The 41,728-nt window shown below is 71.9% G+C and carries 36 protein-coding genes and 1 pseudogene; 15 read left to right on the top strand and 22 right to left on the bottom strand.

Annotated elements, in window-relative coordinates; all coding sequences use genetic code 11:
* Together K7862_RS32145 and K7862_RS32140 are read right to left on the bottom strand one after the other, a co-directional pair.
* The coding region (locus K7862_RS32145) for an endonuclease (RefSeq protein ID WP_222968463.1) at positions 1 to 521 on the bottom strand (521 nt) is incomplete at its 3' end.
* A 96-nt stretch (positions 522 to 617) separates the two neighbouring features.
* On the bottom strand, positions 618 to 2,375 hold the full coding sequence (locus K7862_RS32140; protein WP_222968462.1) for a SpoIIE family protein phosphatase: 1,758 nt from the start codon (positions 2,373 to 2,375) through the stop codon (positions 618 to 620).
* Between the two features lie 220 nt (positions 2,376 to 2,595).
* Between K7862_RS32140 and K7862_RS32135 the strand changes: the two genes are divergently transcribed.
* Both K7862_RS32135 and K7862_RS32130 read left to right on the top strand, forming a co-directional pair.
* Positions 2,596 to 4,386, top strand: a complete 1,791-nt coding sequence (locus tag K7862_RS32135) for a glycoside hydrolase family 15 protein (RefSeq protein ID WP_308012307.1) — start codon at positions 2,596 to 2,598, stop codon at positions 4,384 to 4,386.
* 31 nt (positions 4,387 to 4,417) lie between these two features.
* Positions 4,418 to 5,431, top strand: a complete 1,014-nt coding sequence (locus tag K7862_RS32130) for an SDR family oxidoreductase (RefSeq protein WP_222968460.1) — start codon at positions 4,418 to 4,420, stop codon at positions 5,429 to 5,431.
* Between the two features lie 102 nt (positions 5,432 to 5,533).
* Here the strand turns inward: K7862_RS32130 and K7862_RS32125 are convergent, their stop codons facing one another.
* Both K7862_RS32125 and K7862_RS32120 read right to left on the bottom strand, forming a co-directional pair.
* Positions 5,534 to 6,079, bottom strand: a complete 546-nt coding sequence (locus K7862_RS32125) for a cysteine hydrolase family protein (RefSeq protein ID WP_222968458.1) — start codon at positions 6,077 to 6,079, stop codon at positions 5,534 to 5,536.
* Positions 6,080 to 6,082: 3 nt separating this feature from the next.
* Positions 6,083 to 7,045 (bottom strand): LLM class F420-dependent oxidoreductase, encoded by a 963-nt coding sequence (locus K7862_RS32120; RefSeq protein ID WP_222968455.1) that lies wholly within the window; start codon positions 7,043 to 7,045, stop codon positions 6,083 to 6,085.
* A 333-nt stretch (positions 7,046 to 7,378) separates the two neighbouring features.
* Here K7862_RS32120 and K7862_RS32115 point away from each other — a divergent pair, with 333 nt between their 5' ends.
* The 4 genes from K7862_RS32115 (at position 7,379) to K7862_RS32100 (ending at position 15,134) form a co-directional block, all read left to right on the top strand.
* Positions 7,379 to 10,456, top strand: coding sequence for an FAD-binding and (Fe-S)-binding domain-containing protein (locus K7862_RS32115; RefSeq protein WP_222968453.1), 3,078 nt, complete (start codon positions 7,379 to 7,381; stop codon positions 10,454 to 10,456).
* 98 nt (positions 10,457 to 10,554) lie between these two features.
* Positions 10,555 to 12,378: a thiamine pyrophosphate-requiring protein gene (locus tag K7862_RS32110; protein ID WP_222968452.1), complete on the top strand. Its 1,824-nt coding sequence runs from the start codon at positions 10,555 to 10,557 to the stop codon at positions 12,376 to 12,378.
* On the top strand, positions 12,375 to 13,505 hold the full coding sequence (locus tag K7862_RS32105; RefSeq protein WP_222968451.1) for an enolase C-terminal domain-like protein: 1,131 nt from the start codon (positions 12,375 to 12,377) through the stop codon (positions 13,503 to 13,505). Before K7862_RS32110 ends, K7862_RS32105 begins: the two co-directional genes overlap by 4 nt.
* Positions 13,506 to 13,658: 153 nt before the next feature.
* Complete coding sequence (locus K7862_RS32100) at positions 13,659 to 15,134, top strand: aminotransferase class I/II-fold pyridoxal phosphate-dependent enzyme (protein WP_222968449.1); 1,476 nt, start codon at positions 13,659 to 13,661, stop codon at positions 15,132 to 15,134.
* A gap of 136 nt (positions 15,135 to 15,270) precedes the next feature.
* On the opposite strand, the gene K7862_RS32095 is transcribed toward K7862_RS32100, so the two are convergent.
* Entirely contained in the window at positions 15,271 to 15,837 is a 567-nt protein-coding gene (locus tag K7862_RS32095) for a type 1 glutamine amidotransferase domain-containing protein (RefSeq protein WP_222968447.1), read from the bottom strand.
* Between the two features lie 242 nt (positions 15,838 to 16,079).
* On the opposite strand from K7862_RS32095, the gene K7862_RS32090 reads away from it, so the two are divergent.
* The 7 genes from K7862_RS32090 (at position 16,080) to K7862_RS32060 (ending at position 25,548) form a co-directional block, all read left to right on the top strand.
* Positions 16,080 to 16,406, top strand: a complete 327-nt coding sequence (locus K7862_RS32090; protein WP_222968446.1) for a plasmid stabilization protein — start codon at positions 16,080 to 16,082, stop codon at positions 16,404 to 16,406.
* A 58-nt stretch (positions 16,407 to 16,464) separates the two neighbouring features.
* Positions 16,465 to 19,713, top strand: a complete 3,249-nt coding sequence (gene fdh / locus K7862_RS32085; protein WP_308012306.1) for a formate dehydrogenase — start codon at positions 16,465 to 16,467, stop codon at positions 19,711 to 19,713.
* Between the two features lie 2 nt (positions 19,714 to 19,715).
* Positions 19,716 to 20,717 (top strand): 4Fe-4S dicluster domain-containing protein, encoded by a 1,002-nt coding sequence (locus K7862_RS32080; RefSeq protein ID WP_308012305.1) that lies wholly within the window; start codon positions 19,716 to 19,718, stop codon positions 20,715 to 20,717.
* Entirely contained in the window at positions 20,714 to 21,820 is a 1,107-nt protein-coding gene (gene nrfD, locus K7862_RS32075; RefSeq protein WP_222968445.1) for an NrfD/PsrC family molybdoenzyme membrane anchor subunit, read from the top strand. Before K7862_RS32080 ends, nrfD begins: the two co-directional genes overlap by 4 nt.
* 189 nt (positions 21,821 to 22,009) lie before the next feature.
* Entirely contained in the window at positions 22,010 to 24,157 is a 2,148-nt protein-coding gene (locus K7862_RS32070; protein WP_262414145.1) for a catalase, read from the top strand.
* A 63-nt stretch (positions 24,158 to 24,220) separates the two neighbouring features.
* A complete protein-coding gene (locus tag K7862_RS32065; protein ID WP_222968444.1) occupies positions 24,221 to 24,928 on the top strand; it encodes an HAD family hydrolase in 708 nt (235 codons plus the stop codon).
* A gap of 197 nt (positions 24,929 to 25,125) precedes the next feature.
* Positions 25,126 to 25,548, top strand: a complete 423-nt coding sequence (locus K7862_RS32060) for an SsgA family sporulation/cell division regulator (protein WP_222968443.1) — start codon at positions 25,126 to 25,128, stop codon at positions 25,546 to 25,548.
* A gap of 36 nt (positions 25,549 to 25,584) precedes the next feature.
* Here the strand turns inward: K7862_RS32060 and K7862_RS32055 are convergent, their stop codons facing one another.
* Genes K7862_RS32055 through K7862_RS32045 form a run of 3 tightly spaced genes read right to left on the bottom strand, consistent with a single transcriptional unit; the run spans position 25,585 to position 28,506 of the window.
* Positions 25,585 to 26,349: a UdgX family uracil-DNA binding protein gene (locus K7862_RS32055; protein WP_222968442.1), complete on the bottom strand. Its 765-nt coding sequence runs from the start codon at positions 26,347 to 26,349 to the stop codon at positions 25,585 to 25,587.
* Positions 26,350 to 26,399: 50 nt separating this feature from the next.
* On the bottom strand, positions 26,400 to 28,001 hold the full coding sequence (locus K7862_RS32050) for a phytoene desaturase family protein (RefSeq protein ID WP_222968441.1): 1,602 nt from the start codon (positions 27,999 to 28,001) through the stop codon (positions 26,400 to 26,402).
* The gene (locus K7862_RS32045; RefSeq protein WP_222968439.1) at positions 27,994 to 28,506 is read right to left on the bottom strand and encodes an SRPBCC family protein; all 513 of its coding nucleotides are present in this window, start codon (positions 28,504 to 28,506) and stop codon (positions 27,994 to 27,996) included. Before K7862_RS32045 ends, K7862_RS32050 begins: the two co-directional genes overlap by 8 nt.
* Before the next feature lie 350 nt (positions 28,507 to 28,856).
* Here K7862_RS32045 and K7862_RS32040 point away from each other — a divergent pair.
* Positions 28,857 to 30,247: pseudogene (locus tag K7862_RS32040) on the top strand (MFS transporter).
* Positions 30,248 to 30,304: 57 nt separating this feature from the next.
* Here K7862_RS32040 and K7862_RS32035 read toward each other — a convergent pair.
* From K7862_RS32035 to K7862_RS31990, 10 genes are read right to left on the bottom strand one after another with little or no spacing between them, the layout of a single operon-like run.
* Positions 30,305 to 30,673, bottom strand: a complete 369-nt coding sequence (locus K7862_RS32035; RefSeq protein WP_222968438.1) for a gas vesicle protein K — start codon at positions 30,671 to 30,673, stop codon at positions 30,305 to 30,307.
* Positions 30,670 to 30,912 carry a gas vesicle protein gene (locus K7862_RS32030; protein ID WP_222968437.1) on the bottom strand — a complete coding sequence of 81 codons (243 nt, stop codon included), beginning with the start codon at positions 30,910 to 30,912 and terminating at the stop codon, positions 30,670 to 30,672. Before K7862_RS32030 ends, K7862_RS32035 begins: the two co-directional genes overlap by 4 nt.
* Positions 30,909 to 31,736: a GvpL/GvpF family gas vesicle protein gene (locus K7862_RS32025; protein WP_222968436.1), complete on the bottom strand. Its 828-nt coding sequence runs from the start codon at positions 31,734 to 31,736 to the stop codon at positions 30,909 to 30,911. Before K7862_RS32025 ends, K7862_RS32030 begins: the two co-directional genes overlap by 4 nt.
* Positions 31,733 to 32,236 carry a gas vesicle protein gene (locus tag K7862_RS32020; RefSeq protein ID WP_222968435.1) on the bottom strand — a complete coding sequence of 168 codons (504 nt, stop codon included), beginning with the start codon at positions 32,234 to 32,236 and terminating at the stop codon, positions 31,733 to 31,735. The genes K7862_RS32025 and K7862_RS32020 overlap by 4 nt, the downstream gene beginning before the upstream one ends.
* Before the next feature lie 7 nt (positions 32,237 to 32,243).
* Positions 32,244 to 32,513, bottom strand: coding sequence for a gas vesicle protein GvpO (locus K7862_RS32015; protein ID WP_222968434.1), 270 nt, complete (start codon positions 32,511 to 32,513; stop codon positions 32,244 to 32,246).
* Between the two features lie 3 nt (positions 32,514 to 32,516).
* Entirely contained in the window at positions 32,517 to 32,768 is a 252-nt protein-coding gene (gene ccmI, locus K7862_RS32010; protein WP_222968433.1) for a c-type cytochrome biogenesis protein CcmI, read from the bottom strand.
* A gap of 2 nt (positions 32,769 to 32,770) precedes the next feature.
* The gene (locus K7862_RS32005; RefSeq protein ID WP_222968431.1) at positions 32,771 to 33,607 is read right to left on the bottom strand and encodes a GvpL/GvpF family gas vesicle protein; all 837 of its coding nucleotides are present in this window, start codon (positions 33,605 to 33,607) and stop codon (positions 32,771 to 32,773) included.
* Positions 33,607 to 34,068, bottom strand: coding sequence for a gas vesicle protein GvpJ (gene gvpJ / locus K7862_RS32000; protein WP_222968429.1), 462 nt, complete (start codon positions 34,066 to 34,068; stop codon positions 33,607 to 33,609). Before gvpJ ends, K7862_RS32005 begins: the two co-directional genes overlap by 1 nt.
* Positions 34,069 to 34,073: 5 nt before the next feature.
* On the bottom strand, positions 34,074 to 35,255 hold the full coding sequence (locus K7862_RS31995; protein ID WP_222968427.1) for an SRPBCC family protein: 1,182 nt from the start codon (positions 35,253 to 35,255) through the stop codon (positions 34,074 to 34,076).
* A gap of 7 nt (positions 35,256 to 35,262) precedes the next feature.
* On the bottom strand, positions 35,263 to 35,946 hold the full coding sequence (locus K7862_RS31990) for a hypothetical protein (RefSeq protein WP_222968425.1): 684 nt from the start codon (positions 35,944 to 35,946) through the stop codon (positions 35,263 to 35,265).
* A 293-nt stretch (positions 35,947 to 36,239) separates the two neighbouring features.
* On the opposite strand from K7862_RS31990, the gene K7862_RS31985 reads away from it, so the two are divergent.
* A complete protein-coding gene (locus K7862_RS31985) occupies positions 36,240 to 36,992 on the top strand; it encodes a GPR1/FUN34/YaaH family transporter (protein WP_222968424.1) in 753 nt (250 codons plus the stop codon).
* A 30-nt stretch (positions 36,993 to 37,022) separates the two neighbouring features.
* Here the strand turns inward: K7862_RS31985 and ctaF are convergent, their stop codons facing one another.
* The 4 genes from ctaF to K7862_RS31965 all read right to left on the bottom strand — a co-directional run.
* Complete coding sequence (gene ctaF, locus K7862_RS31980; protein ID WP_222968423.1) at positions 37,023 to 37,412, bottom strand: aa3-type cytochrome oxidase subunit IV; 390 nt, start codon at positions 37,410 to 37,412, stop codon at positions 37,023 to 37,025.
* Positions 37,409 to 39,133: an aa3-type cytochrome oxidase subunit I gene (gene ctaD, locus K7862_RS31975; RefSeq protein ID WP_222968422.1), complete on the bottom strand. Its 1,725-nt coding sequence runs from the start codon at positions 39,131 to 39,133 to the stop codon at positions 37,409 to 37,411. Before ctaD ends, ctaF begins: the two co-directional genes overlap by 4 nt.
* A complete protein-coding gene (gene qcrB / locus K7862_RS31970; RefSeq protein WP_222968464.1) occupies positions 39,130 to 40,758 on the bottom strand; it encodes a cytochrome bc1 complex cytochrome b subunit in 1,629 nt (542 codons plus the stop codon). Before qcrB ends, ctaD begins: the two co-directional genes overlap by 4 nt.
* A 226-nt stretch (positions 40,759 to 40,984) precedes the next feature.
* The coding region (locus tag K7862_RS31965; RefSeq protein WP_222968421.1) for an SDR family NAD(P)-dependent oxidoreductase at positions 40,985 to 41,728 on the bottom strand (744 nt) is incomplete at its 5' end.

Genomic DNA, 41,728 nt, shown 5'->3' with positions numbered 1-41,728 from the left:
TCGGTCTTGCCGTCGAAGTACGGCGCCACCTCCGGCCACACCCCCTGGACCTCGCGCAGGAAGATGTCCGCGCCGACCGGCCCGAGACCGGGCATCACTTCGCGCAGCAGCCGCTTGTACTCCGCGAGAGCCTCGCCCTTGGCCCTCCGCTTGGCCTGGTCGCGCAGCTTGCGCAGATCGCCGTCCCAGCGGTCCAGCAGCAGTTCGGCGCCCTCGCCGAGCTGCGTGGCCGTCCGTTCGTCGTACCGCCGGTAGTGGCCGGCCCCGAGGGCGTCCACCCGCTGCTGCCAGGTCGCTTCGGCCATGCGCCGCGGATCGCGCATGCCCGCCTCGAACAGCGCGCGGGCCGCGTCGGTCGCGACCTGGGCCTTGATACGGGCGCTGAGCAGGCTGGAGAGGACCAGGAGCTGATACAGCGGCTGCGGGGTGTTGCGCAGGCGGATGCCGGCGTCCTCGGCGTAGGTGCGGCCGTGTGCGGCCAGCAGCTCGTGCGCGGTCTTCCGGTCGGTCTTGGTGGCCATGGTCGAGCGACCCCCTTCGCGGGCGTCCCGTCTCGTCGGCGCGCGGTCCGGTGAGAACCGTCCCTCCAGTGGGGCGCGTGCCCGAGCGGAATGGGGTCAAACGCCCGGTTCCATCCCTCTTCCGGCGATCAGGATCTCGTCGGTGCCCTGCTCCGGGACCCGCAGGGCAAGCAGGGCGACATCGTCCTCGTTGGCCGGCGGGCGCACCCGGTTCAGCAACTGGTCGCAGAAGAGGTCCAGGGGCCGGTGGACGAGGGCGGCGGCGTGGCGGCGCAGGCGCTCCATCCCGTCGTCGAGGGACTGGGCGGGGGACTCGACGAGGCCGTCGGTGTAGAGGACCAGGGTCGAGCGGGGCGGCAGCGGGACGGTGTCCTCCGCCCGGTCCGGCGAGGTGCCGGTACCCAGGAGGATCCCGTGGCCCTCCTCGAGGAACTCGGCGCGCCCCTCGTAGTCGACGAGCAGCGGCGGCGGGTGCCCGGCGTTGCTCCAGCGCAGCTCCCAGCCCGTGGCCGGCTCCCGTCGGAGGGTGCCGAAGATCGCGGTGGCCATGGACACCTCGGCGACGTGCATCACCGTGTCGTCCAGCAGCCGGACGATCGCCGCGGGTCCGCCGTGGTGCGTCCAGGCGTGCGCCCGCAGCATGTTGCGGAGCTGCGCCATCCCCGCGGCCGCGTTGAGGTCGTGGCCGACGACGTCGCCGATGACCACCGCGAAGCTGCCGTCGTCGAGCTCGAACATGTCGTACCAGTCGCCGCCGACCTGCGAGGCGTCCGGCGCCGGCAGGTAGCGGACGGTCGTCTCCAGGCCCGGCAGGATCGGGAGCCGGGGCAGCAGGTGCCGCTGCAGGGTCTCCGCGACACGACGCTGCTGCTGGAACAGCCGGGCGTTCTCCAGTGCGACGCCGGTACGGCGGGCGATGTCCTCCAGCAGCGGCAGGTCGTCGTCGGTGAACGGGTGCGGCCACTCCGAGCGCCCGAGGGTGAGGGCGCCCAGCACCTCCCGGGGGCCGCGGATCGGGGCGATGACCGCGGAGTGCATGCCGGTGGCCTCGAACATGCGCCGCTGCTCGATGGCGATCCCGGAGTCCGGCCGCCCCTCGTACGTCGCCGGGGTCGCGACCGTCGAGGCCCTGCCGCGCAGCGCCCGCGACAGCGGCAGCGGCGAGTCCGCCGGTACCGGGGGCAGCGGCCCGCACAGGTCCTCCCGCGTCACCAGGCTGCCGTCCTCCATGTGGACGACGTAGGCCCGCCGCGCCTCCTCGTTCTCGGCGAGCAGGTCGACGACCACCCAGTCGGCGATCCTGGGGGCCACGATGTGCGCCAGCCGGCGCAGCGCCTCGTCCGAGTCGAGCGTCGACGTCAGCCGGGTGGTCGTCTCGGCCAGCAGGGCGAGGCGTTCGGTGTCCGACATCGCGGTGGACGCCGTCCCCGTCTCGGCGGACGGGGTCTCGGCCGCCGCCCGCGGGTGGAAGACCACCAGGGCGCCCGTGGTGCCCTCGCCTGCCCGGAACGGGGTCAGCAGCCAGGAGACCGGCAGCAGGGTGCCGTCGCCGCGTTCGAACCAGGCGGAGCCCTCCGGCGAGGTGCGGCCGGTCGGGCGGGCGAGGGCCATCGGACAGGAGGGCCGGGGGACGGATCCGCCGGAGCCGTCGCGGTGCAGGGCGTCGTGGGCGTTGCGTCCCAGCAGCTCGTCCGCGGGCCGGGCCAGCAGGCTCTCCGCCGTCGGGTTCAGCGCCACGACCGTCCCCCGGTCGTCGACCGCGTAGACCCCGGCGTCCACCAGTTGGAGGACTCCGTCGAGCAGCCCCGTGTAGTGGTCCGGCACCGACTCGCGGTCCTCGACCGGATCAGCCATGGGCCGCAACCTTTCCGTACCGCACCGCTCCTGTGTACACGCCACTCGATCTTGCCACGATCCGGACGCCGCGCGCCCACGGGTCACGGCCGCCCGGTGGCCCCGATCGGGCGACGGCTCCGATTCCCCCCGGTCATCCCGGGCAGACGAGCCGGAGGAAGGCGGTGAGCCGCCGGCGCCGCGAGCGCCGTGGAGCGAGGATGACAGCAGGGACGACGCAGTGACGGAGCAGCACGGACCCCGGGAGACCGCGCGGCAGTACCGCCCGCACGCCCTGCGCGACTACGCGCTGATCGCGGACGGTGAGCGCGCCGCGGTGGTCGGGCCGCACGGCGAGTACGTGTGGATGTGCGCCCCGCGCTGGGACTCGGGGGCGGTCTTCGCGCAGCTCGTCGGCGGCTCGGGGATGTACGCCGTGTCGCCGGCCGGCCGCTATGTGTGGGGCGGCTACTACGAGCCCGGCTCCCTCATCTGGCGCAGCCGCTGGGTGACCGAGGACGGCGTCGTGGAGTGCCGGGAGGCCCTCGCGTTCCCCGGCGACCCGCACCGCGCGGTGGTGCTGCGGCGGATCACCGCCCACGACGCCGCGGCCCGGCTGCGCATCGTCCTGGAACCCCGGGCCGAGTACGGCGCCGCGGGCCTCGACGGCGTCCACCGCGACGACTCCGGCACCTGGCAGCTCGCCAGCGGCGACCTGCGGATGCGCTGGTCGGGCGCGAGCGCGGCCCGGCACGACCGCGGCACGCTGGAGTTCGAGCTGACCCTCAAGCCGGGGGACACCCACGACCTGGTCCTGGAGATCGCCGACCGCCCGCTCGACGGACCGCCGGTGGACCCGGCCCGGGCGTGGCGCGACACCGAGGACGCCTGGCACCGCGAGGTGCCCCGGCTGCCCGGCACCCTCGCCGAGGGCGACGCGCGCATGTCGTACGCCGTCATGCGCGGGCTGACGTCCACCTCAGGCGGCATGGTCGCGGCGGCCACCACCAGCCTCCCTGAACGGGCGGAGGAGGGACGCAACTACGACTACCGGTACGTGTGGATCAGGGACCAGTGCTACGCCGGGCAGGCCGTCGCAGCGGCCGGCGGGCACGGCCTCCTCGACGACGCCGTGCGCTTCGTCTCCGCGCGCCTCCTCGCCGACGGCCCCAAGCTGTCGCCGGCCTACACCGTCGACGGCGGGCCGGTACCCGAACAGCGCCGTCTGGACCTGGCCGGCTACCCGGGCGGCTTCGACCTGGTGGGCAACCAGGTCCGCAGCCAGTTCCAGCTCGACGCGTTCGGCGAGAGCCTGCTGCTGCTCTCGGCCGCCGCCCGGCACGGCCGCCTCGACGACGACGGGCTGCGCGCCATGGACGCCGCCGCCCGGGCCATCGCCCAGCGCCGGCACGAACCCGACGCCGGCATCTGGGAGCTGCACGACACCCACTGGACGCACAGCACCCTGATCTGCGCCGCGGGCCTGCGTTCCGCCGCGGCCGCGCTGTCCGGCTCGCCGGCCGCGGACCGCCGGAGCGCCGGCTGGACCGCCCTCGCCGACGCCCTGGTCACCGACGCCGAACGCCGCGGCCTGCACCCGTCGGGCCGCTGGCAGCGGGCGAACGACGACGCGTCGCTCGACGCGGCCCTGCTGCTGCCGGCGCTGCGCGGCGCGCTGCCGGCCGACGACCCGCGGACGGTCCGCACCCTGCGCGCCTTCCTCGACGAGCTGACCGAGGACCACTTCGCCTACCGCTTCCGCCACGACGACCGCCCGCTCGCCGAGGCCGAGGGCGCCTTCGTGCTCTGCGGCTTCGTCGTCGCCCTCGCCGAGCACCAGCAGGGCCGCACCGCGTCCGCGTACCGGTGGTTCGAACGCAACCGCGCCGCCTGCGGACCCGCCGGTCTGTACTCCGAGGAGTACGACGTGGTGCAGCGGGAGATGCGCGGCAATCTCCCGCAGGCCTTCGTGCACGCACTGATGCTGGAGTCCTCGGCCCGCCTGGCCACCTCTTGGGGCGCGCCGCACTGATCCGACAGAGCGACAGAAAGGTGTTCCGAGCATGTCTGAGACGGTCGTCATCACCGGGGCCAGCGGCGGCATCGGGCGGGCCACCGCCCGCGAGTTCGCCCGCCACGGCGCGCGGATCGGTCTGCTGGCCCGTGGCCGGACCGGACTGGAGGCGGCCGCGAAAGAGGTGCGGGAACTCGGCGGCCAGGCGCTCGCCGTCCCCACCGACGTCGCCGACCACACCGCCGTCGCCGAGGCGGCCGGGGCCGTCGAGAAGGAGTTCGGGCCCATCGACGTGTGGGTGAACGTCGCCTTCAGCTCGGTGTTCGCGCCCTTCACCGAGATCACCCCCGAGGAGTTCAAGCGGGTGACCGAGGTGAGCTACCTGGGGTACGCCAACGGCACCCGCGAGGCGCTGTCGCGGATGCTGCCGCGCGACCGCGGCACGATCGTGCAGGTCGGCTCGGCGCTCGGCGACCGCTCGATCCCGCTGCAGTCCGCGTACTGCGGGGCCAAGCACGCCGTGAACGGGTTCACCTCCTCGGTGCGCACCGAGCTGATGCACCGCAAGAGCAACGTGCGGATCACCGTCGTGCAGATGCCCGCGGTCAACACCCCGCAGTTCTCCTGGGTGATCTCGCGGCTGCCGCGGCACCCGCAGCCGGTCCCGCCCATCTACCAGCCGGAGGTCGCGGCCCGGGCCGTGGTGCACGCGGCCGCGCACCCGCAGCGCAAGCAGTACTACGTCGGCGCCTCGACCGTCGCCACCATCCTCGGCAACAAGGTCGCGGCGGGACTGCTCGACCGGTACCTCGCGCGGACCGGCTACGACTCCCAGCAGACCGACGAGCGCGTGCGGCCCGGGCGTCCGGGCAACCTGTGGGAACCGCTCGACGACGAGGACGGCATGGCACGCGACTTCGGCGCGCACGGGGAGTTCGACGAGAAGGCGTCCGCCCGCTCGCCCCAGACGTGGGCCGCCCGGCATCCGGGCTCCCTGCTCGCCGCAGCCGCGGCCGCGGGAGTCGCCGGCGCCGCGGTGGCCACCCGCCGCCACTGGAGCTGATGGGCGCCGGGGAAGCGGCGGAGGCGTGACGGCGCGGCCCGGAGAAGGGCGCCGGCTCGGTGACGTGGGCTGGTCGCGGACACGCGGTCACGCCGAGCGCGGTCAGAAGGAGAGTGCGGCCGCGTTGGTGAGTTCGGCGCCCATGTTCCGCTCCATCATGCGCAGTGCGGCGTCCGCCAGATCGGCGTGGATGTGCGCTACGGCGTCCCGGACCACCGTCACCTCGAAGTGCCGGATGTGGGCGTCGAGCGCGGAGTACAGGACGCACTGCTCGGTGACCTGACCGCAGAGCACCACGTGCTCCACGCCCTCCTGGCGCAGCAGGTACTCCAGCGGCGTCTCGTAGAAGATCGAGTGCCGCGCCTTCACCACGAAGAGCGACTCCTTGTCCGGCAGGATGGGCTCGACGAGGTCGGCGTGCGGCCCGGCGAGCGCCGCGTCGACCAGCTCGTCGTGGTTGGAGCGCCAGCGGCCGAAGCTGTCGTTGACGTAGACCACGCCCACACCTGCCCGCCGTGCGCGCTCGACGACCGAGCGCACGGCGGGGAGCACCTCGCGGACGGACCGGACGAGCAGCGACGCGTCCTCGTGGTCGTAGGTGTTGATCATGTCGATCACCACCACCATGGTCCGCCGCTCGCCGGTCATGACTCAGCCCGCCTCCCGGAGGGCCGGCAGGACCTCCGTGCGGTAGAAGTCGAAGAACTGCCGCTGGTCGGGCCCGATCTGGTTGACGTAGACCTCGTCGAAGTCCGCCTCGACGTAGGCGCGGATGGCCTTGACGTGCTCCTCCGGATCGTCACCGAAGGTGCCGGCCTCCGCGGTCATCTCCCGGGTGACCAGCGAGCTCGCCTGCTCGAAGTGCTCGGGCGTCGGCAGCAGCTGGGCGAGCTCTCCGGGCAGCTGCTCGTTCGGCCACAGCCGGTGCACGGTGTCGATCGCGCGGTCACGGTCGGTGTCCCAGCAGACCTTCAGGCCGCCGATCACCGGCTTGTCCCCGCCGCCGGCGCGCCGGAACTGCGCCACCAGGTCGGCGTCCGGCTGCATGGTCACCAGGCCGTCGCCGATCCGCCCGGCCAAGGCCGCGGCCTGCGGGCCGAACGCGGAGACGTACAGCGGCGGGGGCTCGTCGGGCAGCGTGTAAAGGCGGGCGTTCTGCACCGTGTAGTGGGTGCCGTGGTGGGTCACCTGCTCGCCGGTGAAGAGCTTGCGCATCACCTGAACGGCCTCATCCAGCATGGCCATCCGCTCGGGGGCCTCCGGCCACGCGTCACCGAGGACGTGCTCGTTGAGGGCCTCCCCGGTGCCGATGCCGAAGCGGAAGCCGCCGTCGACCATCACCGCCGACGTGGCGGCCGCCTGTGCGCTGATCACGGGATGCAGGCGCAGCGTCGGGCAGGTCACCAGCGTGGTCACGGGCAGCGACGTGACCTGCGACAGCGCGCCGATCATGGACCAGACGAACGGGCTCTGCCCCTGCTCGGCGTTCCAGGGGTGGAAGTGGTCCGAGATCGCCAGCGCCGTGAAGCCGGCCTGTTCGGCCATTCGGGCCTGTTCGAGCAGTTCGGAGGGGGTGAACTCCTCACACGAGAGAAAATATCCGTAGTCCGCCATGGTGTCTCCTTCAGGGCCGGCCGGAAGCGTGAACTGCGGCTTCCCGATCGTGGCGCGCGCATGCGCCGATGCCGCGCTCGTCTCGCGCGCCGTCCTGGGGAGCGGGACGATCAGCGGGTGGCCGCCACGACGGGCGTAAGCGCTGAATATCCCGCCGCTGACCGGGCACGCGATCATCCAGAACCGGAGAAGGCGTCCACCGGTCCACGGCCGTCCTGCGGGCCGGCCGGCTGAAGCCCGGGCATCGGCACCCGGGCGAGACCCCGGGCATCGGCACCCGGGCGAGACGCGAGCGCACCCGGAAGGCCCAGCAGCGCACCCGGAAGGCCAGTAATGAGCATTGTTGAACGGTCCACCTCCTTCGCCGACTTGGACGAAGCCGCCCTGGAGGCCGCCCTCAGGGACGAGGTGGAGGGCGAGGTGAGATTCGACGCCGGGAGTCGCGGGGCCTACGCCACCGACGGTTCCAACTACCGCCAGGTCCCCATCGGCGTCGTCGTGCCGTACAACATCGACGCCGGGGCGACGGCCGTCGCCGTGTGCGCCCGGTTCGGAGCGCCCGTTCTGTCCCGCGGCGGCGGCACGAGCCTGGGCGGCCAGTGCACCAACACCGCGGTCGTCATCGACTGGACGAAGTACTGCGACAACCTGGTGTCCGTCGATCCCGAGGCGCGTACCTGCATCGTCGAGCCGGGCATCGTCCTGGACGAGCTGAACCGGCAACTCGCCGCGTGCGGACTGAAGTTCGGGCCCAAGCCGTCCACGCACAGCCACTGCACCCTCGGCGGCATGATCGGCAACAACTCCTGCGGCGCGTCCGCCCAGGCCTACGGCAAGACCGTGGACAACGTCCGCCGGATGGAGATCCTCACCTACGACGGGGTGCGATGCTGGGTCGGCCCGACCTCCACCGAGGAGTACGACGCGATCACCGCGCTCGGCGACCGGCGGGCCGAACTGTACGCCGGCATGCGGAACATCACCGACCAGTACCTCGGCGAGATCCGCCGCGGATACCCGCAGATCCCCCGCAGGGTGTCCGGGTACAACCTCGACGACCTGCTGCCGGAGAAGGGCTTCAACGTCGCCCGCGGCCTGGTCGGCAGCGAGGGCACGCTCGTCACCGTCCTGCGCGCCGAACTGGAGCTGGTGCCCGTCCCCGCCGCCGACGCCATGCTCATCCTCGGCTACCCCGACATCTGCGCCGCGGCCGACGACGTCTCCCGCATCCTCGAACACAGCGACCCGGCCCAACTGGAGGCCCTCGACGACCGTATGGCCCAGCTCATGCGGGAGGAGGGCAGCCACCTGGAGTCGCTGCGGACCTTCCCCGAGGGCGGCAGCTGGCTGCTGATGCAGTTCACCGGGGACGACCAGGACGAGGCCGACCGGCAGGCGCACGACCTGCTGCGCGCGCTGAAGAAGTCCACCGACGACCCGAACGTGGCCCTGTCCGACGACTCCGAACGCGAGCAGCGGATGCTCAGGGCGCGCGAGGCGGGCCTCGGCGTCACCGCCCGCCCCCCGGACGGCCGGGAGACCTGGGAGGGCTGGGAGGACTCGGCGGTGCCGCCCGAGCGGCTCGGCGACTATCTGCGCGACCTCAAGAAGCTGTTCGACCGCTTCGACTACGACCACCCGTCGCTGTACGGCCACTTCGGACAGGGCTGCGTGCACACGCGCATCCCGTTCGGCCTGCGCACCGCCGAAGGGGTCGCGCACTTCCACGAGTTCCTGCAGCAGGCGGCCGACCTCGTCGTGTCGTACGGCGGTTCGCTGTCCGGCGAGCACGGCGACGGGCAGGCGCGCGGCGAGCTGCTGCCGAAGATGTTCGGCGACCCGCTCGTCACCGCGTTCGGCAAGCTGAAGGCACTCTTCGACCCGGACGACCGGATGAACCCCGGCAAGGTGGTCGCGCCCCACCGCGCCGACGAGAACCTGCGGTTGGGCCCCGAGTGGCGCCCACGCGACGACTCCGACGCCCGCTTCGGCTACCCCGAGGACGACCACTCCTTCAACCAGGCCGTCATGCGGTGTGTCGGCATCGGCAACTGCCGTACCCACCAGGGCGGCGTGATGTGCCCCTCGTACCGGGCGACCGGCGAGGAGGAGCATTCCACCCGCGGCCGGGCGCGACTGCTGTTCGAGATGATCGGCGGCCACAAGGACTCGCCGGTGTCCGACGGCTGGCGCTCGAAAGAGGTCAAGGACGCGCTGGACCTCTGCCTGGCCTGCAAGGGCTGCAAGTCCGACTGCCCGGTGGGCGTCGACATGGCCACCTACAAGGCCGAGTTCCTCTCCCACCACTACGAGGGCCGGCTGCGTCCGCTCGCGCACTATGCCCTGGGCTGGCTGCCGTTGTGGGCACGCGCCGCCCAGATCGCCCCGCGCGCGGTCAACACGCTGCTGCACGCCCCGGGCATCGCCGCGCTCGGCAAGCGGCTCGCCGGAGTCGCCGACCGCGACGCCCCGTTGTTCGCCCCGCAGTCGTTCACGCAGTGGTGGCAGGACCGGAACATGCCGGAGCCCGATCCGTCCGACCCGCGCACCGTCGTGATCTGGCCGGACACCTTCAGCACCTACTTCCACCCGTCCGTCGCCAGGTCGGCGGTGCGGGTGCTGGAAGACGCCGGCTTCCACGTCGCCGTGCCCCAGCAGTCCGTGTGCTGCGGCCTCACCTGGATCTCCACCGGTCAACTGGGCGCCGCCGAGCGCATCCTCAAACGCACCGTGCAGGTGCTGCGGCCGTGGATCGAGGCCGGCACGCCGATCGTCGGCCTCGAACCGTCGTGCACGGCCGTCTTCCGCGCCGACGCACCGGAGCTGATGCCCGACGACCAGGACATCCAGCGCCTCTCCGGGCAGTTCCTGACGTTCTCCGAACTGCTGCTGAACCACGCGCCGGACGGCTGGTCGCCGCCCTCCCTGACCCGGGCCGCCACCGTGCAGACGCACTGCCACCAGCACGCCGTCACCAAGTTCGACGCCGACCGCGAACTGATGCGCCGCGCCGGCATCGACGCCGACGTGCTCGACGAGGGCTGCTGCGGCCTGGCCGGCAACTTCGGGTTCGAACGCGGCCACGGAGAACTCTCCATGGCCATCGGGGAGCTGGGCGTGCTCCCGGCGGTCCGCGAGGCCGCGCCGAGCGCGATGGTGATCGCCGACGGCTTCAGCTGCCGCACCCAGATCGAGCAGGGCGGCACCGGCCGCCGCGCCCTGCATCTCGCCGAAGTCCTCGCGATCGGCCTCGACGGGCCCGCACCCGCCGACCACCCCGAGAAGGCGGCCGACCGCCCGCCGGAACCGTCCGCCCTGCGCACCCGCCTCACCACGGCCGGCGTGGCCCTGGCGGCGGCGGGCTCGACCGCGGGCGGCGCCTACCTGGCCCTGCGCAAGCTCCGGCGCTGACGAGGTGCCGGCCGTCGTGAACCCACAGCGCCACCTCCCGCCATCAGCCGAACCGACCGCGTGACCGCCCCGGACGCGGCGCAGAGAAAGGAACTTCCGTGTCGATCAAGGTTTCCGACTATATCTTGCAGCGCCTGCGCGAATGGGGCGTCGAGCAGGTCTTCGCCTACGCGGGCGACGGCATCAACGGCCTGCTCGCCGCATGGGGCCGGGCCGAGGACAAGCCCCGCTTCATCCAGGCACGGCACGAGGAGATGGCGGCCTTCGAAGCCGTCGGCTACGCCAAGTTCTCCGGCAAGGTCGGCGTCTGCGCGGCGACCTCCGGACCGGGCGCCATCCACCTGCTCAACGGCCTGTACGACGCCAAGCTCGACCACGTGCCGGTGGTCGCCATCGTCGGACAGACCAACCGCAGCGCCATGGGCGGCAGTTACCAGCAGGAAGTGGACCTGGCGAGCCTCTACAAGGACGTCGCCTCCGAGTTCTGCGAGACCGTGACCGTCCCCGAGCAGCTGCCGAACGTGCTCGACCGGGCGATCCGCACCGCGTACGCGCGGCACACCGTCACCGCGATCATCATCCCCGCCGACGTCCAGGAGCTGGACTACAGCCCGCCGACGCACGCGTTCAAGATGGTCCCCTCCAGCCTGGGCATGGCCGACTACGCGCCGGAGCCGGCGGACGCCGACCTGCACCGCGCGGCCGAGGTGCTGAACGCGGGGGAGAAGGTCGCGATCCTGGTCGGCCAGGGTGCGCGTGGCGCGCGCGCCGAGGTCGAGCAGGCCGCCGACACCCTCGGCGCCGGTGTGGCCAAGGCCCTGCTGGGCAAGGACGTCCTGCCGGACGACCTGCCCTATGTGACCGGTTCCATCGGACTGCTCGGCACCCGCGCCTCGTACGAGATGATGCGCGACTGCGACACCCTGCTGGTGATCGGTTCCAGCTTCCCGTACACCCAGTTCCTGCCGGAGTTCGGGCAGGCCCGCGCGGTGCAGATCGACGCCGACCCGTTCATGATCGGCATGCGCTACCCGTTCGAGGTCAACCTGGTCGGCGACGCCGCCGCCACCCTCAAGCGCCTGCTGCCGAAGCTGAAGGCCAAGAAGCACGGCGGGTGGCGCAAGGAGATCGAGAAGAACACCGCGCGCTGGTGGGAGGTCATGCAGCGCCGGGCGTCCGTGGACGCCGACCCGATCAACCCCGAGTACGTGGTGCACGCGCTCGACGAACTGCTGCCCCAGGACATCATCCTGGCCGCCGACTCCGGGTCCGCCGCCAACTGGTACGCCCGGCACCTGCGGTTCCGGGGCGCCATGCGCGGCTCGCTGTCGGGCACGCTCGCGACGATGGGTCCGGGCGTCCCGTACGTCATCGGGGCGAAGTTCGCCCACCCCGACCGGCCCGCTCTGGCCATCGTGGGCGACGGCGCCATGCAGATGAACGGCATGGGCGAGCTGGTCACCGCGGCCAAGTACTGGCGGGACTGGAAGGACCCGCGGATGATCGTCGCGGTGCTCAACAACCAGGACCTCAACCAGGTCACCTGGGAGATGCGGGCCATGGAGGGCGCCCCGCAGTTCCTGCCCTCGCAGGGCATCCCCGACGTGCCCTACGCCGACTTCGCCCGCTCCATCGGCCTGGGCGGCGTGCGGGTCGAGGAGCCCGGCGCGGTCCAGAGCGCCTGGAAGCAGGCGCTCTCCGCCGACCGGCCGTTCGTCATCGACTTCCGCACCGACCCGGCCGTGCCGCCCATCCCGCCGCACGCCACCTGGGACCAGATCGAGGCGGCCGCCTCGGCCGTGCTCCAGGGCGACCCGGACACGGCGGGCATGGTCCGGCAGGGCGTGAAGGCGAAGATCCAGGAGATGCTGCCGGGGCACCGCCACCGCGACGACCGGCCCGGCGCCGGGGACGAGGCGTGACCGGCGATCACGCACCGGCGGACGCGGGCCCGCCCGTCACATCCGTCACGACGGCCATCTACACCGTGCCCACGGACTCCCCGGAGGCCGACGGCACGCTGTCCTGGGACGCCACCACGCTGGTGACCGTGCGGGCCGAGGCCGGTGGGACCACCGGCCTCGGCTGGACCTACGGCTCACCGGCCGCGGCCCGGGTCGTCGAGGCGCACCTGGCGTCCGTCGTCACCGGCCGCTCCGCCTGGGACGTGCCGGCCGCCAACGAGGCGATGACCCGGACCGTGCGCAACGCCGCACGGCCGGGCATCGCCGGGCACGCCGTCTCGGCCGTCGACATCGCCCTGTGGGACCTCAAGGCGCGCCTGCTGGACATGCCACTGGTGCACCTGCTGGGCGCGGCCCGCGACGAGGTCCCGGTCTACGGCAGCGGCGGCTTCACCACCTACGACGAGCGGCAGCAGGACCGCCAACTGCGCTTCTGGGCCGAGGAGTCGGGTATCCCGCGGGTGAAGATCAAGATCGGCGAGTCCTGGGGGCAGGCGGAGGAGCGGGACCGGCGCCGGATCACCGCGGCCCGCCGCTCCATCGGAGACAGTGCGGCTCTCTTCGTCGACGCCAACGGCGGCTACAGCGCCAAGCAGGCGATCCGGCTCGGTCGCCACCTGGACGCGGAGAACGTGACGTGGCTGGAGGAGCCGGTGTCGTCCGACGACCTGGCCGGCCTCGCCCGCGTACGGGACGGCATCCACGCGGACGTGACCGCCGGCGAGTACGGCTACACCCTGTCGTACTTCGAGCAGATGCTGGCCGCGGAGGCCGTGGACTGCCTCCAGGCGGACGTCACCCGCTGCGGCGGCGTCACGGTGTGGCTGCGCGCGGCGGCTCTGGCCGAGGCGCGCGGCCTGCAGATCTCCGGCCACTGCGCCCCCCACCTGCACGCCCACGCGGCGGCCGCGGTGCCGAACCTGCGCCACCTGGAGTGGTTCCACGACCACGTCCACATCGAGAACCTGCTGTTCGACGGCACGCTGGACCCGGCCGGCGGCGTGATCCGCCCCGGCGCCGGAGGTGCGCCGGGCCACGGCCTGGAACTGCGCGCCGACGTGGCGGCGAAGTACCGCGAGAGCTGAACGCGGGAGCAGCCGTCCGGCCACCTCGGGCGAGACGGCGGCAGGTGGCACGCTGCAGCGCGGCCAGGGGTCGCCCCTGACGCGGGTACCCTCACGGCCGCCCAGGGCGCCCCGTCAGGGTTTCCCCCGTCCCCACCAGGGCAGCCGCCTGGCATGGATCACTCCGAGGCGCCGGTACTCGAGGCTCTCGCTGCCTACTGGGCAGACCGGCAGTTGCCGTTCACACCGCCAGGACACAAGCAGGGGCTGGGGGCCGACCCCCGCGTCAGAGAGGTGCTGGGGGACGCGGTGTTCCACGCCGACGTCCTCGCCACGGCCGGCCTGGACGACCGCACGTCGTCCAACCACGTGCTGGAACGCGCCCAGGAACTGATGGCGGACGCGGTCGGCGCCGAGCACACGTTCTTCTCCACCTGCGGCAGTTCGCTGTCCGTCAAGGCCGCCATGCTCTCGGCGGCCGGGCCGCACGAGAAGCTGCTCGTAGGGCGCGACGCGCACAAGGCAGTGGTCTCCGGACTGATCCTCGCCGGGATCCGGCCGGTCTGGGTCGACCCGCAGTGGGACCCCGAGCGTCATCTGGCCCATCCGCCGGCGCCGGAGACCTACCGCAAGGCGTTCGCCCAGCACCCCGACGCCCGCGGCGCCCTCGTGACCAGCCCGACCCCCTACGGCACCTGCGCGGACCTCCGGGCCATCACCGAGGTCTGTCACGAGCACGGCGTCCCCGTCATCGTCGACGAGGCATGGGGCGCCCATCTGCCCTTCCATCCCGACCTGCCCGCCTGGGCGATGAACGCCGGCGCCGACGTCTGCGTGACGTCGGTGCACAAGATGGGCTCGGGGCTGGAACAGGGCTCGGTCTTCCACCTGCAGGGCGATCTGATCACCCCCGAGACGCTGGCGTCACGGGCCGATCTGCTCGGCACCACCAGCCCCTCAGTGCTGCTCTACGCCGCCCTCGACGGCTGGCGGCGGCAGATGGCCGAGCACGGCCACGAGCTGTACGCCCGGGCGCTGAAGCTGGCGGGGGAGGTCCGCGGCCGTATCGAGGCCATCGACGGCCTGCACGTCCACGGCCGCGAGGACTTCTGCGGCCCGGACCGCGCCTACGACATGGACCCCCTCCAGGTCTTCATCGACCTCACCGCGCTGCACGTCGCCGGGTACGACGCGGCCGACTGGCTGAGCGAACACCACCGGATCAACCTGCACGTCGCCGACCACCGCAGGATCAGCGCGCAGCTCACCCACGCCGACACCGACGAGTCCACCGGGCGCCTGATCGCCGCGCTGGAGGACCTGACCCGGCACGCGGGCCGGCTGCGGCCCGCGCCCGGGGTCGACGTGCCCGGCCCGGACGGTCTGCGGCTCGACCAGGTGTGCCTGCCCCGCGACGCCTTCTTCGGCCCGGTGGAGGTCGTGCCCTGGGACCAGGCCGAGGGCCGGGTGGCCGCCGAGGTCCTCACCCCGTACCCGCCCGGCATCCCGGCGGCGCTGCCCGGCGAGCGCCTCAACGCGGCCGTGCTGCGGTACCTCCGGAGCGGCGTGGAGGCCGGCATGGTCGTGCCCGACGCCGCGGACCCCGAGGTGAAGACCCTCCGGGTGATGGCGGAGACGCCCGGCGAGTGAGGCCGCCAGGGCGCGGACGCGGCCGCTTGCCGAGACCACGGAAGGGCCCGCCCACCGGATCCGGTGCGCGGGCCCTTCGTGTTGTTCAGGTGCGTCCGACGGTTGCCCCGGGCTGCAGACCCACGGCCGCCGCCCGTCAGGGCGCGGTGATGATCGCGTTCTCCGTCTCGCGCAGGAAATCGTCGAGATCCTTCGGCGACCGGGACGTCACGAGGGTCCAGCCCCCGGTGTTGTCGCTGACCACCGACTGGTCGAGCCACTCCCCACCGGCGTTGACGATGTCGGTGTGCACCGACGGATACGAGGTGAGGGTCTTGCCGCGGACGGCGCCGGCCTCGACCAGCGTCCAGGGCCCGTGGCAGATCGCCGCGACCGGGCGCTCCGACTCCGCGAACGTCCGGACGAGCTCGACCGCCTTCTCGTTCTGCCGCAGGTTGTCGGCGTTGATCGTGCCGCCGGGGATGAGCAGCAGGTCGTACGTCGAGGCGTCGGCCTGATCCAGAGTTGTCGTGGGGTGCACCTTCTTGCCGGGGTCCTTGTCGCCCACCAGCGTCTGCACCGGCTCGTCGGAGACGGCAGCCACATCGACGGTGGCGCCGTTGTCCCGGAGGTGGTCGACGGGGACGACGAGTTCGTCCTGCTCCACCCCGTAGTTGCTGACGATGGCGAGGACGCTGCGGCCCTTCAGGTCGTTCGCTCCCATGGTGATGCCTCTCGGGCAGAAGTCCTTCCGCCGGGACGCGCTCGTCACGGACGGGTCGCGCCCGGCGTCTCGTTCTCACCCCACGGCTGCCCGGCCCCCGAACAGGGAAACCCGGCCGTCCGCGACCCCGATGGTGGCGCACCGGTGGCCGGGGGACACGTAGCGCGATGGGGTGGGAGTCAGGCACGGATCGGCGGGTAGTCGCGCTCAAGGGGGCCGTCCTGAAGAGAGGGAGAACCGTCATGCCTGCAGGATCCAGCCCCAAGCGGGAACGCCAGTACGAGCACGTCAAGGACAGTGCGAAGGACCGCGGAGCCTCCGAGGGCCGCGCCAAGGAGATCGCGGCGCGGACCGTCAACAAGGAGCGCGCGCGCTCCGGTGAGTCGCGCACCTCCAGCCGCACGTCCACCAAGGACCCCAAGTCCGCCTCGCAGCGGGGCGGCGAGCGCTCGCACAGCGGCGCCCAGGGGCCCACGAAGGACCAGCTGTACGAGGAGGCCAAGAAGAAGAACATCGAAGGCCGCTCCAGCATGAGCAAGCAGGAACTCCGCAAGGCCCTCGGCCGCTGAACACCGCCGGCTCCGGCGGGCGGGGCGCTCCCGGAAGGGCCGACCAGGAGGTCATCAGGTGAATGTGGCAGACGCTCTCGGTCGCTGGCCGGCGTGGCGGCAGGTGACCGGCAGGGACAAACTCGGCCGGGGCGAGGCGGTGATGTCGCCGTACACCAGATCCCTGGCGCCGCGCACCGCGACCGCCGACCGCGTCGTGAAGTCCATCTGCCCGTACTGCGCGGTCGGTTGCGGCCAGAACGTCTACGTGAAGGACGAGAAGGTCGTCCAGGTCGAGGGTGACCCCGACTCGCCGGTCAGCCGGGGCCGGCTGTGCCCGAAGGGCTCGGCCACCCTCCAGCTCACCACCGGTGACGCCCGCCGCCACCAGGTTCTGTACCGCAGGCCGCACGCGCGCGAGTGGGAGCCGCTGGACCTGGAGACGGCGATGGACATGGTCGCCGACCGGGTGGTGCGCACCCGCCGTGAGGGCTGGCAGGACGAGTACGAGGGCAAGCGGGTCAACCGCACGATGGGCATCGCCAGCCTCGGCGGGGCGACGCTCGACAACGAGGAGAACTACCTCATCAAGAAGCTGCTGACCGGCCTCGGCGTGGTGCAGGTGGAGAACCAGGCGCGGGTGTGCCACAGCGCCACCGTCGCCGGGCTCGGCACGTCGTTCGGCCGCGGCGGCGCCACGACGTTCATGCAGGACCTGCAGAACTCCGACTGCATCGTCATCCAGGGCTCCAACTACGCCGAGGCCCATCCGGTCGGCTTCCAGTGGGTCACCGAGGCCAAGGCGCGCGGCGCGACGGTCATCCACGTCGACCCGCGGTTCACCCGTACCAGCGCGCTGGCCGACCTCCACGTACCGCTGCGGGCCGGCAGCGACATCGCCTTCCTCGGCGCGATCATCAACCACGTGCTGACCGAGGGGAAGGAGTTCCGCGACTACGTCCTCCACTACACCAACGCATCCTTTTTGCTGCGCGAGGAGTTCCGCGACACCGAGGACCTGGACGGCGTCTTCTCCGGTCTCCATGAGGACGAGCGGCACTACGACCCCTCCACCTGGGAGTACGCGGGTACCGAGGTGAACGCCGCGTCCGGGGAGCGGGAGAGCACGGGGACCCCGTACGAGCCCTCCGTCTCGCAGGCCGGCGGGTCGGAGTCCCACGGCTCCGGCGGCGCCAGCGTGGCACCCGATCCCGAGCGCGACCTCACACTGCAGCACCCGCGCTGCGTCTACCAGGTGCTCAAGCGGCACTTCGCCCGTTACACCCCCGAGGTGGTCGAGCGCACCTGCGGCGTGCGGCCGGAGCTGTTCCGCAAGGTGTGCGACGCGCTGACCGAGAACTCCGGTCCCGACCGGACCTCGGCGATCTGCTACGCGGTGGGCTGGACGCAGCACACCGTCGGCGCGCAGTACATCAGGACCGCGTCCATCCTCCAGCTGCTGCTGGGCAACATCGGCCGGCCCGGCGGCGGCATCCAGGCGCTGCGCGGCCACGCCAGCATCCAGGGGTCCAGCGACATCCCCACCCTGTTCAACCTGCTGCCCGGGTATCTGCCGATGCCGCACGCGCACCGGGACGAGAACCTGGACGGTTTCGTCGAGACCATCAAGACCGAGAAGGGCTTCTGGGCCGAGGCGCGCTCCTACCTGGTCAGCCTGCTCAAGGCGTACTACGGCGACGCGGCGACCGCGGAGAACGACTTCTGCTTCGACCACCTGCCGATGCTGACCGGTTCGCACAGCACGTACGAGACCGTGCTCGCCCAGCTCGCAGGCCACTGCAAGGGCTACTTCCTGATGGGGGAGAACCCGGCGGTCGGCTCGGCCAACACCCGCCTCCAGCGGCTCGGCATGGCCAACCTCGAATGGCTGGTGGTCCGCGACTTCTCGCTCATCGAGTCCGCGACCTGGTGGCAGGACGGACCCGAGATCGAGACGGGAGAGCTGCGCACCGAGGACATCGGAACCGAGGTGTTCTTCTTCCCGGCCGCGTCGCACACCGAGAAGTCCGGCTCGTTCACCAACACCAACCGCTGGCTGCAGTGGCACCACACCGCCGTCGAACCCCAGGGCGACGCCCGCAGCGACCTGTGGTTCATGTACCACCTCGGGCGGCGGATCCGGGAGCGCCTGGCCGGGTCGGACGATCCGCGCGACCGCCAGTTCCTCGACCTCGCCTGGGACTACCCGGTCGAGGGGCCGCTTCGGGAGCCGTCGGCGGAGGCCGTACTCGCGGAGATCAACGGTTTCGGTCCCGACGGCCGGCATCTGTCGGCGTACACCGAATTGAAGGACGACGGGTCGACCTCCTGCGGCTGCTGGATCTACTGCGGGGTCTACGCCGACGGCGTCAACCAGGCCGCCCGGCGCAAGCCGCACACCGAACAGAACTGGGTCGCCGCCGAATGGGCGTGGGCGTGGCCGGCCAACCGCCGCATCATGTACAACCGCGCCTCCGCCGATCCCGAGGGCAAGCCCTGGAGCGAGCGCAAGGCCTATGTGTGGTGGGACCCCGAAACCGGCACGTGGACCGGGCACGACGTCCCCGACTTCGTGCCCGACCTGGCACCCGGAACGGTGCCGCCGGACGACGCCACCGGCCCGGCGGCGCTGTGCGGAGACGACCCGTTCATCATGCAGGCCGACGGCAAGGGCTGGTTGTTCGCCCCCGCGGGCCTGGTCGACGGGCCGCTGCCCACGCACTACGAACCGCAGGACTCTCCGGTGCGCAATCCGCTCTACGCCGACCACCAGCGCAACCCGGTGCGGCAGATCTTCTCCCGTGAGGGCAACCGCTACCACCCGCAGGGCGGTGAACCCGGCGCGGACGTCTTCCCGTTCGTGGTCACCACCTACCGGCTCACCGAGCACTTCACCGCCGGCGGCATGACCCGCTGGTCCCCCTATCTGGCGGAACTGCAGCCCGAGTTGTTCTGCGAGGTCTCGCCGGAGCTCGCCGAGCTGCGCGGCCTGGAACACGCCGGGTGGGCGACGCTGGTCACCGCACGCGGCGCTATCGAGGCCCGCGTGCTGGTGACCGAGCGCCTGGCGCCGCTGCACCTGGACGGCCACACCGTCCACCAGATCGGCCTGCCGTACCACTTCGGGCCCAACGGCCTGGTCACCGGCGACGCCGCCAACGAACTGGCGGCGATCGCCCTCGACCCCAACGTGCACATCCAGGAGGTGAAGGCGCTGAGTGCCGACATCAGGCCGGGCCGCCGCCCCCGCGGAGCCGCCCTGCCGGGCTTCCTGGCCGACTACCGGCGCAGGGCCGGTATCACCGAGCAGACCGGGATGGAGGTGTGAGCGTGGACCGGTCCGCGGACCTGCTGTACGGCCCGGAGCCCGACCCGGCCGGGGACGCCGGCCATCCCGATCCGCCGCCGCGCGTGGGGTTCTTCACCGACACCACGGTGTGCATCGGCTGCAAGGCCTGCGAAGTGGCGTGCAAGGAGTGGAACGCCATCCCCGAGGACGGTCTGTCGCTGACCGGGATGTCCTACGACAACACCGGCGGCCTGGGCGCTTCCACCTGGCGGCACGTCGCCTTCATCGAGCAGAGCCGGCCGGTCGCCGCGCCCGCGGCCGGAGGGCCGTCCCCCGACGGGCACGAAGGACACGGCCATTCCCCCCACGGGCACGCCGGTCAGGAGCCGGCCGGGTCCGCGGGCACAGCCGTCGAGGCCGCGCCCGTCGCGGGCGGGCCGCCGGCTCCCGACGGCCGCACCGAACTGCGCTGGCTGATGTCGTCCGACGTGTGCAAGCACTGCACGCATGCGGCCTGCCTGGACGTCTGCCCGACCGGCGCCCTGTTCCGCACGGAGTTCGGCACGGTCGTGGTGCAGGAGGACGTCTGTAACGGATGCGGCTACTGCGTGCCCGCCTGCCCGTACGGCGTCATCGAGCAACGGCCGGACGACGGCCGGGCGTTCAAGTGCACCATGTGCTACGACCGGCTCGGCGACGGCATGGAGCCGGCCTGCGCCAAGGCGTGCCCGACCGACTCGATCCAGTTCGGCCCGCTGGACGAACTGCGGGAGCGGGCGGCGCTGCGCGTCGAGCAGCTCCACGACCTGGGCGTGCCCGAGGCCCGGCTGTACGGCCACGACCCGGACGACGGCGTCGGCGGTGACGGCGCCTTCTTCCTGCTCATGGACGAACCCGAGGTCTACGGCCTGCCACCGGACCCGGTGGTCACCACCCGCGACCTGCCCGACATGTGGCGGCACGCGGCCCGCGCGGCCGTCGGCCTGCTGGGCGCCGCCGCCCTGGCGTTCGCCGCGACCGCGACCGGGAAGGGACCGCGATGAGCTCCTCCGACGTCACGCGCCACGGCATCACGGGCGAGCGGCCCGGGCGCGAAGCGCCGCCGATGCGGAGGGGCCGCCGACGGCGCGGCTCCGGGGGAGAGCGGCTCATGGTCGACCGGGCCGAGTTCTCCTCGTACTACGGCCGGCCGGTGATCAAGGCGCCATCGTGGTCCGCGCAGGACATCGCCGGCTACTTCTTCCTCGGCGGGCTGGCCGGCGCCGGTTCGGTCCTCGCCGCCGGCGCCCAGCTGACCGGCCGCCCCGGCATGGCCCGGGTCCTCAAGACGACCTCGGCGCTCGCCATCGCCGGTTCCGGGGCCCTGCTGGTGCACGACCTCGGGCGCCCGTCGCGGTTCGCCAACATGCTGCGGGTGTTCAAGCCGACGTCACCCATGAGCGTCGGCTCGTGGCTGCTCACCGGCTACGCGCCACTCGCCGGTCTGGCGGCCGTTCTCAACCGTGCGGGCCGGCTGCCGCGCGTCGGCGCCGCGGCCACGGCCGGGGCAGCCGTGGTGGGACCCGCCATCGCGACCTACACCGCCGTGCTGGCCGCCGACACCGCCGTACCGGCCTGGCACGACGCCTACCGTGAACTGCCCGCCGTCTTCGCGGCGTCGGCGCTCACCGCGGCGTCCGGTGCGGCTCTGCTGGGCTCGCCCTACTCCGAGACCGGGCCGGCGCGCGCCGCCGCCCTGCTGGCCACGACGACCGAACTCGCCCTGGTGCGCGGCATGCGCAAGCGGCTCGGGCCGGTCGCCGAGCCCTACGAACAGGGACGCGGCGGCCGCTGCATGCACGCCGCCGAGGTGCTGACGGGTGTCGGAGCCGCGGCCGCCGCCTGCTCGCCCTTCCTGCCGCCACCGGCGCGGCGGCCCACGGCGGCGGCGGCCGGCCTGGCGCTGCTCGCGGCCTCCGCCTGCACCCGGTTCGGCGTCTTCCACGCCGGAGTCGCCTCGGCCGAGGACCCCGTCTACACCGTGGGGCCGCAGCGCGAGCGGCTGGAGGAACGCCGGCGCGCCGCCGAGGCCGCGGCCAAGAACGGCGGCACGTCCCCGGGCGCCGATCCGTCCGTACCGCCGTCCGGGGGCGATACCGCCGGCTGACGATTGCGCCCGCGGAGGCTGGGCACCCGCTCACCGGCGTCCCCCGCCGTCCGGCCCCGCCACACCCGAGCTGCCCGGGGTGTGGTGCCGTTCTGCCCCGCAGCAGCACCACGGACACGAAGCGCGCTGCGGCGGGAAGCGCCGCCCGTCCGTGGACGAACGACTCACATCGACCACCTGGAGCCGAAGTTGACCAGCAAAGAGCCGCAGCACGGCGAGATCCCCGGAGCGCCCGCCGCCGTACCGCCGCCGGTGGACGAACCGACCGAGCCGCGCGAGCCGCTCCCGCCGAAGCCCGACCAGCGTGCTCCCGAGACGGTCAGTCCGACGGGTCAGGCCACCGGCGCCCCGCCCGCGGCCGTGGCGCAGAGCGGCGCATACCTGACCACGGCGCACGGCACCCGGCTGCACGACACCGACCACTCACTGAAGGCCGGTCCCCGCGGGCCCGTGCTGCTGCAGGACCACCACCTGCGGGAGAAGATCACCCACTTCGACCACGAGCGGATCCCGGAGCGGGTCGTGCACGCCCGCGGGTCCGCCGCCCACGGCGTGTTCGAGTCGTACGGGACCGCGGCCCGCATCACCCGCGCCGCGTTCCTCGCCGAAGGCGTCCGGACCCCGGTGTTCGTGCGCTTCTCCACGGTCCTCGGCTCGCGCGGATCGGCGGACACCGTGCGCGACACGCGCGGCTTCGCGACGAAGTTCTACACCGACGAGGGCGTGTTCGACCTCGTCGGCAACAACATCCCGGTGTTCTTCATCCAGGACGCCATCAAGTTCCCCGACGTGGTGCACGCCGCCAAGCCGCAGCCCGACCGGGAGATCCCGCAGGCGCAGAGCGCCCACGACACCTTCTGGGACTTCGTCACCCTGCACACCGAGGCGACGTTCCACACCCTCTGGAACATGTCCGACCGCGGCATCCCCCGCTCGCTGCGGATGATGGAGGGCTTCGGCGTCCACACCTTCCGGCTGGTCGACGCCGAGGGCGGCACCACCCTGGTGAAGTTCCACTGGAAACCGAAGCTCGGGGTGCACTCGCTGGTCTGGGAGGAGGCGCAGATCGCCGCGGGCGTCGACCCCGACTTCCACCGCCGGGATCTCGCCGACGCCATCGAGGCGGGCGCGCACCCGCAGTGGGAACTCGGCGTGCAGACCTTCCCCGACACCGAGGACCAGATGTTCCAGGGGATCGACCTGCTCGACCCCACCAAGATCGTCCCCGAGGAACTGGCCCCCGTGCAGCCGATCGGTCTGCTCACGCTCGACGCCAACCCGTCGAACTTCTTCGCCGAGACCGAGCAGGTCGCCTTCCATGTGGGCCACCTCGTCCCCGGCATCGACGTCACCAACGACGCGCTGATGCAGGGCCGCCTCTTCTCCTACGTCGACACGCAGATCACGCGGCTCGGCGGCCCCAACTTCCCGCAGCTGCCCATCAACCGCACGCACGCGCCGGTCAACGACATGCTCCGCGACGGAATGCACCAGACCGCCGTGCACCGCGGGGTGGCGCCCTACCGCCCCAACTCCCTCGACGGCGGCTGCCCGTTCGTCGCCGGCGCCGGCGACGGCGCCTACATCGAGTCGCCGGTGCCCGTGCCGGAGTCGCGCAAGGTGCGCGACGCGGCGGCGTCCTTCGACGACCACTTCAGCCAGGCGCGCCTGTTCTGGCTGAGCATGAGTGAGCCCGAGCGCGAGCACATCGCCGCCGCCTACTCCTTCGAGCTGGGCAAGTGCTACGAGAAGGCGATCAAGGAGCGCGGCCTGAGGGTGCTCGCCAACATCGACGGCGAGCTCTGCCGGACGGTCGCCGAGGCCCTGGGACTGCCCGCGCCCGAGCCCACGGTCGAACTGGCGGACCCGCAGCCCAGCCCGGCGCTGTCCCAGGTCGGCCGGACCTGGCCGCTCGACGGGCGGATCGTGGGCATCGTGGTACCGGACGCCGGCAAGGACGTCGCGGACGCGCGGCAGGCCGTGCTCGACATGGACATGGTGCCGCTGGTCGTGGCCCCCACCGGTGGCGACGGGGTGCAGCGGACCTACGCCACGGCGCGTTCCATCGAGTTCGACGCCCTCCTGCTGGCCGGCTCCCCGTCCGGCGACGCCCCTGTCGACGCGCGGCTGCTGACGCTGGTCGGCGAGGCGTACCGGCACGGCAAGGCGCTGGGCGCCTACGACGGCGGCGACGCCCTCCTGGCGGCGGCCGGCGCCCAGACGTCCTCGGCGGGCGTCATCAGCGGCGACAGCGGAACCGGGGTCCTGGGGCAGGTCGCCGAACTGCTGGGCAGCCACCGGGTCTGGGACCGCTTCTCGGCGCACCCCGGCGTCTGAGTCCCCGGCCCACCGAAGCGCAAGTGCGATGCGAGTGAGGCGACAACCTGATCATGCGAGGTGATGACCGTGCCGGAACCTGACACCGCGGACGCTCCCGGTGCCGTCCTGTTCGACGTGGACGGCACCCTGATGGACACCGTCTATCTGCACACCGTGGCCTGGTGGGAGGCGTTCCGCCAGAACGGGCACTCGGTGACGATGGCGAGGATCCACCGCTGCATCGGCATGGGCGGCGACCATCTGCTCGACGAACTGCTCGGTGAGGACCGGGACGAGGAGGAGAGCGCGGCGGCGAAGGCCGCCCATGACGCTCTGTACGCGCAGTACTGGACGCGGCTGGTGCCGCTGCCCGGCGCGCGCGATCTGCTGCGGGCGTGCGCGGAACGCGGCTGGCGGGTGGTGCTCGCCTCCTCGGCCTCCGGGCCCGAGGCGGACGTGATGGTCCGGGCGCTCGACGCGGACGACGCGATCGCGGCGGTGACCACCGCCGAGGACGTGTCCGCCAGCAAACCGTCCCCCGACATCGTCCACCAGGCACTGGAGCGGGCGGGTGTGCCCGCGGAGCGGGCGGTCTTCGTCGGGGACGCGGTCTGGGACGTGGAGGCGGCCGGCCGTGCGAAGGTGCCCTGCCTGGCGCTGCTGACCGGTGGCTGGTGCCGCGACGAGCTCGCCGGCGCCGGCGCCAAGGCGGTCTACGAGTCCCCGGCCGACCTGCTGAGGCACCTCGGCGAGAGCCTGCTGGACCGGCCTCCCGGCGACACAGCGTGACCGCCGCGGGGCCGGGTCGTCCGGCCCGCGGGGGGCCGCTGGGGCAGGAGCGTCGGGAGTCCACTCAACCGGGCGGGTTTGAAAGCGGGTTGAGTGGCAAGTCGCCTCGCGGAGTCGTTCGGAATGCGCGGCTCCGCAAAGGGTTCCAAAGGGTTCCAATCGGGCCACCAGCGGAAACGCGGGAGAGGAGTGCCGGAATGCCGACTGCAGACGAGGTTGAGCCCGTCCGGTTGAGCACAGTCGGACTGGTGGACGTCAGCGAGGAGTCGATGGCGTTGCTTCCCACCGATCTCGTCTACCAGCCCTCCGATCCCCTCGCCGTGACGATGGTGCTGCGTGGCCCCGACGGCGAGGACGTGCGCTGGACCTTCGCCTGGGACCTCCTGACGGCGGGTCTGCTGGGCCCCGCGGGGGAGGGCGACGTACGGGTCAGCCCGACCACCGAGGGGTTCCACGGCGTCGAGGTGGCCCTCGCTCCCTCGTTCGGCGTACGCGTCCGGCTACCCGACCAGGAGGTGGCCGCCTTCGTGCGGGCGCTGCGGGTCCGCCAGGGGTGCGACGCCGACCAGGTCGCCGGCGCCCTGGACGCCGAACTCGAGCTCATCATGACCGGAGCCTGAACCCGGGCCCGCACCGGCTTCGCAGCGGTGCCGCGTTCAGCGCACCAGCCCGGCGGCCACCCGCAGATCCGCGACGAGTCCGGCGTAGGCGGCCTCCCGGTCATCCGACCTGAGCACGGACGAGGGGTGCACGGTCGGCACCACCTGGGTGCGGATTCCCGCGTGCCCGTCGGAGGCGTGGTCCGTGCCGTCGCCCGGCACCGCATCCGGCTCCACGGGACCGATCGTGCCGTCGGCGGCCACCGCGCACGCCTGCACCGCACCGCGGTCCTTCGTCACCCGGAACGAGGAGCCCAGCAGGGCGCGTCCGGCGGTCGCGCCGAGAGCGACGACCACCTCGGGTTCGACCAGCCGCAGTTCGGCGGACAGCCACGGCCGGCACGCCGTCATCTCCCGCAGCGACGGCGGCTTGTGGATCCGCCGCTTGCCGGTGCGGGGCGCCAACTCGAACTTGAAGTGCTTGACCGCGTTGGTGACGTACGACGGTTCGTCGGCGAGACCCGCCTCCTCCATCGCCCGGTGCAGCAGCTGCCCGGCCGGACCGACGAAGGGCTTGCCCTGCCGGTCCTCCTGGTCGCCGGGCTCCTCGCCCACGAACATCAGCCGCGCGGACGCGTCGCCCTCCCCGAACACGGTCTGGGTGGCCGGGCCGAACAGCGGGCAGCCCCGGCAGTCCGCGGCGGCCCTGCGGTGCGCGGGGATGCGTCCCCGCGCGGGCAGGAACGGCGTGGCGTCGTAGCCGGATCCGTCGCTGGGGCCCTCTGCTCCGGCCGGCGGTTCGGCGTTCTTCCGGGCTGGCATCGCACCTCCTGATCGGTCGCCTTTGCTCGGCTGCCTGCTGAACGACCGTCTCAGCCGCCGGCCAGGGATCGCTGGAGGCGGGTGAGCAGGGCGTTCACCGGGGGCCGGTGCAGCGCCGCGCGGGCGGCGTTGGCGCCGGGACCGCCGTGCACCGCACCTCCGGGGTGCGCGGAGGCCGACGCGAGGAACAGCCCGCGCACCGGGGTCTCCGGCCGGCCCGTGCCCGGGATCGGCCGGAACACCAGTTGCTGGTGGATCGCCGTGGTGCCGGCGTTGATCGCGCCGCCCTGCAGGCTCGCGTCGCGGTTCTCCAGCGTGGGCGGGGCGAGGATGCGGCGACGCCGGATCAGGGCGCGGAAGCCGGGGGCGTAGCGCTCGACCTGGGCCTCGACGCGGTCGGCCATCGCGTTCTGCTCGTGGTCGTTCCACGCGCCGGTGAGACCGTCGCCGCCCGCGTCGCCGCTCACGATCTGCGGAACGTGCGTGTAGGCCCATGCCGCTTCCGTCCCGGCGGGGGAGCGGCTGGGGTCGGCGGTCGTCATCTGGCCGAACAGCGCGAACGGCCGGTCCGGGATCCGCCGGGTCGCGAGTTGCGCGGCGAACCTCGTCAACTCGTCCACGCTGTCGGCGAGATGGAGGGTACCGGCCTGCCGTGCGTCGGGGGCGGTCCACGGGACCGGGCCGTCGAGCGCCCAGTCCACCTTGAAGGTGGAGAAGTCCCACTGGAAATGGCGTAGTTGGCGCAGGACGGCAGGCGGCAGGTCCTCCGGGCGCAGCATGCGGCGATACAGCAGTGGGGCCGGGACGGCGGCGAGCACGGCCCGGCGGGCCGGGATCTCCTCGCCGGCGGCAGTCCGCACCGCGACCGCCCGGCCCGAGCGCACCACGATCTCGCTCACCGGTTCACCGCACCTGATCACTCCACCGCGGCGCTCCAGGCGTCCGGTCAGCGCCTTCGTCAACATGCCCGAGCCCCCGACCGGCACCGGGAACCCGACCGACTGGCCGAGCATGCACAGCAGCCAGCCGAACACCCCGCTGCCGGACGTCTCCGGAGCCAGGTCGGCGTGCAGGGCGTTGCCGGCGAGCAGTAGACGTCCGCCTTCTCCGCCGAACTGCTCCTCGCCCAGGCGCCGGGCCGGCAGCATCATCATCCGCGCGAACTCCAGTGAGGCGGCCGGTCGCAGTTCGGCCAGCGTCCGCAGTCCGCCGATCACCGGTGGGAAGGGGGTGAACAGGCACCTCAGCAGGTCGGCGTTGATTCGCTCCCACAGGGCGTGCCACTCCTGCCAGGCCGCACCGTCCCCGGTGGCGAAGGTGTCCAGGTTGACGCGGGTCTCGCGCAGGTCGCGGCTGAGCAGCGCGCTCCGCCCGTCGGGCAGCGGATGCGCGAGCACGTGGGGGGCGTGGCTCCAGCGCAGGCCCTCGTCCTCCAGGCGGAGATCCCGCAGGACAGGGGAGGCGGCAGCCAGGGGGTAGAACGAGCTGAAGACGTCGGTGACGAAGGCCGGGTCCACCGCGCGGTCGCTGCGGACCGCGCCGCCGGGCTCGTCCTGCGCCTCGAGCACCTCGACGCTCCAGCCGGCGTCGGTCAGGATGTTCGCGGCGACGAGGCCGTTGGGACCCGCGCCGATGACGACCGCGTCAGGCATCGCGCCCTCCCCGGGCGCCCTGACCGTCCTGACCGTCCTGCCCAGTGTGTGCGTCCTGGCCGGGTCGCTCGGGCGAGCGCTGCTCCACCACCTCGGCCAGCCGGCTCAGCATGCGGCGGTGCCGCAGTTGCAGCACAGCGTCGAGGGCGACGTTGTGCAGGACGCCGCCTGGGCCGGTCAGCGGGTGCTCGTCGACGATCACCAGGCTGTTCTCACCCCAGGGCTTGATCTCGATGTCGATCCTCGCGGTCCCGAGGCGCCCGCTGTCGACCTCGAGTGCGAGGTGGGACGGACGCTCCTCCTGGCGGACGGTCGTCCGGCCGGCGAGCGACAAGGACCCGATGCCGATCGTGTACTCCAGCGACGAGCCCTCGGCGGGCCAGTCGCCCTCACCGCCATGGGACGACTGGGTCCCGGCCACCCAATCCGCGTACAGCTCACGGTCGGAGAGCACCGCCCACACGTCGTCACGGGAGCGCTTGATGAGCTGATGGCGTACGGCCATGGGACACCTCCTGGAGGGCGGCGCGGCGGGCGCACCGACATGGTGCGGCTTTCCGCCCAGAGGGGCATGAAACGTCCGCTTCGCAACTGTGCACGTGACCTCGCCGGCGGGCAGCCGGCCTGGCATGAGGCCCGGACTGCTGGGCAGGGATCGCTTTGGCCGGGCCAGACCGGTGACCCGGCCGATACCCCTCCTCACGGCACTGACGGAAGGAGGCGCGCGTGGCCTCGTCACGCACCCCACTGCCGGCCGGCCAGGAGCGCCAGGCAGACCACGGAGGACAAGCGGACCAGCAGGAAGCGACGCGCCGGCGATGGCGCGCCCTGGCGGTCTGTCTGACCGCCAGTTTCATGACGCTGCTGGATGTGAGCATCGTCAACGTGGCGTTGCCGTCCATCCGGACGGGCATCGGGGCGTCACAGAGCGGCCTGCAGTGGGTGCTCTCCGGTTATGCCCTGGCCTTCGGTCTGGTGCTGGTGCCGTCCGGGCGGCTCGGGGACGTCCGCGGCCGGCGCACGGTCTTCATGGCCGGGCTGCTGCTGTTCACGGCGGCCAGCGCGTTCGCCGGCGCCGCGCAGAACGAGGCGTGGCTGATCGGAGCCCGGCTGCTGCAGGGTGTCGCGGGCGGAATCCTGGTGCCACAGGTGTCGGGTTTCATCCAGCAGATGTTCCGCGGCGCGGACCGGGGCCGGGCGTTCGGCCTGCTCGGCGCGACCATCGGCGTGTCGACCGCGCTCGGACCGCTGCTGGGCGGACTGCTCATCGAGGCGTTCGGCCCGCACGAGGGCTGGCGCTGGGTCTTCTACGTCAACCTGCCCATCGGCCTGGCGGCGCTGCCACTGGCGTACCGTCTGCTGCCCACCCCGCCACCGCGCGAGCAGCAGGAGGACGGCCGCGGCCGCAGCGATCTGGACCCGGTCGGTGTGGCGCTGCTCGGCCTCGGCACCGTGGTGCTGCTGCTGCCGTTCGTGCAGGAGCAGCAGTGGCCCGGACTCGGGAAGTGGCTGCTGGTCCCGCTGGCGCTGGCGCTGCTGACGGCGTTCGCCTTCTGGGAGCGCCGCTACGCCCGGACCCGCGAGCCGCTGGTCAATCTGACGCTGTTCCGGCAGCGGTCGTACGGCCTCGGCACCTTGCTGTCGCTGCTCTACTTCGCCGGCTTCACCTCGATCTTCTTCGTGCTGACGCTCTTCCTGCAGAACGGCATGCACTACACCGCCCTCGAAGCCGGTCTGTCGATCATGCCCTTCGCGGTCGGCTCGGGCGCCGCGGCTGCCGTCGGCGGGCGTGTGGTGACCCGGATCGGGCGGCCCCTGGTGGCCGCGGGGCTGGTGATGGTATCATCGGGCTGCTGGGCACCGCGCTGGCCGTGCACCTGGACAGCACCCGCTCGATCGGGCTGGTCACCATCGCACCCCTGCTCTTCGCCGGCCTCGGCAGCGGCCTGGTCATCGCGCCCAACCAGACGATCACGCTCAGCGAGGTGCCCGTGAAGCGGGCGGGCAGCGCGGGCGGCGTGCTGCAGACAGCCCAGCGGATCGGCTCCGCGGCCGGCATCGCGGCGGTCGGATCGGTCTTCTTCTCCAAGGCCGGCGGCGCTCACGGCGACTGGTCCGGCGGCTTCCAGGCGGGGCTCATCACCTCCACCGGGCTGGCCGCGCTCGCCCTGGTCATCGCCCTGGTGGACGTGTTCACCGGCGGCCCGAACAAGCCGCAGGACAAGGGCGAACAGCGCTCCCCGTGACGGCGCGCGCGGGGGAGTCCCGCAAGCGTGACCCGGCCTCCGGTGGGGAACCTGCGGTCAGTCGCGTGGGAGGAGCGGCCCGAGCGGTCCCAGGTCGAGGTTGAGGTCCTCGGGGGAGAGCCCGAAGTGCTCCCGCAGTTCCGTCATGCGGTCCTCCAGGGCCATCAGCGTCAGCCCCAGGTTCTCGATCTGCTCGTCGCTGAGTCCGCCCTGATCGATCCGGCGGATGGCCTGACGCTCCATCAGCTGACGCAGCAGCTCCACGATGGTGAGAACGAGTCCGGCCAGACCGCGCTCGACCTCCTCGCGGTCGATGTCGAGCCGCCGGGGTACGGACGTTCCCTGTCGCCGTGCCGGGCGGTGGTCGCCGTCCGGGGCCGAAGGGCCGTGTCCGGTGCGGCGGTCGTCGTCGGGCCGTCCGGTCATCGCGGGTCCGTCTCCGCGAACGGCGCGCTCGCCGGCTCGTCCTCCTGCACGGCGCGGATGGACGCGACCAGGGCACGGAGGGAGATCCGCACGAGGTCGACGTCCGCGATGCCCAGGACGACCTCGCCGCTGATCACGACGCCGCCTGCCAGCACCCGGTCCAGCAGGTCGACGAGCGCCACCTGCCGCTCGGGTCCTGGCCCGGCGGCCGCGGCGGAGGAGGGCGCGCGGGACGTCATGCCCGCCGCCCCTCGACCTCGCCGACGAACGAGTACGGCGGCCACGGGCCGCTGAGTTCGAGCTCGACCTCGGGGAAGTCCTCCGCGCAGGACGTCACCGCCGCGGCGAACTCCTCGGCGCGGTCGCGTTCGACGAGGAAGGAGTCGTTGAGGATCATCCACCCCTGATAGGCCGCGAGTTTCGGGTCCTGCGGCGGATGGGCCACCCCGCGGGTGGCGAGGCTCTCCAGCACGCCGCGTACGTCCTCGGCCCGTCCCCGCGCCCGCTGGAACGCCTGTTCCCGGTCGTCGCGCTGTGCCCGGCGGCGCAGCAGGTACGCGGTGCCCGGCCGGCTGTCCGCACCGGAGGCGCCCGCCGCCCCGCCGCCCGGACCGCCGGAGGGCGCGGGACCGCCGGAGGCCTCGGGACCGCCCCCGGGGTCCATGTACGCCTTGACCCCCCATTCCTCCTGCCCGTGCACACGGGCGAGGGCGCCGGTGAAGTCGGCGGAGCGTTCGCGCAGGACCGCGCGGACCGAGTCGTCGTCGCGGTAGACGGTGGCGAACTGCAGCGGAACGGTGTCGCCGTGCCGGAAGACGGTGTCGATCACCTCGTGGTGGGCGCGGGCGGCGGCCTCCAGCCAGCGCAGGTCCTCCAGGTGGTCCTTGAGAGGGTCCTCCGCGAAGTCGGCGGCGGGAACCGTGCCCACGACCGCGGTCAGCCCTTCGCCGCCTCCCTCGCCCTCGACCGCGCGGACCGGCTCGGCGGCGACGCCGGAAAGCCCCGCGGCCTCCGGCGGCCCGGGCCCGGTCGTCACGGCGTAGATCCACACCAGATCGTTCATGAGGCGTCGTCACCGTTCCGCCCGGACCGGCTGCGGCCCTTCGCGGGCCGGCCGGACCGGCTCCCGCCCGCCTCGTCCTCCCGACGGTCCTGCTCATCCGGCTCTTCCCGCCTTTCGGCGGCGACCTCGCGCCCAGCGCCATCGTCACGGTCGAGTGCGGCGGCGCGCTCGGCACTGCCCTCGGCCTCCAGATCGCCGATCCGGCGGCGCAGCCGCCGGTTCTCCTCCAGCACGTCTCGGTCACCGGACGAGAGGGAGGGGTCGTGCTCCCACCAGTCGATCCCCATCTCGCGGGCCCGGTCCACCGAGGCCACGATCAGCCGGATCTTGATGGTGAGCAGTTCGATGTCGAGCAGGTCGATCCTGATGTCCCCGGCGATGACGATGCCCTTGTCCAGGACCCGTTCGAGGATGTCCGCGAGATTGGCGGCCTGGGGCCGGTCCGCCTCGCGCGACGGGCTCCGCGTGCTGCTCGCTCCGGTCCACGCGGGCTGGTTCATACGGCGGTCACTCCTTGCCGGCGCGACCGCGGTAGTAGCGGTCGTCACGGTCGTAGGAGATGAGATCACCCGCCGCGTCGACCTGGACGCGGTACACCGCGAGGATGTCGGTCGAGTCGGGTATCCGGTGGGTCTCCACCACCTCCACGCCGACGCGCCAGCCCTCCTCGGTGCGGGCGATCGAGGTCACGCCCTCCGGCTCGTGGCCGGTCAGGTCCCTCACGTGGCGTGCCGCGCTCAGCGCCGCGTCCTGTGCCGTCAGACGTGCGTTGGCCACGGCTCACACCTCCAGGCCGCCGAGCGGAGGCCCGGACGCCAGGAGGCGACGCACCAGTTCCTCTTCCTCGCTCGCCGCCTCCTCGGCTGAGAGCTCGCCGTTCTCGCGGGCGCGGTCGACTTCCGCGAGACGCCGCCGGAGGGCCGCCGGGTCGTCCGTACGTCGTGCGGCTTCCTGCTGGATCTGCTCCGCGATCCACATGACGCCACGGACAGGTGCAAGGGGAAGGAGGATGACTCCGCTGACGAGTCCCACGGCTACGCCTCGCCTTCGGTTTCCTCCATCGCCTCGGCGACGAAGTCGTACGGTGCCAGCGGCCCCAGCAGGCGCATGCGGATCCGGTTCTGCCAGTCACCGGCCAGACGGTCCGCGGTGCGCTCGAAATCGGCGCGGCGGTCGTCGTTCACCAGAAAGGCGACATCCGTGACCCCGTCGTCCGTGGGGGCCTCGGAGACGACCATGGCGTCGGCGAGCGGGCCCAGGCGCTCCTTGATGAGCTCGGTGTCCTTCTCCCTGCGGGCCGCGACCGACTCGTAGATCAGCTCGCCGAGCCGCACCCGCTGGTAGTAGGCGGCGTCCTCGGGCATCTGGGCCACGGACTCCCGCAGTTCGGTGATGTCCGGGCGGTCCGCGAAGATCTCGCGAAGCAGCGCCTCCTCGTCGTAGGTGGCGCGCAGCGTGAACTGCGCGCGCCCGTCGAGGCGTTCGAGGGCATGGACGAAGGAGTCGTGGCCCTTCGCGAGGACGTCGTCGGAGACGGCCTGCGTGTCCTTGAGGACCGTTCCGAATCGGAACGGCAGCACCGGGGCGCCGGTCGCCGCCAGGGTGTTCAGTACGTCGGCGTGGGCGCGCAGGTCCTCAGGCCTGCCCAGCGGACGGCCGCCCGGCAAGGGGCTGACCGCGGCCGCGACGTCGCCGTGGCGGACGTAACCGACTCGCGTCTCCTTGTCACCGCCGACCGGCGTGAGCTTCTCGACCGCCGGGTCGGTCGCCGAGGCGGCCAGGATGCCGTACACGTAACAGCCCGTCGCGGGCGCCTCCGCGGCCGCGGGAGCGCCGGCCACGCGGGCCTGCTTCTCATCGGTCGGAACCATCACCGGCTCCGATCCTTACGGCTGGCCGGGCGGGACCGATGCTTGGGCTGCCGGGACTCCTCGGCTTCGCCGTCCTGGTCCTCGGCGTCCTCGTCGGAACCACCGCCGAGCATGCCGCCCACCGTGTCCTTGACACTGTCCTTGGCGCCTTCGAGAGCGCCCTTGGTCTTCTGCTGGGCACCGCCTTCGCGGATCTCCTGCATCATGCCGGGCAGTCCCTTGGTCTCGGTACCGCTCCGGGCGAGATCGAGCCGGTTCGCGGCCTCGGCGAACCGCAGATAGGTGTCGACACTCGCGACGACGATCCGCGCGTCAACGGTGAGCAGTTCTATGCCGACCAGCGAGACGCGCAGGTAGACATCGATGACCAGACCCTTGTCGAGTATCAGGTCCACCACGTCGACCAGGCCGCCGCCCGACGGGCGATCCATGTACGTGCCGGACTGGGTCGCCATGGTCATGGCGTTCATCCCCTCCGGGATCGAGTCCTGGTCCGGGTTCCGGACCCGGCCCTGTCGTCCCCGTCTTCGTCCTCGTCTTCCTCGTCTTCGTCCTCGTCGCCGTCCTCCTCGTCGGCCAGCTCGTCCTCGTCATCCGCGTCCTCGTCGTCCTCGAACCCGTCTTCCTCGTCCTCGTCGGCGAGTTCGTCGTCCTCGTCCTCCTCGCCTTCCTCGCCTTCCAAATCCTCGGGCTCCTCCTCGTCGAACTCGCCCTCGGCGTCCTGGTCCTCAGCGCCTTCCTCGCCCTCGGCGCCCTCCTCCGACTCGTCCCGCTCGTCCTGCTCCTCTTCCTCGCGCACTTCCTCGTCGCTGCGGACGACCTCGCCGTCCGAGACCTCACCGCGCCAGCCGTGGACCTCGTCCTGGTTGAGGATGGTCCGCGTCATGACGTGGCGCTGGAAGTGCTTGAGCTCCAACCGCGCGCGGCGTCCCTGGGCGCGCCACAGATTGCCGGTGCGCTCGAAGAAGCCCTGCGGGTGGTACTCGAGCACGAGGAGGATCTTCGTCAGGTCGGGGGTGAGTTCGTGGAAGGTGACCGTGCCGTCGACGCGGCCCTTCTCACCCTCGGACTCCCAGTGGATGCGCTCGTCGGGCATCTGCTCGATGACGGTCGCCTTCCAGGCCCGGTGGGACCAGAAGACCTGCGCCTTCCAGTTCATCTCGGTCTCGGACTCCTGCTTGATGTTCTCCACCTTCTTCATGAAGGTCGGGAAGTCCTCGAACTCGGTCCACTGGTTGTAGGCCACCCGGACCGGCACGCCGACCTCGATGCTCTCGACGATGTTGGTGACCTTGATCTTCTGGCCCTTGTCGCCGCCGCCACCGCCTCCCCCGTCGTCCTTGCCGCCGCCGAACGCGCCCTTGACCTTCTGCTTGGTCTGTTCCATCCCGGCGTCGAGCATCGAGCGGAACCCCGACTTCCCGCTCGCCAGGCTCTGGCCGCCCTTCAACGCCGCGGCAAGGCCGCCGCCGCCTCCGCCGCTCTCGGCGAAGTCCGTGAGCTTCTCGGTGGCGCCGGACAGCTTGTCGGAGATCTGCCCGATGGCCCGCTCGCCGAGCGCGGTCAGGAGCTCCTGCCCCTGTTCCATCAACCGGTCGACGGGCAGTGCGCTGGTGGTGTCGCCCGCTGGGCGTTCCCGCTCGGTCATGGCGTCATCACTCCTTGCCTCGTCCGCCGGCCCGTGAGGAGGCCGAGCTCTTGCGTGCGGTCCGCTTGCGGGCCTCGCCGCCGCTCGCCGTCTTCTTCTTGGCCGCGGAACCGGAGGGCCGCGGCCCGGAGGCCTTCTTGCGGGCGGCGCCGCCGGACGCGCCCTGCTTCTTGGCCGGGGCCTTCTTCGCTGCTGTGCTCTTCCGTGCAGCGGTGCGGCTCGGAGCGCGCTTCCTGGCCGGGGCGCGTTTGCGTCCCTCCTGCTCCTCGTCCTCGGGCTGCTCTTCCTCCTGCTGGTCCTCGTCCTCCTCCTGGTCCTCCGCCTCGTCCTCGTCCTCTTCCGGCTCGGTGGCGTCAGCCTCGTCCTCGTCGGACTCCTCGGACGAGTCATCGGGGCCGGCGCGCAACGCCTCGGTGCGCTCGGCCAGCCGGTCGCTGAGGGCGTCCATCTGCCGTGCCGTCGCCGCCACGGCCGCCGCCTTGCCGGCGGAGGCCAGTTGTCCGCGCAGGTTCCCGGTCAGCTTGCCGATCTCGGGGGACTTCAGGAGTTGCGCCGCAGTGCCGCCCCTGCCGTTCGAGCGGAGCTGCCTTCCGGCCACTGCTCCGGCCAGCACAAGGGCCCAACGGGCCTTGCGGAAGCGCCCGAGGAGATAACCCCCGGTCACTGCCGCGGCCGCCTTTCCGGTGTCCATGAGTGTTCTCCTCGTCAGCCGGGGCGATCGTCAAGAATTCGGCTTCCCCCTCGAATGGAGAGAAAACGGTATATGCCGGGTTTGTCCGGGGCGTTTAGCCGCAGGTCGATGACTGCTTTTGGTGTCTGCTCGAACACCCTGTGTGTGCGGTGCATGTCCAGCCAGTCCCGGCGCACGACGGACATGCCGTGCCGCCGGTGATCACCTTTCGTGCGGCGGGGCGGTCAAGATGAAGACGGCTCGACCGCGGCCGGCATCCGCCCGACCGCGTCGCACACACCATCGGAGGGTGCATGTCCGACCCGACTGGCAACGACCGGGGCGACGGCTACCGGCCCGCGAAGCGGGAAGTGGACGGGGCTGCCGCTCAGAGAAGGGGCCCGGACCCGGAGGCGCTCACCCGCATCATGCTGCGGCCCATCGCGAGCAGCCTGCCGCTGGGGTTCTTCGCCTTCGGCACCGGGAGCGTCCTGCTGACCACCCTCGAACTGCGCTGGGCGCCGCAGGAGCAGAGCTCCTCGCTCATGCTGCCGGTGCTGGTGTTCGTCGTCCCGCTGGAGGTGCTCGCGGCCGTCTTCGCCTTCCTGGCGCGGGACGCGGGTGCCGCGTGCGCGCTCGCTGTCTTCGCCGGCGTCTGGGCCGGCAGCGCTCTCATGTTCCTCCGCGGACAGCCAGGGGAGACCAGTCCGGCCCTGGCGGTCTTCCTGCTCACCGTCGCCCCGCTGATGCTGGTGCTCGCTGTGGCGTCGCTGCAGGGCAAACCGCTCTTCGGCGCGCTGCTGGTCATCGGCGCGGCCCGCTTCGTGCTGATCGGCGCCTACGAGGCGGGGGGCCCGGGCAAACTGCAGACCGTCGCCGGGTGGATGGGCGTGGCGCTCGGCGTCTTCGCCCTGTACGGGGGTCTGGCCCTGCTGCTGGAGGACGGCGCCCAGCGGACCGTTCTGCCGCTCGCGCGGCGTGGCCGGGCGCGTGGCGCGTTGGAGGGCGACCTGGCCCAGCAACTGGCCCGTACCGAGGGTGAGGCGGGTGTGCGGCGGCAGTTGTAGTGCCGCCGGTGAAGTGTCAAGGACGCCGCGTCATTCCCCGCGGTGGACGTACTGGAAGACCATGCCGCCGACGCCGGTGAACAGGATGCCGAAGCCGATCAGGAAGAGCCAGATGCCGAAGACGATGCCCAGGGCGGTGACCGCGGCCCCCACGGCGGTGAAGGGCGGGTAGGCGCTGCGGGCCGGGAAGAAGTCCAGTGGGCCACTGCGTTCGACGATCTCGGACGCGCTGTTGTCCTCCGGCCGGGAACCCCGGCGCCGGTAGTTCATCGTGAAGAAGAAGCTGATGACCGACGCCATGACGAACGCCACGATCAGGGCGGCCGTGCCGGCGGGTTCGCGGGACCAGCCCGCGTAGATCCCGGCGGTGACGAAGAAGAAGGCCGCCACGCCGCCGAACAGGAATGCCTCGTTTTTCATGGAGTCGACTCTTCATGGGTGTCGGGGGTCGCCTGTCCGGGCGGTGTCTTCGGCGACGGCATGCCGGCCGCCTCCGGGTGGTGCAGGTCGAAGGCGGGGGAGTCGGAGCGGATGCGGGGCAGCGAGTGGAAGTTGTGCCGCGGCGGCGGGCAGCCCGTTGCCCACTCCAGCGACCGGCCGTAGCCCCACGGGTCGTCCTCCTCGACCTTGGGTGCGAACCGCATGGTCTTGATGACGTTCCAGAGGAACGGCAGGGTGGATGCCCCGAGCAGGAACGCGCCGATGGACGAGACCGTGTTGAGGTTGGTGAAGCCGTCCGCGGCGAGGTAGTTGGCGTACCGGCGGGGCATTCCCTCCTCGCCGAGCCAGTGCTGGACGAGGAAGGTGAGCTGGAAACCGACGAACAGCGTCCAGAAGTGGATCTTCCCGGTGCGTTCGTCGAGCATCCTTCCGGTCCACTTCGGCCACCAGAAGTAGAAGCCGGCGAACATCGCGAACACGACGGTGCCGAACAGGACGTAGTGCAGGTGGGCGACGACGAAGTAGCTGTCCGTCACCTGGAAGTCCAGCGGCGGCGAGGCCAGCAGCACACCGCTGAGCCCGCCGAGCAGGAACGTGACCAGGAAGCCTACCGACCACAGCATGGGCGTCTCGAAGGACAGGCTGCCGCGCCACATCGTGCCGATCCAGTTGAAGAACTTCACTCCTGTGGGCACCGCGATCAGGAACGACATCAGGGAGAAGAACGGCAGCAGGACCATGCCGGTGGCGAACATGTGGTGGGCCCACACGGTGGCCGACAGCATGGTGATGGCGATGGTGGCGCCGACCATGCCCATGTAGCCGAACGTCGGTTTGCGGCTGAACACCGGGATGATCTCCGTGACGACGCCGAAGAAAGGCAGCGCCACGATGTAGACCTCCGGATGGCCGAAGAACCAGAACAGGTGCTGCCACAGGATCGCGCCGCCGTTGGCCGCGTCGAAGATGTGCGCGCCGAACTTCCGGTCGGCCTCCAGGCACAGCAGCGCGGCGGTCAGCACCGGGAACGCCAGCAGCGCCAGGATCGAGGTGAACAGGATGTTCCAGGTGAAGATCGGCATGCGGAACATCGTCATCCCGGGAGCGCGGAGGCACACGATCGTGCTGACGAAGTTCACCGAACCCAGTGTCGTGCTCAGCCCGGCCAGGACCAGGCCCATCGCCCACAGGTCGCCGCCCGAACCGGGCGAGTAGATGGCGCTGTTGAGCGGCGCGTAGGCGAACCACCCGAATGCCGCGGCGCCGCCCGGGACGACGAACCCCGAGACGACCATCAGGGCGCCGAGCAGGTAGAGCCAGTACGTCAGGGCGTTCAGCCGCGGGAAGGCGACGTCCGGCGCGCCGATCTGCAGCGGCATGACCGCGTTGGCGAATCCGGCGAACATCGGCGTCGCGAAGAGCAGCATCATGATCGTGCCGTGGATCGTGACGAGCTGGTCGTACTGGGAGTTGCTCCACAACTGCAGACCCGGCCGGGCCAGTTCGGCCCGCATCCCCATGGCCAGCAGCCCGGCGAACAGAAAGAAGCAGAACGCCGTGACCATGTACAGGTTGCCGATGACCTTGTGATCGGTGGTCGTGACCCACCCGAGGACGCGTTCGCCGAACGGGCTGCCGCGGTCGACCCCTTCGGGCTGCTCCGTGGTGGCCGCGGGGGCCTGGGGACGGGTGTCCGTCATGACGACCTCCGGTCCGGCTGCGCCTGGATCTCCTTGATGTGCTCCCGCTCGGTGATGGTCGGCGGGATCTCGACCCGGGAGCCGAAGTACCAGTGGGACAGGGCGGAGCGGACCCGCATCCGCCGGGACGCTCCGTCGCGCGGCGCGGGGATCGGACGCGGCATGTCGCGGACCAGGAAGCGGTACCAGCGGGCGACGGGCACGGGTCTGTGGCCGGGGACGATGGCGCCGTAGACGCTCTGGCTCACCTCACCGGTCTCCTCGCCCCGCAGCAGTTCGTGCCGTTCGTGCGCCTGCAGGGCCAGGCACAGGCGCTTGGTCAGCATGAACGCCAGGATCGGCAGGACGATGACGCCGAATCTGAAGATCCAGACCAGGGTGTTCAGCGATACCCGGAAGGTGAACGCGATGACGTCCGTGCTGCTGGTGGTGAGGAGCACGGCGTACCAGACGATGCCCGCGACGCCGAAGGCCGTGCGCACCGCCTTGTCCCGGGGACGGTCGCACAGATGGTGCTCGCCGACGTCACCGGTCAGCCAGCGTTCGAAGACCGGATAGAACAACAGCAGGGTGAACAGCAGGCCTGGCATGACGATCGCGGGCAGCAGGACGTTCCACATGATCGCGTGGCCGGCGAACGTCGTCTCCCAGGGCGGCATCAGACGCAGGGCGCCGTCCAGGAATCCGACGTACCAGTCCGGTTGCGCATCCGTGCTCACCTGGTCCGCACGAAACGGCCCGTAGACCCAGATGGGGTTGATCTGGGCGACCGTGGCGAGCCCCGCAGTCACGCCGAACACGCTCAGCAGCAGCCCGGTCGTCTTGGCGGTGAACTGGGGGAACATCGGCTGCCCCACCGCGTTGCGGTTGGTGCGCCCCTGCCCGGCCCACTGCGTGTGCTTGAGGTACACGACCAGGAACAGATGCACCGTCACCAGGGCGACCAGGAGGGCCGGTACGAGCAGCACATGCACGATGTACAGCCGGCTGTTCAGCAGATGCCCGGGGAACTCACCGCCCCAGGCGAAGAAGGCCAGATAGGTGCCGACGAGCGGGATGGACTCCACGATCGTGAAGGCGGTGCGCAGCCCGGTCCCCGAGAGCAGGTCGTCGGGGAGCGAATAGCCCGCGAAGCCCTCCAGCAGGGCCAGGATGAAGAGCGCGATGCCGGTCATCCAGTTGCCCTCGCGCGGCCGCCGGAACGCCCCGGTGAAGAAGATCCGCAGCATGTGCACGCCGATGGAGGCGATGAAGAGGAGCGCCGCCCAGTGGTGCATCTGACGCATCAGCAGGCCGCCGCGCACGTCGAGGCTGATGTGCACCGTCGACTCGTAGGCCTGGGACATCTGCAGGCCCTGCAAGGGGACGTAGCCGCCGTGGTAGATCGTCTGCCGCGTCCCCGGCTCGAAGAACAGCGTCAGCCAGGTTCCGGTGAGCAGGAGGACCACGAAGCTGTACAGCGCGAGTTCACCGAGCAGGAACGACCAGTGGTCGGGAAAGGCCTTGCGCAGCAGTTGCTTGGCAGCCTCGGCCAGCGGCAGCCGCCGGTCCAGCACATCGAACCCGGTCGACGCCGCCTCCCGCGCCATCCGCCGTGCCCGCTGCCGCCGCCTTCTGAACAGCACTGCCACGCGTTACCCGCCTCCGTCCCGCCGGCAAATCCCCAGGGACCGCCACCATCCCGAACGGGTGACGTGCAGGGGCGGATTGAATCGCGGGACGGGCGAAGTTCACCGGAACACTCCAATACGCGGGTCATACGAGGGTTGTCTGCGAGGCATTCTGGGAGCACGGGCGGTTCCGGCGCCCGCCGTGCTCACCGGGACCGGGCACGCCCGCCGGTCGCCGCTGTCACCAGGTCTGCTCGGCGGCGCGGACGAGCATCTCGTTGACCGCGACCCGGCGGTCCCGGGTGACGATGTAGCTGACCGCGTCGGCGATGTCCTCGGGGCGCAGCAGTTCCATGTCGGCGGTCTGGCGCTGGATCGCCTCCCGTACGCCGTCGCGCAGGTGCGTGCTCAGCTCCGTGGCCACCGTGCCGGGTTCGACGACGCTGACCCGCACGCGCTTCTGCATGACCTCCTGGCGCAGGGCCTCGGTGAAGCCGTTGACCCCGAACTTGGTCAGGTTGTACACGGCCGTGCCGGGCCGGGCCACCCGGCCCGCGGTGGAGCTGATGTTGACCAGGTCGGCCACCCGGCGGGGGGAGTCCTCCGCCGCGCGCAGCAGGTGCGGCAGTGCCGCGTGGGTGACGTACAGCAGCCCCTGGACGTTGACCTGCAGCATGCGCTCCCACTCGTCCAGGGGGGAGTCCACGGCCTGGCCGATGCCCATGAAGCCGGCGTTGTTCACCAGTGTGTCGAGGCGCCCGAGTTCGCTCACCACCTGCTCGACGGCCGCCGCCGCCCGCTGCTGGTCGGTGATGTCGGCCTCGACGACGAGCGCGTTGCCGCCCTCGCCGCGGATCGTGTCCGCCAGTTCCGCCAGCCGTTCGCGCCGGCGGCCGAGCACGGCGACGGTCGCGCCCTCCGCGGCGAGGCTGCGTGCCGTCGCCTCGCCGATGCCGCTGCTGGCGCCGGTGACCAGCGCGACGGA

It is taken from the genome of Actinacidiphila acidipaludis, from assembly GCF_019890725.1.
Taxonomy (GTDB): Bacteria; Actinomycetota; Actinomycetes; order Streptomycetales; family Streptomycetaceae; genus Actinacidiphila; species Actinacidiphila acidipaludis.
The sequence above is the reverse complement of the archived record's forward strand: the minus strand, read 5'-3'. Positions and strand labels throughout refer to the sequence as shown.

Bases quoted from the DNA above. Each gene is read 5' to 3' on its own strand.
- K7862_RS32140 (WP_222968462.1), bottom strand. From the start codon at position 2,375: ATGGCTGATCCGGTCGAGGACCGCGAGTCGGTGCCGGACCACTACACG.
- K7862_RS32130 (WP_222968460.1), top strand. From the start codon at position 4,418: ATGTCTGAGACGGTCGTCATCACCGGGGCCAGCGGCGGCATCGGGCGG.
- K7862_RS32125 (WP_222968458.1), bottom strand. From the start codon at position 6,079: ATGACCGGCGAGCGGCGGACCATGGTGGTGGTGATCGACATGATCAAC.
- K7862_RS32120 (WP_222968455.1), bottom strand. From the start codon at position 7,045: ATGGCGGACTACGGATATTTTCTCTCGTGTGAGGAGTTCACCCCCTCC.
- K7862_RS32115 (WP_222968453.1), top strand. From the start codon at position 7,379: ATGAGCATTGTTGAACGGTCCACCTCCTTCGCCGACTTGGACGAAGCC.
- K7862_RS32100 (WP_222968449.1), top strand. From the start codon at position 13,659: ATGGATCACTCCGAGGCGCCGGTACTCGAGGCTCTCGCTGCCTACTGG.
- K7862_RS32095 (WP_222968447.1), bottom strand. From the start codon at position 15,837: ATGGGAGCGAACGACCTGAAGGGCCGCAGCGTCCTCGCCATCGTCAGC.
- K7862_RS32090 (WP_222968446.1), top strand. From the start codon at position 16,080: ATGCCTGCAGGATCCAGCCCCAAGCGGGAACGCCAGTACGAGCACGTC.
- nrfD (WP_222968445.1), top strand. From the start codon at position 20,714: ATGAGCTCCTCCGACGTCACGCGCCACGGCATCACGGGCGAGCGGCCC.
- K7862_RS32065 (WP_222968444.1), top strand. From the start codon at position 24,221: ATGACCGTGCCGGAACCTGACACCGCGGACGCTCCCGGTGCCGTCCTG.
- K7862_RS32060 (WP_222968443.1), top strand. From the start codon at position 25,126: ATGCCGACTGCAGACGAGGTTGAGCCCGTCCGGTTGAGCACAGTCGGA.
- K7862_RS32055 (WP_222968442.1), bottom strand. From the start codon at position 26,349: ATGCCAGCCCGGAAGAACGCCGAACCGCCGGCCGGAGCAGAGGGCCCC.
- K7862_RS32050 (WP_222968441.1), bottom strand. From the start codon at position 28,001: ATGCCTGACGCGGTCGTCATCGGCGCGGGTCCCAACGGCCTCGTCGCC.
- K7862_RS32045 (WP_222968439.1), bottom strand. From the start codon at position 28,506: ATGGCCGTACGCCATCAGCTCATCAAGCGCTCCCGTGACGACGTGTGG.
- K7862_RS32035 (WP_222968438.1), bottom strand. From the start codon at position 30,673: ATGACCGGACGGCCCGACGACGACCGCCGCACCGGACACGGCCCTTCG.
- K7862_RS32030 (WP_222968437.1), bottom strand. From the start codon at position 30,912: ATGACGTCCCGCGCGCCCTCCTCCGCCGCGGCCGCCGGGCCAGGACCC.
- K7862_RS32025 (WP_222968436.1), bottom strand. From the start codon at position 31,736: ATGAACGATCTGGTGTGGATCTACGCCGTGACGACCGGGCCCGGGCCG.
- K7862_RS32020 (WP_222968435.1), bottom strand. From the start codon at position 32,236: ATGAACCAGCCCGCGTGGACCGGAGCGAGCAGCACGCGGAGCCCGTCG.
- K7862_RS32005 (WP_222968431.1), bottom strand. From the start codon at position 33,607: ATGGTTCCGACCGATGAGAAGCAGGCCCGCGTGGCCGGCGCTCCCGCG.
- gvpJ (WP_222968429.1), bottom strand. From the start codon at position 34,068: ATGACCATGGCGACCCAGTCCGGCACGTACATGGATCGCCCGTCGGGC.
- K7862_RS31995 (WP_222968427.1), bottom strand. From the start codon at position 35,255: ATGACCGAGCGGGAACGCCCAGCGGGCGACACCACCAGCGCACTGCCC.
- K7862_RS31990 (WP_222968425.1), bottom strand. From the start codon at position 35,946: ATGGACACCGGAAAGGCGGCCGCGGCAGTGACCGGGGGTTATCTCCTC.
- K7862_RS31985 (WP_222968424.1), top strand. From the start codon at position 36,240: ATGTCCGACCCGACTGGCAACGACCGGGGCGACGGCTACCGGCCCGCG.
- ctaF (WP_222968423.1), bottom strand. From the start codon at position 37,412: ATGAAAAACGAGGCATTCCTGTTCGGCGGCGTGGCGGCCTTCTTCTTC.
- ctaD (WP_222968422.1), bottom strand. From the start codon at position 39,133: ATGACGGACACCCGTCCCCAGGCCCCCGCGGCCACCACGGAGCAGCCC.